Below are 47,591 nucleotides of genomic sequence, written 5' to 3'. Positions count from 1 at the left end.
TCCGCCGCCGTACGTGCCGTCACGCCAGCCACAAAAAACTCAGCCAGACGATCTTGCTGTTTTTCCGTTAAACGACAGTACCTTAGGTCCATAAAACCATCCTAGATCCGCTCAGGATCTGGGACAGCCCCAAAACTTTTGCTGCTTTGGGCCGGTGCCGTTGGAACCGGCACCGGCCAAACGAGCAAAAGCTCATGTTCATGCTCTAGCTTCCGGCCTGGCGAGCACATATTGCTGTCGGGCAGAAGACGAGTGGAATATGGGACCGAACCGAAAACAGCGGCGCGCGCAAGCCAAGACGCTTCCGACACCGCCTCCGCCCGTGTCATCAAGCCAAAGCGCGATGTTAGAAGCAGGTCTTCGGCATCATCAGGCCGGTCAATTGGCCGAGGCCGAGCGGTTCTACCGTGAAGTGCTGAAGCTGGACGCCCGTCATGCCGACGCCCGACATTTGCTCGGCGTGATCGCCGATCAGGCCGGGAAACACCAGGAAGCTGTCGAGATCATTTCCAAGGCAATTCAGATCGACCCAACGGCCGCAATCTATCATGCCAGCCTGGGCAACGCCCTGCAGAAGCTGGGGCAGCTCGATGGCGCGGCTGCCGCCTACACGCAAGCCATTGTCGCCAAACCCGATTTCGTCGAGGCTCATTACAATCTCGGCAACGTACTGAAAGCCCTGGGGCGCCTTGATGACGCCGTTGCCGCCTATCAGGAGGCCCTCCGCTTCAAGCCTGACTATGCCCAGGCTCATGCCAATCTGGGCACTGCCTTGCAGGCCTTGAGCCGTCTCGACGAGGCGGTTGCCGCCTACAACAACGCGCTCCGCCATAAACCCGACCTCGCCGAAGCCTACTCCAACCTCGGCAGTGTTTTCAAAGAGTTGGGTCGCCTCGACGAGGCAGTGACCGCCTGCAACGCAGCCATCCGTCTCAAGCCCGGCTACGCCCGGGCTCACGCCAACCTGGGAAGTGCGCTGCAAACCCTGGGGCGTCTCGACGAGGCCATTGCCGCCTACGAACATGCCATAAGCTGCAATCCGGATTTCGCCGAGGCTCATGCAAATCTGGGCAGCGCCCTGCAGGCCCTGGGCCGTCTCGATGACGCGGTCACAGCCTGCTGCACCGCCATCCGTTGCAACCCGGATTTCGCCACGGCCCACGCCAATCTTGGCAATGTCCTGCGAGAATTGGGACGTTTCGACGAGGCTCTCGCCGCCTATGAGCGTGCGGCGTCTTTACCGGGCCCCGTCGCTGAACAAACTCTGGTCAACCGTGCCGTTCTGCTGATGGAGCGTGGGCAGGCGGACCAGGCCGAAGCTCTTTTCGAGCACGCCGTAAAACTGTTCCCGCGCTCGGCCTCGGCCTGGTTCAACCGGGTCGACCTCGTCCGCTCCGCCGCGGACGATCCTGCCATTGCGGCCATGCAGGCTTTGCTCGCCTCTGGCGCCGTATCGCCGGCCGACCAGATCATGCTGCATTTCGCGTTGGGCAAAGTGTTTCTGGACCTTGGCGAGTCCGACCGCGCGTTCGTACATTTCGACCGGGGCAACCGCATGAAAAGGGCCCTGATCGCCTACGATGCCGACGCCACCGGCCGATGGATGGCGAAGATCGCCGAGTATTTCCCTGCAGCGCTGCTGGAACGCCTGGCCGGTCGGGGGGCGGCCTCCTCCCGGCCGATCTTTGTGGTCGGCATGCCCCGCTCCGGGACCACGCTGGTCGAGCAGATCCTTGCCTCGCATCCGGACATTCATGGCGCCGGGGAGCTGCCTCATATCCAGAAGCTGGCCAGCCAGCTCGGCGACTTCCCCGGAGCCATCGCACCGGCGCAGCTCGCGCCGCTCGGCGCCGCCTATCTCGAAGCCATTGCGGCCCTCGGGCCGGGGAAGCGCCATGTCGTGGACAAGATGCCGGCCAATTTCTTTTATTCCGGGCTCATCCGCCTGATCCTGCCCGAGGCACGCATCATCCATTGCCGCCGCGACCCGGTGGATACTTGCCTCTCCTGCTACAGCAAGCTGTTCAGCAGCGGACAGCTTTTCTCCTACGACCAGGCCGAGCTCGGCCGTTACCATCGGGACTATCGGGCGCTCGCCGCGCATTGGCGCACCGTGCTGCCGGCGACATATTTTTACGAAGTCGATTACGAAGCGGTGGTGGCGGATCTCGAAAGCGAGACCCGCCGCCTATTGGATTGGCTCAGCTTGCCTTGGGACCCGGCCTGCCTGGAATTCCACCGTACCGAACGCCCCGTGCGCACGGCGAGCGTCAACCAGGTGCGCAAGCCGGTCTATCGCAGTTCCGCCGGGCGCTGGCGCCAACACGCGCAAAACCTCGGGCCGCTTTTGGAGGCCCTGGCGATCTAGCCTCGTTCCCACGAGCCATTTCAAGCCATATCGCGCGCAATAAAAAAGCCCCGGCGGTTTCCCGCCGGGGCCTTTGCACGCGCGAAGATTTTTACTGCAGCACGATCTCGACGCGACGGTTCTGCGGCTCGCGCACGCCGGGACCGGTCGGCACCAGGAGATGCGTATCGCCATAAGCGTGGATCTCGATCTCCGACTTCGCCACGCCATCGACCACCAGCTGCGCCGCGACGGCCTGGGCGCGGCGCATCGACAGGCCCTGATTATATTGCGGCGTGCCGGACGTGTCGGTGTAGCCGGACACGTTCAGCGTGGTGACGTTCTGGCTGTGGCTGGCCGTGGCGGCCTGCGAAACAACCTGCAAGGCGCGCGAAGTCAGGTTGTACTGGTTCCAGTCGAAGAACACGAGATAGGTCTGCGCCGGGGCCGGGGCCGGGGCCGCAACCGGGGCCGCCACAGGGGCCGGCGCCGGCGGCACGGGCGCCGGGGTGAACAGCTGGTAGCGCAGGCCGACATTGATCTGGTTGTTGTATTCCGAACCAACCTTCATGCCCGACGGCATGCCTTCGAAGGCGCCGTTATATTTGCGGGAATCGGCAAGCGCGACGAAACGGTATTCCAGCGTCGCCGACAGGCCCGGCACGGCGCTGATCGGGAAGGACAGACCGGCGATGCCCTGGTAGGCCAGCGCGCCCCGGGTCTTGTTGAAGCTGAAGGGACCTGCATTGAGGTCATTGAAAGCGGATTCCTGCCAGCCGATGCCGGCGCCCAGGTACGGGTAGAGGTAAGGCAGACCGACGTTGAAATCGTAATAGGCATTGGCAAACGCACCGTAACGCCCTTCGTGGCCGCCGCTGGCAAAGTCGGTGCCGCCGACACGCATCTTGTCGAAGCCGTTTTTCATGAAATCGCCTTCGAGTTCTGCACGGAAGCCATTCCCGAACCCGTACCCGACGGCGCCGGTCACGTCGTAGCCGTTATTGGTATAGATGCGCGCGGTGTCTCCGCTCACATGGCCGTGGGTGATCAGATTCTTCGCCTTCTGGCTGCTTTCCATGTTGTAGCCAGCCCCCAGGCTGACATACGGGCCCGTGACGGGCTGCGCGCTGGCCACGTGCGAAAACACGACCGGTGCGGCCATGACGGTCGCGGCAAGCAAGGCATTACGGAACTTCATCAATCAGACTCCTCAAATAGTCGACGGGCGCATTCGGGTGCGAGCGGGCCCGGGCCGCTATCTGGCGACAGGCACGGGTTGGGGAAAGGGTCCGTTCGGCCTTTCGAATTCTCTGTAGCAAAAATGTCACAATTCATCGCGAAAGTCTAACGAATGAATTTATCGCCATGTTTAGCAACATTTTTTGCACAAAACGGCGGCCGCCTCCGATCAAAAGCGGCACAAAAGCGCTTGCTGCCCGAGGCCCAGGGCGCCAATGCCAACGCCCCTTACCAAGGCGTCAGGAGCAGCCGACGACTCTGAAGGTTTCGCTGGCGTCCCCCACCACCGTGGCGCCCGGCTCCGAACGCAGCATCCAGCCGCGATAGAGCGTGGCGCCCGCATTGCTGCCGGCCTCCTGGGTCACGGTGAGGAAAATCGCGGCATCCGGCAGCTCGGTCGGCGGCCGCGTATCGCACGCCTGCACGCTGACCTGCAGATCGCCGATCTGGCTTTGCCCGCCGACGGGAATGCTCACCTCCGACGTGCCGCCATCAACCTCGTTGAGCACGCCGAGCGTCACCTTCGTGCCCGGCACCCAATCATTCGGGATCACGGGCAGAGCATCGGGCGGCGGTGACGCAGCGGGCGCGCCGGTTGTCGCCGTTGTGCCGGGCGCCGCCCCGGCCGGTGCGCCCGGCACGGATGGGGCCGGCGTCGGCCCCATGCCCGGTACGGCCGTTTCCGGCGCTGGGGTGGACGGCACGGGTGCGGGCACCGCTGCCGGCGGCGGCACGGGCGTCTGCACCAGCCCCGGCGGCGGCGGGGCGACCGGTGCCGCCGGCGTCACCGGCGCGGGCGGCGCGGCGACGATCGGGGGCGCCAGCGGCACCGCGATCACCGAATTGCCGTTGTCCTGCACCTGCGCCCAGGCAGGCGCACCCAATGGCACCAGCAAGGCCACCACAAATGAGAGGCGCATGATTAATGGGTCCCCGACGGTGCGGGAGCTTGCGCCCCGGCGCCGGACTTGCCGCTGCTGCCGGAACTGCCGCCCATCGAAAAAATGAATTTACCGAGCAGGTCCTCGAGGTTGATCGCCGACTGTGTCACCGTAAAGGCTTGTCCTGGCGCCAACATGGTGTTCGAGCCGCCGGGCGAGATCGCGACATAATCGCCGCCAAGCAGCCCCTGGCTGGCGATCGAGGCGCTGCTGTCCTGCGGGATTTTGATGTCGTCATTCATCGCCAGCCGCACCACCGCGGCATAAGTATTCGGGTCGAGATGCTCGTCGGCGACGTGGCCGACCACGACACCGCCAATCTTCACGTCCGAGCCAACGGTGAGTCCGCCGATGCTGGAAAATTGTGCCTGCAACTCATAGCCACCGGTGGTCACGGCACCGGTGCGGTTCAGCGCATAACCCAGAAAGGCCAATGCAGCGACGATCACGGCGAAACCGGTCAGGGTTTCCGGGAGCCTCCGCGCCATCAGCCTTGATCCGGCGTCCAGGCCTCGTAATCCGCCGCCGCGGCGGCGCGCTTGCCGCCGGAATAATCGTGCCCGGCCGGACGGTAGCTGGCTTGCGTGCCGGTCAGATTCGGCTGATGCGGCTTCTGCCAAGGTTTGCGGCCGCTGCTCGGCAACGGCTCATCGGTGAGATGGTGCAGCCAGGCATGCCATTCCGGCCCCACCGTGGAAGCCTCCGGCACGCCAGCATAGACCACCCAGCGCATCGTACGCCCGCCTCTCTGGCGGCCGGGGCGTTCAAAATATCTGTTGCCCAGCGCATCCTGCCCCACATAGAAGCCGCGGCGCAGCGTGAAGAGGAACAGGCCGGGATTGCGCAGAAACCCGCTAATCCCGCCGAGCTGGCTGATCGAGACTTTGGCGTCGGCTTTTGAGATGCTCATGGCCACGGATATAGGAGATGGCGGCGCTCTGGTCCATCGCTGGAATTTTTTTCGACTATCCACAGGATTTTGTGGTCACCCCGCCGTTTAACCACAACATACACTTTCCCTAAGACGCAGTTCCGCTTAAGTTCCCGGACATGGGACCGCACAAGACGCATAAATCCTGGCATGGCATCCGGCAGGCGGTGTTTACCGCACAGGCCGACCCCGACGCTCCGTCGGTCGCCGTCAAACTTCCCGCCGCCTGGGGTAGCGCCGCCGCCGACGCGCTCGCCGCCCTGCTGCCCGGCGCGAAGCGGCTCGATATCGCTCTGGCCGCGGAAAGCTGGATCGCGCCGATCGCCGCGCGCGCCGCCACCGCCGGCCTTCCCGCCACGCTCGGCGACGAGCTGCACGCGCTGCTCGCCGCCCGACGCGGCGCGCCGGATGCCGCGATCTGGGCCAACAAGGCGTCCGCTTTGCCCGGTTTCACCCTCAATCCGAATGGCTTCCTCGATGAGGCCGGCGGGTTCGACGCGGCCGGCTTCGCCGCCGCCGTGCGCCTCGCCGTCACCGCACTCACCCTCGCCGCCCCGGCGGCGCCCCGCCTGGCGCTCGGCTTCACCGACCTGAATTTGTTCCTCGCCCGGCTCGGCCTGGATTATGACTCCACGCCGGCGCAGGACGTTGCGGTGACCCTCATTGCGCTGATGAGCGCCGCCGCGGACTGCGCCTCCGCCGCGTTCCGCGGTACCGCCTTGGGCCACGCTATGTCGCGCCCTGCTTTGCCCGTCGGCTGTGCGGTGCCCGGCTTGCGCGCCGCCGCCCTGGCGGCGCAGGACGCGGCGGCCGCGCTCGGCCACCGCCGGCATGAGAGCCTGCTCGGTTTCACCGCGGATCCCGCTGTCGAGGCACTGCTCGGCGCGGAAATCCGCAATTTCGCACCGGCTTTGTCCGCGCTGGACGCCGACGGGCGGATGGCCCAGTGGGCGACGCAGAAACTCAGCGCCCAGGGCCTCTCCGCCGAGGCCGCGCTGACGCGGATGCTGGGCGGCGACAGCCTGTTCGCGGCGCCGCGCCCGGCCGCGCATCTGGCCATGCATGACGCGCTGGCGCCGCTGGTGGCGCAGATGCCAGAACGCCCCGCTGCGCCCATGCCGGCGCGCCGCGCCAGCCAACGCGAGGCGCTGCCCCCCCGCCGCAGCGGCTATACGCAGAAAGTCAGCGTCGGCGGCCACAAGCTGTTCCTTTCGACCGGCGAATACGCCAATGGCCGGCTGGGCGAGATTTTCGTCGCCCTGCACAAAGAGGGCTCGGCCTTCCGCGGCCTGATGGACGCATTCGCCATCGCCGTCAGCATCGGCCTCCAGCATGGCGTCAATCTCGAGGATTACGTGGAAGCCTTCACTTTCACCCGCTTCGGCCCGGCCGGCGCGGTCGAGGGAGACCCGGCGGTGCTGCAGGCCACCTCGATGATCGACTATGTCTTCCGCAATCTGGCGGTGAATTATCTCGGCCAGACCAATCTCGCGCCTGCGACCCCCGAAGCCGCCGATACGGTGGGCGACGGCGCCGCCGAGCGTGCGCCGCTGCTGCCGCTCGACCTGCCCGCCCCGGCGCCGCGCGAACGCCGCCGCAACCTCAAGCTTGTGAGCAACGCATGACAATCCTCGACCGTCTGGCCGCGCTCGGCATCACTTTGCCCGCGCCGATGCCCCCCGTGGCCACCTATGTTCCGGTCACCATCGCCGGCCATCTCGTCACCGTCAGCGGCCAATTGCCGGCGATCGACGGCAAGGTCGCCGTGACGGGCAAGCTCGGCCAGGGGGTGAGCCTGGATGAAGGCCAGCATGCCGCCCGGCTCTGCCTGATCAATATTCTGGCGCAATTGCAGGCCGCCCTGCCGGGCGGGCTGGCGAGCGTCACCAAGGTCGTGCGTCTCGGCGGCTTCATCGCCGCGGCGCCGGACTTCTCCCAGCATGCGGTGGTGATGAACGGCGCCTCCGATCTCGCCGTGGCGGTGTTCGGCGAAACCGGGCGGCATGCGCGCTCCACCATCGGCGTCGCCTCCCTGCCGCTGGACGCGGCGGTCGAGGTCGAAGGCACGTTCTGGCTCGGCTAGCGCCTCCGGCGGGGCTCTCTTAATCGGCGACGGCACAGCGGAGATACACGCTCAGGTTGTCGAATCCATTGTAACAAGATGGAACGCTGCTATGATCGGCCTGTTCCCTTCTTCTAGGACTGCACGCCATGGCCAGCCTTCCCAGCGAACTCGATGCAATCGGCCGGAAATTCGGCACCGATAAATCCAGCGTCTACCACGACTATCTGCGCGTTTATGAGCGCTTCTTCCGCCACCTGCGGAACGAGCCCCTGAAGATTTTGGAAGTCGGCGTTTTCAACGGCGCGTCGCTGAAAGTTTGGGAGGAATATTTCCCCAACAGCAGGATCGTCGGCGCCGACATCGACGAGACCACACGACGGTTCGCAGGCGGCCGGGTGGAGATCGAGATCATCGACCAGTCCAACCTGGAGGATTTGGTCCGGCTCGGCGTCCGGCACGGCCCGTTCGACATCATCATCGACGATGGCTCGCATATCTGGGACCACCAGATCACCACGCTCCGTACGTTGTTCCCTTTTCTCAAGGATGGCGGCATCTACGTCGTTGAGGATCTGGAGACGAATTACGGCCCCTACGTGGCCAATTATCGCGGCCGCGCGGCATTCTCCTGCGTCGAATATCTGAAGCGCCTGGTCGATTACCGTGTCGCCGACAATTATCTCGACATTACCGCCGAGGAAGACGCGTTCCTGCGCACCTATGGCCGCTCGGTGTTCGCGATCACGTTCGTCAAGCATCTCTGCCTGCTGGAAAAGCAGGTCCAGGTCCGGACCACCAACGTGTCGCTCACGGAGACCGACACGAGCCGCACGGCGGTTCCCGTCTCGATCACCGCCCATGTCGGCTTTGTCGGCGACGTCGTGCAAGACTCCTGCGTGGCCTGCCCACCGGATCTGCTGCGGAACATCCAGGGATTCAGCATCCATATCCCGGACGAGGCGATGGCCGACCTGTCCTACCGGGCGCGTCTGCAGGACGGAAGCTGGACCGAATGGGCCGCCGATGGCGGGTTTGTCGGAACCAAGGGGCAGTCGGCCAATGTCAGCGGATTCACCCTGCGCTTCGACAAGAATTTCACCGATACACACGACATCCGGATCCTGGGCGCCTTCACGAACCACCCCGTGATCGTGGAAGTGGCGCCCGGCGAGGATTGCGCGCTGGCAGACGCCACGGCCTCGCTGCGGGCGATCCAGGTCGTGGCGAGCCGCAAGGACCAGGCCGGGCGGGAATGACGCGCGCCGCCCTTACGGCGCGGCGCGACGCCGGGCTATAAGCCGCTTATGACGCAGCGCCGACGGTTCGACCTTACCACCCGTATCGCCCTTAACATCGTGCTGGACGGCGTGCTTGCCGCGCTGGGCGTTGCCGTCAGTTTCTGGCTCGCCAATCCGGCGCATCCCTTCCCCTCGCCGGCGCTTCTGCCCCTGGCCGGTGCGGTGGCGATCTGGCTGATCGGGGTGCCGTTCGGCCTGTCGCGCCTGCATTGGCGTTTCGTGTCCTTTCGCGACCTGGCGATGATCGGCGCCGCCGCCGCCGTCACGGGGCTGATGCTGGTGCTGCTGCTGATCGGCGCCGGCCTGCCCATGCCCTCCGCCGCCTTCCCCGTGATCCTGATCCTGACCTTGGTGATGGCGTTGAGCGGCCCCAAGCTGCTCTACCGGCTGGCCCGGCTGGCGCCGGCGGAAAAGCAGGAGGCGACACAGAGCGCCGCGTTGGTCGGCAGCGGGGAAACGGCGGAATTGTTCCTCACCGCCTATTCCCGGCTCGGGTCCGCCCCCTACCGCATGGTCGGGCTGATGGCGCTCTCCGCGCGCCATATCGGCCGCCGCGTGCAGGGGCTGAATATTTTCGGCGCGGTCGAGGAGGCCGAGGCGGCGCTCGACCGCCTGCCGCAGAAGCCGGACCTGCTGATCATCACCGCGCCGGAGCTGGCCGGCGACACGCTCGGCGCGCTGCTGGCGGCGGCGGAGCGTTTCGGCATCCGCGTGCTGCGCGCCCCCAGCCTCACCCGGCTCGCCCCGGCCGACCAGAAAATCGAATTGCAGCCGATCGCCATCGAGGATCTGCTGAACCGCCAGCAAGTGAAATTGGACCGCGCCGGCATGGCGCGGCTGGTCGCCGGGCGGCGCGTGCTCGTCACCGGGGCCGGGGGCAGCATCGGTTCGGAGCTGGCGCGGCAGATCGCGGGATTCGCGCCGGCGGAGCTGATGCTGCTGGACAACAGCGAATATGCGCTCTGGCAGATCGACCTCGAAGTCACCGAACTGGCGCCGGACGTGCCGCGCCGCGCCGTGATCGCGGATGTGCGTGACCGCCCTCGGCTCGCAACACTGTGCGAGGCGTTCAAGCCCGAACTCGTATTCCACGCCGCGGCGTTGAAACATGTGCCGATTGTCGAAGCCAATCCTTTGGAGGGGTTGCAGACAAATGTGCTCGGCACCCGCGCGGTGGCCGATGCGGCGGCCGCCAGTGGGGCGGCTCTGATGGTGCTGATCTCGACCGACAAAGCGGTGAATCCCAGTTCGGTGATGGGCGCGACCAAGCGGCTGGCGGAAATGTACTGCCAGGGGCTGGACGTGGCGGCGCGGCATGGTGGGGCTTCCATGCGCTGCGTCACCGTGCGCTTCGGCAACGTGCTGGGCTCGACCGGCTCGGTGGTGCCGCTGTTCCGCCGCCAGCTCGCCCAGGGCGGCCCGCTCACCGTCACGCATCCCGACATGCAGCGTTATTTCATGACCGTGCGCGAGGCGGTCAGCCTGGTGCTGCAGGCCTCCGTGGTCGGCAGCAGCGCCGAGGCCGTGCCCGATGGCGGCATCTTCGTGCTCGACATGGGTGCGCCGGTGAAAATCGTCGATCTCGCGCGGCAGATGATCCGCCTCGCCGGGCTGCGCCCGGAAGAGGACGTGGCGATCCGCTTCACCGGGTTGCGGCCCGGGGAAAAATTATACGAGGAATTGTTCCACGGCAGCGAGCAGCCGGCGCCGACCGGCCATGAGGGGCTGCTGATGGCCACCCCGCGCCTGGTCGATGTGCGCCTGGTGGCGGCGGCGCTCCGCACCATCGAGACCGCCGCCGAGGCCGGCGACGCGGCCTCGGCCACCGCCACGCTCGCGCGCATGGTGCCGGAATTCGTGCATCAGGCGGGGCTCGCCGTTTCCGGCACGGCAGGTTAAAGACTCGCTTTATGACCGCTCTCGCACCGATCCCGTTTCTTGATTTGAAAGCCCAGCAGGGCCGCATCGGCCCGGCCTTGCGCGCCCGGCTCGACGCCGTGCTGGCGCATGGCCAATATATTCTCGGCCCGGAAGTGGCCGAGCTGGAAGGCCGGCTCGCCGCCTTCTGTGGCGCGGCGCATTGCGTGAGCGTGAGCTCCGGCACCGACGCGCTGCAGATCGCGCTGATGGCCGAAGGCATCGGCCGCGGCGATGCGGTGTTCCTGCCCGCCTTCACCTACACCGCCACCGCGGAAGTGCCGCTGCTGCTCGGCGCGACGCCGGTGTTCGTCGATGTCGATCCCCGCACCTTCCAGATGGACCCAGCCTGCCTGCAGGCGCGCATCGCCGACGTCAAGCGCGCCGGAATCCTCACCCCGCGCGCGGTGATCGGCGTGGATCTGTTCGGCCAGCCGGCCGACTGGCCCGCCATTCGCGCCATCGCCACGGCGGAAACCCTCTTCACGCTGGATGATTGCGCGCAAAGCTTCGGCGCCGCGCTCAACGGCGAGCGGCTGGGCCGCGCGGCGGATGCCACCGCCACCAGCTTCTTCCCCTCCAAGCCCCTCGGCGCCTATGGCGACGGCGGCGCGCTGTTCACCGAATCCGCCGAGCGCGCTTCCTTGTACCGCTCGCTGCGCACGCACGGCGAAGGCACGACCCGCTACGAGGTGCTGCGCACCGGCATGAACGGCCGGCTGGACACGATGCAGGCCGCCGTGCTGCTGGCCAAGCTCGACGTGTTCGCCGACGAAATGGCGCGCCGCGACGCCATCGCCGGGATTTACGACCAGGAACTGGCCGGCCTCGTCGACACCCCCGCCCGCGTGCCCGACAGCACCAGCGCCTGGGCCGTGTATTCGATCCTGCTGCCGAACCAGGAGATCCGCGATTCCGTGCAGGCCGCGCTGCGGACCCAGCAGATCGCCAGCGCCGTGTATTATCCTCGCGCTTTGCACCAGCAGCCCGCTTATGCCGGCTGCCATGACGGGCAGGCCATGCCGGTCGCCGAAAGCCTGGGCGCGCGCATCCTCGCTCTGCCGATCCACCCCGATCTGACCGACGCGCAGGCACTGCGCGTCGCGGCGACGATTCGCGCCGCCCTGGCGGCATAAAAGCGACATGCCGCGCGGCGATCTGTTCCCCGAGATCGGCCCTTTTGAAACCGGCTATCTGCCGCTCGAAGACGGCCACGTGATGTACTGGGAACAGGTCGGCAACCCGCACGGCAAGCCGGTGCTGTTCCTGCATGGCGGGCCCGGCGCCGGGGCCGGCGCGGTGCATCGGCGCTTCTTCGACCCGGCGATCTGGCGCGCGGTCATTTTCGACCAGCGCGGCGCCGGGCGCTCAAAACCGCTCGGCAGCCTCACCGCCAACACCACGCCGCATCTGATCGCCGACATCGAGACGCTGCGCGAATTTCTCGGCATCGAGCGCTGGCTGCTGTTCGGCGGTTCCTGGGGCTCGACGCTGGCGCTGGCCTATGCGCAGGCGCATCCCGACGCCGTGGCCGGCGCGGTGCTGCGCGGCATTTTTCTCGGCCGTGCCACCGAGGTGGAGTGGTTTCTGCACGGCATGGCGCGGGTGTTCCCCGACGCGCATGCCGCCTTCGCGCAATTCCTGCCGGAGGCCGAGCGCGGCGACCTGCTGGGCAGCTATCTGCGCCGCCTCACCGACCCCGACCCGCTGGTGCACGGGCCCGCCGCCCGCAGCTGGAGCCTGTATGAAGGCTCCTGCTCCACCCTGCTGCCGAGCTACGAGGCGGTCTCCAGCTTCGCGCAGGACCGCAGCGCCATCGGCCTGGCGCGCATCGAGGCGCATTATTTCGCGCATGATCTGTTTTTGCCCGCAGGCGGGCTGCTCGCGCATATGGCGGCGCTGCGCAGCATCCACGGCGAAATCGTGCAAGGGCGCTACGACATGATCTGCCCGGCGCAATCGGCGTTCGAACTCGCCGCCGCCTGGCCGGCGGCGCGCCTCACTCTGGTGCCGGATGCCGGGCATTCGGCGCTCGAACCCGGCGTGCGCACGGCACTGATCGCGGCGTTGGAACGCTGCCGGCATTTGCTGTGAAGGTAAGCAAGCACTACTTTTTGTGAACGAAAAGTAGCAAAAAAACTTTGATTATTCTGGGCCGTGCTGGTTTCAACGCCTCCGGCCCAGCGTCAAAAAAGTTTTTGCGGCGCTTTTTTCAAAAAGCGCCTGCTTTCTTTCTAATACAGCTTCCCATCCCGCAGGCTGAGCTGCCGGTCCATGCGCCGCGCCAGGTCCGGATTATGCGTGGCGATCAGCGCCGCGACATTTTCCGAGCGCACGACGCGCAGCAGTTCATCGAACACGATGTCAGCCGTGTGCACATCGAGATTCCCGGTCGGCTCGTCCGCCAGCAAAATTGACGGGTTGTTAGCGAGCGCCCGGGCGATGGCCACGCGCTGCTGTTCGCCGCCGGACAATTTGCCGGGCAGATGGTTGGCCCGCGCCGCCAGCCCGAGTTTGCCCAGCAATTCGCGGGAGCGACGGTCCGCCTCCGGCTTGCTCTTGCCGGCGATCATCTGCGGCAGGGTCACGTTCTCGAGCGCGGTGAATTCGGGCAGCAGATGATGGAACTGATACACGATGCCAATGGTGCGCAGGCGGATTTTGGTCCGCGCCGCGTCGCCCAGCGTGCCGGCATCCGCGCCGTCGATGCGGACCGCGCCGCCATCCGGCTTCTCCAGCAATCCCGCCAGATGCAGCAGAGTCGACTTGCCCGAGCCCGAGGGCGCGACCAACGCGACGATCTCGCCCTGACGAAGCGAAAGTGCCGCGCCGTCCAGCACCGTCAGCGCCTCGCTTTCGGTCTTGTAGGTGCGGCGGACATTTTCCAGAACCAGGATGTCATTCACGGCGGAGGGCCTCGATCGGGTCAATGCGGGCGGCGCGCCAGCTTGGATAAAGGGTGGCCAGGATGGAAAGCGTGAAGGCCAGGACCAGCACCGCCATCACCTGGTGCCAATCGAGCTTGGCCGGCAGCGATTCCAGGTAATACACGGTCGGGTCGAAGAGCGGCGTGCCGGTGATGCGCTGCACGAATTCCCGGATCTGCTCGATATTGGCGCAGAACACCACGCCGATCCCGAAGCCGATCACCGTGCCCAGCACCCCCACCGACGCGCCGCACATCAGGAAAATGCGCAAGATGGCGCCCGAACTCGCCCCCATGGTGCGCAGGATCGCGATGTCGCGCGCCTTGTCCTTCACCATCATGATCATCGAGGAGATCACGTTGAAGGCGGCAACGACGATGATCAGCGTCAGGATCAGGAACATCACATTGCCCTCGACCGTGACGGCCGCGAGGAAACTGTCATTGTCCTGGCGCCAGTCCTGGATGTTCACCGGCATGTCGGGCAGCGCCGCGACGATGTCCCGCTTGATCCGCGCATCGTGGTCGGGGTCCTGCACGAAAACCTGGATCTGCGTGGCGGCATGGGGCTGCTGGAACAAAGTCTGCGCCGCCGCCAAAGGCAGGAACACGAAGCTCGAATCATATTGCTGCATGCCGGTCTGGAACACCGCCACCACGTGGAAACTCTGCACGCTCGGGATGGTGCCGATGATCGTGGCTTTTCCTTGCGGCAGGATCAGCGAAATGGTCGAGCCGACCGTCACGCCGAACTGCCTGGCCAGGCCGCTGCCGATGGCGATCGCGTTGTCGCCCTGCAGGTCCGCGAGGCTGCCGGCGATCACGTGATTTTTGACGGTGGGCAGCGATTGCAGCCCTTCCGGCGTGATGCCGCGTGCCACGCCGCCGGTGGCGCCGCCCTGCGGGCCGGACATCAGCACCTCGTCCTGCACGATCGGGAACGCCGCCGTCACGCCATGGATCTGCCTGATCCGCTCGGTGATGTCCTGGTAATTGGTGAGCGGCACACCGGCGCCGTACACGCCGATATCGCCGTTGAGGCCGAGAATCTGCGCCAACAGCTCCTGGCGGAACCCGTTCATCACCGACATCACGATGATCAGCGTGGCAACGCCGAGCGCGATGCCGACCAGCGAAAAAATGGCGATGACCGAGACAAAGCGTTCGCCACGGCGCGCGCGCAGATAACGGGCCGCGACTTTCCGCTCAAAGGAGCCGAACATCAGCCGAGAACTTTCGCCAGCGCGTCGGCAACGGGCAGTTCCCATCGCTCGCCGGTGGCGCGGCGCTTCAGCTCCACCTGGCCGCTCGCAGCGCCGCGCGGGCCGACGATGATCTGCCACGGGTGCCCCATCAGGTCGGCTTCCGCGAATTTCTGGCCGGCGCGCTCCTCGCGGTCGTCGTAGAGGCAATCCGCGCCGAGTTTGGCGTGCAGCTCCTCGCAGATCTTGTCCGTCGCCGCGTCGCCCTGGCGCAAATTGAGAATGGCGGCGCGGAACGGGGCCACGGCATCGGGCCAGATGATGCCCGCCTCGTCATGCCGCGCCTCGATGATGGCGCCGACCAGGCGCGACACGCCGATGCCATAGCTGCCCATCTCGGGGAAAATCCTGGTCCCGTCGGGGCCGACCACGGCGAAATTCATCGTCTCGGAATATTTCCGGCCGAAATAGAAAATCTGCCCCACCTCGATGCCCCGCCCCTCGCGGCGCCGTTCGGCCGGGATCTTCTCCCAGGCTTCCGTATCGTGCTTCTCGTCGGTGGCGGCGTAGGTCGTCGTCATCTGCTCGTAGAACGCTTCGATGTCGCTCGACGCGAACGCATCGCCGGCCTCGAAGGCGGCATCATAGAACACGCCGCTCTCGCCGGTCGGCGCCAGCACATGGAATTCGTGGGAGAGATCGCCGCCGATCTGCCCGGTGTCGGCCCGCATCGGGATCGCGGTGATGCCGATGCGCTGGAAGGTGCGCATGTAAGCCAGCATCATCTTCTTGTACGCGACCACGGCACCCGCCTTGTCCAGATCGAAGCTGTAGGCGTCCTTCATCAGGAACTCGCGGCCCCGCAGCACGCCGAAACGCGGGCGCACCTCGTCGCGGAATTTCCATTGAATATGGTAGAGCATCTGCGGCAGCTCGCGGTAGCTCTTCACCGAATCACGCACGATCGCGGTGATCATCTCCTCATTGGTCGGGCCGAAGAGCAGCTCGCGCTCATGCCGGTCGGTGATGCGCAGCATCTCCTTACCGTAAGCGTCGTAGCGGCCGCTCTCGCGCCACAGATCGGCGCTCTGGATCGTCGGCATCAGCATTTCCTGCGCGCCGGCCGCGTCCTGCTCCTCGCGCACGATGTTGGCGATCTTGGCCAGCACCCGGTACCCCGCCGGCAGCCACGCATAAATGCCCGACGCCATCTGCCGCACCAGGCCGGCACGCAACATCAGCCGGTGCGAGGCAATCTGCGCCTCCGCCGGCGTTTCCTTGAGGGTGGGGATCAGGCTTTGGGAGAGACGCATGAAGAACCTTCGGAAAGAGGGGCTGAGGCTGTTTAAAGCGGTTTGCGCACAAGGCAAATTTGGCGTGTGAAGCAAGGAAAGAAAGCAGCCGCTTTTTGAAAAAAGCGGCCGCTTTCTTGTCTCGAGGGGCGTTCCACGGCCAGATGCAGCGCCACGGCCAGCGCCAACGTCATCGTGAACATGCCGCCCGCGAAAACGCCAGGGTGCGAAGTGGGAACCCAGCCGTGCCGGCGGAACAGGTTTACCAGCAGCAGCTCCGCGATGGCGAAGCTCATGTAGAAAGCATAAGAGAGCCGCCCGAAGGCGAGCAGCGCGGCCGGCCGCCCGAGCAGCGGTGGCCAGCCGGCTTCATGCCGGGTCACGAAACCCGCGAGCAGCAGCCACAACCCCAGCGCCACGAGCCAATCCCGCCCACATTCCGCCCCGGCGGCGACCAGCGCCAGCCCGGCCAGCGCCAGGCCCCGCGCCGGCACGCGGCCGGCCAGATGCGGCAGCAGCCGCGCGGTGCCCATGCCGACCAGGAACTCGGGGAAGAAGCGCAGCAATCCCTGGGAGACGCCGAAATTGAGGGAATTGTGGTGCCAGGAAACGAGCAGGCCGAGGATGAGAAAACTCACCAGCACCATATGCCCCGCGACCAGCGCCCCGCACCGGCATAACGCCCACCAGATCAGCGGGAACAGCAGATAGCCCGCCCATTCCGTGCTGATCGACCAGGCGGGATAATTCCAGCCGCCCACATCCGCAAAGCCCCAGCCCTGGATCAGGGCGACATTCTCCAGCAGCGGCGCCAGCCCGAACCGGCTCGCCTCGCGGGGGAAGACACCATGCATCCGCGCCAGGAGCAGCAACGCCGCCAGCAGGCACAGCGTCGCGGCGTGCACGGGGTAGATCCGCGCCAGGCGGCTTCCATAGAAGCGCCAGGCTTGCGGCGCGAAGCGCCCCGGTACGCCTGGCGAAAATTCCCGGTGGGTGTGCGCCAGGATCAAACCGGACAGCAAAAAAAATCCGTCGACGCCGAGATAACCGCGCCCCAGCCAGCCGGCGAACGGCCCCAGGCGGTGGGCCAAGCCGAGGTAAAGGTCCACGTGATAGCAGAACACCCAGGCGGCGAAGAACGCGCGGCAAATGGTGAGATCAGTGATTTCGCGCGCTTCTGTCAAAGGAAAGCAGCCGCTTTTTGAAAAAAGCGGCGCAAAAATTTTTTTGAAACGGGGCCTATGGCGGTGAAACCAGCACGGCCCAAACTGACAAAGACCTTCCTTTTGTTCACCTTCCGCCCCACCGCGCCCAGATCGTTTCATATCCAGAAAGAAAAAAGCCCGCCAGCCCAAAGGGGCGTGGCGGACCAAGTTCAGGGAGGAAACGCCAGTCACACGACAGGACGAAGAACCAAGCTTCATCCTGACGGCATATTGCACGCCGCAAACATCGTGCGTCTATAAAAAACGCACTTTTTTTGAATGTATTTTAGGCTTCAAACATCAATGAGATAAAATTTTTATCGATATCTGAAAGCGCTTGTTGAATTTGATCAATTCTTAATCAATTCCGTTTCAGCCCACTTGCAGCATATGAACTTCCACGATCGGCCGCTTGCCGAAATGCTGGCCCATGATTTTGCGCAGGCCCGCCCGCGCGGCGTCGATATAAGCGGTCTCCTCGGTGCGCAGCCGGTGCGGCAGGTCGAGCAGCAGTTCCAGGAACTCTTGCTCGACCTGCCGGCGGACCTTGTCCTCGGCATCGTCGAGCAGGCCCGGGGCGGAAACGCGCACGGCGCCGAGCGGCTTGCCGGCGCTGTCGGCGACGAAGCTGCCGACCACCACGCCGTTGAACAGCATGCGCCGGCGCGCGCCGAGAACGCCGCCTTTCAGCGGCACGATCCGGTCGCCATCGACGGCGAGCCGGCCGACCGGGACGGAATCGACGATCTCCGGCGCGCCGGGGCCGAATTGCAGCACATCGCCATTTTCCAGGCGCAAGGCGGGAATGCCCTCGGCCTCGGCCAATTCCGCCTGGGCCGAGAGATGCCGCCACTCGCCATGGGTCGGCACGATGTATTTGGGCCGCACCAGGCGGTAGAGCCTTTTCAGTTCGTCGCGCGCCGGGTGGCCGGAAACATGGGTGAACTGGTCGTCATCGGTGATCACATCCACGCCACGGCGCACCAGCGCGTCCTGCACGGCGGTGATGGCGCGCTCATTGCCCGGGATCATGCGCGAGGAGAAAATCGCGCAATCGCCCTCGCCCAGCACAGCGTAGCGATGCGTGTCGGCAGCGATGCGCGCCAGGGCCGAGCGCGGCTCGCCCTGGCTGCCGGTGACGACCAGCAGTAGATTGTCGTCGGGGATCGCGCCGATCTCCTCTTCGGGCACGAAATCCGGCACGTCCTGCATGTAGCCGGCCTCCTGCGCGGCGGCGACATAATTGCCCAAGGAGCGGCCGACCAGCGCCACATGCCGCCCGGCCGCCTTGCCGGCCTCGATGACGCTGGAAACACGCGCGATGTTGCTGGCGAAGCAGGTCACGGCAATGCGGCCCGGCAGGTCGCCGACCAGCGCCTTCAGGCTTTTCGCGACCTCCGCCTCGGAACCTGAATGGCCCTCATTCATCGCATTGGTGGAGTCCGACACCAGCGCCAGCACGCCTTCGTCACCCAACGCCCGCAGCGCCGCCTCGTCCATTCTGTGCCCGACCACCGGGTTGGGGTCGCTTTTCCAATCGCCGGTATGCAGCACCGTGCCGTAAGAGGTGGTGATGGCGAGCGCCTGGGCTTCCGGCGTGGAATGGGTCATGGGGATGAAGCGCAAGGTGAACGGCGCCAGCGTGAACGACCCGCCCGGCGGGATCACATGGATTTTCACCTCGCGGCCGAGCCCGGCCTCGGCGAGCTTGCGCCGGATCACCGCGGCGCAGAACGGCGTGGCATAGATCGGGCAGCGCAATTGCGGCCAGAGCCGCGCCACACCACCGATATGGTCCTCATGCGCATGGGTGATAACCAGGCCGCGCAAGGCTTCGCGCTGCCCGGCGATGAAGCCTGGATCGGGCAGCAATATCTCCGCCTCGGGCGAATCCGGGCCGGAAAAGCCCATGCCGCAATCGACCGCGATCCATACCCCGTCGCAGCCATAGAGGTTGAAATTCATGCCGATCTCCCCGGTGCCACCGAGGGGAATGAAAATGAACCCGCCCGGGGCATCGCCCCGGATCGGACCCGAGGATTTGCCGGTGGATTTTGCCATCAGATAAAAAGCTCCAAAGAGAGAAAAATTTCAGTCGGTTTCGATAAACCGCGGGCGGTCACGCGGCAAAGGCGGCGACGGGTTGCGCAGCGAGAGCAGGCGCAACCCGTCCAAGGTCAGGTCCGAGTCGATGGCGGTGAATTTATGCGTCCCTTCGGCAAATAAAGGAGCCAGGCCGCCGGTGGCAATGGCTTTGAGGGGCGCGCCATATTCGCCCTCGATGCGCGCCAGCAGCCCCTCGATCAGCCCGACATAGCCCCAATAGATCCCCGAACGCATGGCCGGGACCGTGGAGCGGCCGATCACCGCCTGCGGCCGGCCGATGCTGATGCGCGGCAGCCGCGCCGCCGCCAGATGCAGCGCCTCGATGGATAGGTTGATGCCGGGCGAGATCACGCCGCCAAGATAGGCGCCGCTGCCATCCACCACGTCGAACGTGGTGGCGGTGCCGAAATCCACCACCACCAGCGGCCCGCCATAATGGTTGTGCGCGGCCAGCGCGTTGAGCAGCCGGTCGGCGCCGACTTCCTCAGGGTTGTCGACCTTGATGTCGAACCCCCAATCCAGAGACGCCCGGGCCACCAGCGGTTCGGCATCGAACCAATCGCGGCAGAGCCGGCGCAAATGATACAGAGCCGCGGGCACCACGGTGCCGATCACCGCGCGATTGATTTGCCGTGGCGTGATGCCGGCGCGGGCCAGCAAAGCTTCCAGCCACACGCCATATTCGTCCGAGGTGCGCTGCGCCGAGGTCGCCAGGCGCCAGGATCCGCGCCATTCCGTGCCGTCATGCACCGCGAAGACGATGTTGGTGTTGCCGGCATCGATGACCAGTAACATGGTTCCCGTGTCCCTCAGCTCTGGCCGAGCAAGATGTCGCCCGTGCTGATCGGGTCGATACGATCTTTGTCGCGCAGCAGCAATTCGCCTTTATCGGACAGCCCGGCAAAAATACCGCGCCGCTCGCCCTGCGCGCCACGCACGATGAGTTCCGTGCCGACCGGGTGCGCCAAGGCCAGCCAGGCCTCCCGGATCCGCTCAGCCGACGCGTCGTGCCAGGCGGCGAGGCCGGCGAGAACGGCGTCGGCGGCGTCATCGGCGGCGAGCCTGCCCCCATGGGCGCTGAGCGACGTGGTGCAACGGCCGGGGATCTCAGGTGCCGCCGCCAGATTCACCCCGATGCCGATCACCAGCCAGTCGAGCCGCTCGCCGTCCGGCACGGCATCGATGAGGATGCCGGCGAGCTTGGCCCCGTCCAACAGCACATCGTTGGGCCATTTCAACATCGGCGCCGTTTGGGTGTGGGGCGCTACCGCCTCGGCCACGGCAATGCCGGCGAGCAGCGAGAACAGTCCCGCTTCCGCCGCCGGCCGGCTGGGGCGGAGCAGAACCGACAGATTCAAATTGCCCTCAGGCGCGGTCCATTCCCGCCCGCGGCTGCCGCGCCCGGCAAGCTGCCGCCGCGCCTGCACCGCAAGGCCCGCTGCTACTCCCGCTTTGGCGCGGACGATACATTCATCCGAAGTCGAACCGAGCTCATCGTGACGTTCCAGCCGCCAGGCGATCACCCCATCAACGCCCTGGCCGCGGCGTCGGCGGCGCTGACCAGCGGGCCGGGAATGAACACGAACAGGCAGGTGACGATGGCGCCGACCGCCATAACAAAGCGCACGCCGCCCGCCATCGGGTCGAATTCCGGCCGGCCGGCATCGAAATACATGACCTTGATCACCCGCAGATAATAGAACGCGCCGATGATGCTTGTCACCACGCCAACCACGGCGAGCGTGTCCAGCCCCGCATTCACGGCGGCGGAAAAGACGTAGAGCTTGCCGAAGAAGCCGGAGAGCGGCGGGATGCCGGCCATGGCCCACATGAAGATCGCCAGCGCCAGGGCAAAGCCCGGCTTCTCGGCGGACAGGCCGGCGAGATCGGCGATGGTCTCCACCGCCTGGCCGCGGCGGCGCATGGCGATGACGCAGGCGAAGCTGCCGAAGGACATGACCACATAAATCGCCATGTAGATCAACGTCGCTTGGATGCCGGCCACGGTGCCGGCGGCCAGGCCCATCAGCGCGTAGCCCATATGGCCGATCGAGGAGTAAGCGAGCAGGCGCTTGAGGTTGGTCTGGCCGATCGCGGCCAGCGCGCCGAGCGCCATGGAAATGATGCTGAGGATCTCGACCAGCGTCTGCCATTGGTGCAGCAGACCGCCGAACGGCCCGATCATCACCGCGAGCAGCAGCGCCATGGTGGCGACTTTCGGCGCGGTGCCGAAGAACGCGGTGACCGGGCTCGGCGAGCCCTCATACACGTCCGGCGTCCACATATGGAACGGCGCGGCGGAAATCTTGAAGGCCAGGCCGACCAGCACGAAGACGATGCCGATCACCGTGCCATATCCCGCGCCATGCGCCAGGATGGCGGCGAGCGAGGCAAAATTGGTGGTGCCGGCGAAGCCGTAGACCAGCGAAATGCCATAGACCAGCAGGCCGGAGGCGAGCGCGCCGAGGACGAAATATTTGAGCCCGGCCTCGGTGGAGCGCAGCGAATCGCGCGCCATCGCCGCGCAGATATACAACGCCAGCGATTGCAGTTCGAACCCGACATACAGCGTCATGAAATCGGCCGACGAGATCATCACGATCATGCCGAGCACCGAGAACAGCACCAGGACCGGATATTCGAACCGGGCGATCGATTCGCGGCGATTATAATCGACCGAGAGGATCAGCGCCGCGGCGGCGCCCAGCATCACCAGGACATCCGCGAAGCGGGTGAAAGTGCTGGTGACCAGCAGCCCGCCGAATAGCTTGCCCGCCGGCGCCACCAGCGTGAAGCCGGCGGCGAGCACGAGCAGGATCAGCGCCCCCACCGTGCAGCACGTGGCGCGCTCGCGCCGGGAGAAGACGCCGAACATCAGCAGCGCCATGCCGCCGAGACCGAGCAGCAAAGCGGGAATGAGGGGGGCGAAAGACATCATTTGCTCACCATGGCGATGGCCGTGTGCGGTGCGAGGGCGGCGACATGCGCCTGCACCATGGCGGTGACCGGCGCGTCGAAAATATGCGTGAAGCTGCTGGGATAGATGCCGAGCCACAGCACCATCACGGCGAGCGGCACCAGCATGGCGTATTCCCCAGCGGTAAGGTCTTTCAGACCCGCCAGCTCAGGCCGCGTGTATTTGTCGAACAGCACGGCGCGCAGCAGCACCAGCATGTAGGCCGCACCCAGCACCATGCCCGCGGCGCCGAGCAGCGAGACCCAGAAATTCACTTTCAGCGCGCCGACGATGACGAGAATTTCGCCGATGAAGCCCGACGTGCCCGGCAGGCCCATATTCGCCAGCGAGAACAGCATCAGCGCCGCGGCATAAACCGGCATTTTCTGGGCGAGCCCGCCCAGCCGGGAGAGCGCCATCGTCTCGCCGCGCGCCAGCAGAATGCCCGAACAGATGAACAGGCCGGCGATGACGATGCCGTGCGAGAGCATCTGGAACAAAGCGCCCTCAACGCCCTCGACCGTGAAGGTGAAGATGCCGATGATGATCACGCCCATATGCGCGACCGAGGAATAGGCGATCATGCGCTTCATGTCGGTCTGCGCCAGCGCCACGTAGGAAACATAGATCACCGCCACCACGCCGAGCGTGAACATCAGCGGCGCGGCGGCGGCGGAGGCCTGGGGCAGCATCGGCGCGGCGAAGCGCAGGAAGCCATAGGCGCCCATTTTCGACATCACGGCCGCGAGCATGATGGTGCCGGGCAGCGGCGCCTCGCCATAAGCATCCGGCAGCCAGGTATGCAGCGGCCACACCGCCGCCTTCACGCCGAACGAGGCGAGGAAGGCGATGAACAGCCACATCTGGATGCGCGGCGGAATCGGCGTGTGCAGCAGCGTCACGATGTCGGTTGTGCCGGCATTGCGCCACATCCAGACCAGCGCCAGCAGCATGAACAGCGAGCCGGCAAGCGTGAAAATGAAGAATTTCACCGCAGCGAAAATGCGCTTCTCCCCGCCCCAGATGCCGATGATGAGATACATCGGCAACAGCACGGCTTCGAAGAAGATGTAGAACACGACGAAGTCGAGCGCCGCGAACATGCCCACCATCATCGTTTCCAGCAGCAGGAATGCGATCATGAACTCGCGCACGCGGCGCTTGATCGGCCAGGCGGAAAGGATCGCGATGGGCGTGATGAACAAAGTGAGCAGAATCAGGAACAGGCTGATGCCGTCCACCCCCATGCGGTACTGCACTTCGAGCCCGGTGAGCCAGGGCACGGTTTCCACGAACTGGAAGCCGGCGACCGCGGGGTTGAACGCGGTCCAGAGGTAAATGCCCAGCGCCAGCACCACGAGGCTGGTCCAGAGCGCGGCGAAGCGGGCATTGCGCGCCACCGCCGCCTCGTCGCCGCGCAGCGTGGCAAGGTAGAGCACGCCGACCAGCGGCAGGAAGGTGATGAGCGAAAGGATCGGGAAGCCGGCCTGGTTCATGTTAGCGGACCCACAGGAAGAGGCTGAGGAAGCCGAGCAGGCCGATCAGCATGACGAAGGCGTACAGGGCGATCGACCCGGTCTGCAATTTCACCGTCTGCGCCGAGGCATCTGTGGTGAGCGTGGCAAGGCCGGAGGGCACGCCGTCGATCACCTGCTCGTCGCCGAAACGCCACGCGAATTTCGCCAGCTTCAGGCTGGGGCGAACGAACACCGCGTCGTAGAGCTCGTCAAAATACCATTTGTTGAGCACGAACAGGTAAACCGGCCGGAAGGCCTGCGCGAGTGTGGCCGGCAGCGACGGCACGAAAATGTACATGATCGCGGCGACCGCGAGGCCGGCGATGGCAGCGACCAACGGCGCCAGCGCCGCCCAGGAAGGAACCTGGTCGAGCGACTGCATGACCGTGCCCGGCACCGCGATGCTCGCACCCCAGAAGGCCTGGAACCCCTCGCCGATGAACGTGCCGCGCAGCAGGAAGCCGCTGCACAGCGCGCCGACCGAGAGCACCAGCAACGGCACGAGCATCACCCAGGGGCTCTCATGCACATGCTCCTGCACATGTTTCGGCGCGCGCGACGTGCCATGGAAGGTGAGCAGGACCAGCCGCGCCGTGTAGAAGGCGGTGAGCCCGGCGGTGACGGTGCCGCACACCCAGCCATACAGGCCGACCGCGTTATGCGCGGCGAACGACGCGTCGATGATCGCGTCTTTGGAATAATAGCCGGAGAAGGGCGGAATGCCGGCGAGCGCGAGGCCGCCCATGATCATCATCACCCAGGTGATCGGCAGCTTGCGCCAGAGCCCGCCCATCAGCCGCACATCCTGCTCGTCGGACATCGCATGAATGACCGAGCCCGCCGCCAGGAACAGCAGCGCCTTGAAGAAAGCGTGGTTGATGAGATGGAAAATCGCCACCGGATAAGCGCCGAGCCCGGCGGCGATGAACATGTAGCCGAGCTGCGAGCAGGTGGAATAAGCGATGATGCGCTTGATGTCGTTCTGCAGGCAGCCGACCGTGCCGGCGAAGAACGCCGTGGTGGCGCCGATCACCGTGATCACGTCCATGGCCACCGGCGCATGATTGATCACAGGCGACATGCGCACGATCATGAACACGCCCGCCGCGACCATGGTGGCGGCATGGATGAGCGCGGAAATCGGCGTAGGGCCTTCCATCGCATCGGCCAGCCAGGTGTGCAGGAAAAACTGCGCCGACTTGCCCATGGCGCCGATGAACAGCAGGATCGAGATGACTTCCAGCGCCGGGAAGCTGGTGCCGAACAGCGTGTAGCGGTTGCCGGCATGCGCGGCGACGGCGCTGAAAATGCCGTCGAAGGAAATGGTGTTGAAGACCAGATAAGCGAGCGCGATGCCGACCGCGAAGAACAGATCGCCCACGCGGTTGACGATGAACGCCTTGATCGCCGCGGCATTGGCGGCCGGCCGCTCATACCAGTAATCGATGAGCAGATAGGAGACGAGGCCCACGCCTTCCCAGCCGAAGAACAGCTGCACCAGATTGTTCGCCGTCACCAGCATCAGCATCGCGAAGGTGAACAGAGAGATATAGGAGAAGAAGCGCGGCACGGTCTTGTCGTGCGCCATGTAGCCGGCGCTGTAGACATGGATGACCAGCGAGACGGCGCTGACCATCGCCACCATCACCAGCGACAGCATGTCCTGGCGCAACGACCAGTCCGGCGTGAAGCCACCGACCGAAATCCATTCAGCGACATGCAGCGGCGCCGCCGGCACGCCGGATTGGACCAGCAGGGCGAACGACGTCACGCCGGCCACGGCGGACACGACCATAAACAGGATGCTGGCGCCGATCGCCAGCTGCTTGCCAAGGAACGGGCGGCCGACGCCCGCGAGTACGGAACCGATGAGCGGTGCGAGGACGGCGATCAGCGTTAACATGTCAGCCCTTCATCAACGTTACGTCCTCGACCTCGATCGAGCCGCGGTTGCGGAAGTAAATAACCAGAATGGCAAGCCCGATCGCCGCCTCGGCGGCGGCGACGGTGAGCACGAACATGGTGAAGACCTGGCCGACCATGTCGTGCAGCGCGCCGGAGAACGCCACGAAATTCAGGTTCGCCGCGAGCAGGATCAGCTCGATCGACATCATGATGACGATGATGTTCTTGCGGTTCATGAAAATGCCGAAAATGCCGATCACCAGCAGCAGCCCGGCGACGATCAGATAATGTGAAAGCGGCACGGTCATCACTGCGCATCCTCCTTATGGCGCGGCAGCTCCGCACCGGCCCCCAGCCTGGTCTTCACCATCACCAGCGTATCGGCCGGCACGCGGGCATGCTGCAGATCGAGATTCTGGGTCTTGGCGCGGCGGCGCTCGCGGTGCGTCAGCACGATCGCGCCGATCATCGCCACCAGCAGGATCACGCCCGCGAGCTGAAACAGCGGCAGATAGTTCGTGTAGATCAGCGAGCCGAGCGCCTGGCTGTTGGTGATGTTGCTTGGCGTCGGGAACATCCGCGCGCCAGCGGCGCCGGGGGCGAGGCTCCAGCCGGAGACCACCAAGGCGAGTTCGATGAAGAGCACGGCGCCGACAAGGCCGCCGACCGGCGCGTAACGCTGGAACCCTTCGCGAAGCTTCGCGAAATTCACATCCAGCATCATCACCACGAACATGAACAGCACGGCGACCGCGCCGACATAGACGATGACCAGGAGCATCGCCAGAAATTCGGCGCCGCTGAGCAGGAACAGCACCGCGGCATTGATGAAGGCGAGGATCAGGAACAACACGGAATGCACCGGGTTACGGTTGCTGACCACCATCACCGCTGAGGCCAGCAGGATGAAGGAGACGACGTAGAATACGAGATTGGAGATCATGGCTGGGCTCTCACCGGTAGGGCGCGTCGAGTTCCAGGCGCTTCGCCAGCTCCGGCTCCCACCGGTCGCCATTGGCCAGCAGCTTGGCCTTGTCGTAGAGCAGTTCCTCGCGCGTCTCGGTGGCGAACTCGAAATTCGGCCCCTCGACGATGGCATCCACCGGGCAGGCTTCCTCGCACAGGCCGCAATAGATGCATTTCACCATGTCGATATCGTAGCGCGTGGTGCGGCGCGAGCCGTCCTCGCGCGGTTCGGCCTCGATGGTGATCGCCTGCGCCGGGCACACCGCCTCGCAGAGCTTGCACGCGATGCAACGCTCTTCGCCGTTCGGGTAGCGGCGTAGCGCGTGCTCGCCCTTGAAGCGCGGGCTCGTCGGGTTCTTCTCGAACGGGTAGTTGATCGTGGCTTTGGGCTTGAAGAAATATTTCAGCGTGAGACCGAGGCCGGCGACGATCTCGCTCAGCAGCAGTCCACGGGCCATACGGTCGAGCCGGATCATGGTGTTGACCTATCAAGCATGGGGCATCAGCCCGAAGATTTCCAAAAAGCCGGCGGTGATCACCAGCCACAACAGAGACAGAGGCAGGAACACTTTCCAGCCCAAAGCCATCAGCTGGTCGTAGCGGAAGCGCGGCAGCGTCGCGCGCACCCACACGAACACGAACAGGCAGAGCAGGATTTTGGCGAGGAACCAGATCACGCCCGGCACCAGGGTGAACGGCACGAACGGCAGAGGCGAAAGCCAGCCGCCCAGGAACAGCACCGTGGTCATGGCGGAAACGAGGATCATGTTCGCGTATTCGCCGAGGAAGAACAGCGCGAATGTCATGGCGCTGTATTCCACGAAGAACCCGGCGACGATTTCCGTCTCGCCTTCCGCGAGGTCGAACGGCGCGCGGTTGGTCTCGGCGATACCGGAGATGAAGAAGATGATCAGCATTGGAAAGAGCGGGATCGCGTACCAGAGATGACGCTGCGCCAGCACGATGTCGTTGAGATTCTGGCTGCCGGCGCAGAGCAGAACGGTGACGATGACGAAGCCCATGGAGACTTCGTAGGACACCATCTGCGCCGCGCTGCGCAGCGCGCCGAGGAAGGCGTATTTCGAGTTGCTGGCCCAGCCGGCGATGATGATGCCGTACACGCCGAGCGAGGAGATCGCGAACAGATACAGAATGCCGACATTGATGTTGGCGACAGCCCAGCCGTTATCGACCGGGATCACCGCCCAGGCGGTGACCGCCAGGCCGAACGTGATCATCGGCGCCAGGGCGAACAGCACACGGTCGGCCCCGGCGGGGAAAATCGTCTCCTTGAAGACCATTTTCAACGCATCGGCGAAAGGCTGCCACAGGCCGAACGGGCCGACCACGTTGGGGCCTTTGCGCATCTGGATCGCGCCCATCACCTTGCGCTCGAAATAGGTGAGATAGGCAACGCCGATCAGCAGCGGCACGACCACCGCCAGCGTCTTGAGCAGCGTGAGAATGACGAAGCCAAGCTCGGTATGGAAAAGAAACGCGTTCATTCCGCGGCCTCCACCGCCGGGTAATGCGTGGCGACGCAGGCCGCCATGGTGGGGCTGGCGCGGCTGATCGGGTCGGTCTGGTAGTAGTTCGGCAGCACCGGCACGAAAGCATCACGGCGCAGGGCCGCGGCGTCGCCCGACGGCGCGGCAGCATCCGTGCCCGCCAGACGCCGTACTTCGCCGCCGCGCGCGAAGAGCGAATAGGCTTGCGCCAGATGCGCGCGCAGTTCCGGCAGCGTGTCGTAAGGGAGCGCGTGGCCGAGATAGGCGCTGAGCGCGCGGATGATGCGCCAGTCTTCCCGCGCATCGCCGGGCGGCTTCAGCGCCAGCTGCGCCTGTTGCACCCGGCCCTCGGTGTTCACATAGGTCCCGTCTTTTTCCGTGTAAGCCGCGCCGGGCAGGATCAGGTCCGCCCGGGCCGCGCCTTCATCGCCGGTATGGCCCTGATAGATCACGAACGTCTCGGCGCCGATCGCCTTGGTGTCGAGCTCGTCGGCGCCCTGCAGCCAGAGAATGTCCACGCCGCCGCCCAGCATCTGCGCCGTGCTTTTGCCGCCAGGGCCGGGCAGGAAGCCGATATCCAGCGCGCCGACGCGGGCCGCCGCATGGTGCAGCACGTTGAAACCGTGCCAGTCCGGGGTGAGCATGTTGAACTGCGCCGCGAGCTGCCAAGCCGCGGCGTGAACCGCCGCGCCGTCCGGCCGCGCCAGCGCGCCCGCGCCCAAAATCACCATCGGCTTCTTCGCAGTCTTCAGCGTCTCGGCAAAAGCGTGCGAACCATCGAGGAGCGACGAGATCGCCTCCGGCCCGGCGCCGAGATGGTCATAGCCGTAGGTCAGGTCATGCGCCTGCCCGATCAGCGCGACCTTCAGCCCGCCGGTGAGCCAGCGCTTGCGGATGCGCGCGTTCAGCACCGGCGCCTCGTGGCGCGGATTGCTGCCGATGATCACCAGCGCGTCCGCCTCTTCGATCCCGGCAATCGTCGTGTTGAAGAGATAGAAGGGCCGCTTGGACGCGTCGAACACCGCGCCGTCCTGGCGGCAATCCAGATTCTTCGAGCCCAGCGCCGTGAAAAACTCCTTCAGCGCAAGCATGCTTTCCACGTCGCAAAGGTCGCCGGCGATGGCGCCGATGCGGTCCGGCGCCGTGGCTTTCATTTTGCCGGCGACGATGGCGAAGGCCTCTTCCCAGCTCACCGGGCGCAGCTTGCCGTTCTCGCGCGCCCAGGGCCGGTCGAGCCGGCGGCGCTTCAGGCCGTCGACGGAAAAGCGCGATTTATCGCCCAGCCATTCCTCGTTCACATCGTCATTCATGCGCGGGAGAATGCGCAGCACCTCGGCCCCGCGGGCATCGACGCGGATGTTCGCGCCCACCGCGTCGAGCACGTCGATGCTGTCGGTCTTGCGCAGTTCCCAGGGCCGCGCGGTATAAGCGTAAGGCTTCGAGGTGAGCGCGCCGACCGGGCAAAGATCGATGATATTGCCGGAAAGTTCCGAACTCAGCGCCTTCTCGATATAGGTGCCGACCTGCATGCTCTCGCCGCGCGCGGTGGCGCCGAGCTCCGCCACGCCAGCCACTTCGGTGGTGAAACGGATACAGCGCGTGCAATGAATGCAGCGCGTCATCGTGGTTTTGACGAGCGGCCCCCAATCGGGCTGACCGACCGCGCGCTTGCCTTCATCGTAGCGCGAATGGTCGCGCCCATAGCTCACCGCTTCGTCCTGCAAATCGCATTCGCCGCCCTGGTCGCAGATCGGGCAATCGAGCGGGTGGTTGATGAGCAGGAATTCCATCACGCCGCGGCGCGCCTTGCGCACATTCTCGGTGTCGGTGTGGATCACCATGCCGTCCGCCACCGGCTGGCCGCAGGAGGCCACCGGCTTGGGGATCTTCTCGACTTCCACCAGGCACATGCGGCAATTGCCGGCGATCGACAGCCGCTCATGATAGCAGAAGCGCGGGATTTCCTTGCCCGCCGCTTCCGCCGCCTGCAGAACGGTCGAGCCGTTCGCGACCTCAACCTCGATGCCGTCGACGATGACTTTTGCCATGCTCTTACTCCGCCGCCTGCGCCGGAACCGGACGCTGCGCGTCGATGGCGCGCGCCTCGACCAGCGGCCGGAACGCCCGCATCAAACCCTGGATCGGCCAAGCCGCGGCATCGCCGAAGGCGCAGATGGTATGACCCGCCACCTGCGTCGTCACCTGCTCCATGAGCGCGATGTCGGCCATGGTGGCCTGCCCCTGCACGATTCGGTCCATCATGCGCATCATCCAGCCGGTGCCCTCGCGGCACGGCGTGCACTGGCCGCAGCTTTCATGCTTGAAGAATTTCGACAGCCGCCAGATCGCCTTCACCACGTCCGTGGATTTATCCATGACGATGATGGCGCCGGAACCGAGGCCGCTTTTCACTGCCGCGAGCGAATCGAAATCCATCAGCTGGGTATCGCACATCGCCTTGTTCAGGATCGGCATCGACGCGCCGCCGGGGATCACCGCCTGCAGATTGTCCCAACCGCCGCGCACGCCGCCGGCATGCTTCTCGATCAGCTCTTTCAGCGGAATGCCGAGCTCTTCCTCGACATTGCAGGGCCGGTTCACATGGCCGGAAATGCAGAACAATTTCGTGCCGGCGTTCTTCGGCCGGCCGAGCGCGGAAAACCAGGCGGCGCCGCGGCGCATGATGGTCGGCGCGCCGGCGATGGTCTCCACATTGTTCACCGTGGTCGGGCAGCCATACAGGCCCATGGCGGCGGGGAAAGGCGGCTTCATGCGCGGCATGCCCTTCTTGCCTTCCAGGCTTTCCAGCAGCGCCGATTCCTCGCCGCAAATATACGCACCGGCGCCGCGATGCAGGACGATGTCGAAATCCCAGCCCGAGCCCGCGGCATTCGGGCCGATCAGCCCGGCCTCGCGCGCCTCGTCGATCGCCGCCTGCAGGCGCACGGCTTCGTTGTAATACTCGCCGCGGATATAGATGAACGCGGTGTGCGCGCCCATCGCGAAGGCCGCAATCAGGCAGCCTTCGATCAGCTTATGCGGCTCGTTGCGAATGATGTCGCGGTCCTTGCAGGTGCCCGGTTCGCTCTCGTCGGCATTCACCACGAGGTAAGAGGGGCGCCCGTCGCTCTGCTTGGGCATGAACGACCATTTCATCCCCGTAGGGAAGCCGGCACCGCCGCGGCCGCGCATGCCGGACGCCTTCATCTCCTCGACGATCGCATCCCGTCCCCGGGCGAGAATCGCGGCCGTGCCGTCCCAGTCGCCGCGGGCTTTCGCGCCGGGCAGCTTCCAATCCTGCAGCCCGTAGAGATTCTGATAGATCCGGTCAGCATCGTTCAGCATCTGGGTTACTCCGCCGCAGGTCCGTCTTGCAGCAAGGTGGTCTGGTTGGTGACCGGCGCCGAGGCGCGGCGGCCGATCACCGACCCCGCCGGCGGCAAAGGTTCGCCCGCCTTCAGTTTCTCCAGCAGCGCCTCGGTCTTCGCGCCGTCCAGATCCTCGTAATAATCGTCGTTGATCTGCAGAATCGGCGCGTTCACGCAGCCGCCGAGGCACTCGACCTCGGTCATGGTGAACATGCCATCCTCGCTGGTATGGCCGAAATCCTTGATCCCGCTGGCCTTCTTGCACGCCGCCACGACATCGTCCGAGCCGCGCAGCCAGCACGGCGTGGTGGTGCAGACCTGCAAATGATATTTGCCGACCGGCTTGGTGTTGAACATGGTGTAGAAGGTCGCGACTTCGTAGACGCGCACCGGCGCCATGCCCAGGCGCTTGGCCACCACATCCATGGCGATTCGCGGCACCCAGGCGATGCCGGTGCGGCGGCCCATCTGCCGCTGCGCGATATCCAGCAGCGCCATCACCGCGCTGGCCTGCTTGCCGGCGGGATAGCGGGCGATCGCCTTGGCAACGGCCGCCTCGGCGGGCTCGTCAAAGATAAAGTCGGTTGGCTCTGCAGTATTCACCGGTCAATCTCACCAAACACGATATCGAGGGAGCCGAGAATGCCGACCATGTCGGCCAGCATATGCCCCTTGGAAAGCTTCTCCGTCGCCTGCAAATGCGCAAAGCCGGTCGCGCGGATCTTGCAGCGATAGGGGCGATTGGTGCCGTCGGCGACCAGATACACGCCGAACTCGCCCTTCGGCGCCTCCACCGCGGTGTAGGTCGCGCCGGCCGGCACGTGATAGCCTTCGGTATAGAGCTTGAAGTGATGGATCAGCGCTTCCATCGACTGCTTCATCTGCCGGCGGGTCGGCGGGGCGATCTTGTGGTCCTGCACCTTGATCGGGCCCGGCTGCATTTTCGCCAGCGCCTGGCGGATGATTTTGACGCTCTCGCGCATCTCGGCAATGCGCACGAGATAGCGGTCGTAGGTGTCGCCATGGCGTCCGACGGGCACATCGAATTCCACCTCGCCATATTTGTCATAAGGCTGGGCGCGGCGCAGGTCCCAGGCCACGCCCGAGCCCCGCAGGCTCGGCCCGGAAAAGCCCCAGGCCAGTGCGTCCTCGGCAGAGATCACGCCGATATCGACGGTGCGCTGCTTCCAGATGCGATTGCCGGTCAGCAGGGCTTCCACGTCATCGATGAATTTCGGAAACTCCGTGGCCCAGTCGGCGATTCTCTGCTCCAGCCCGGCCGGCAGGTCCTTCGCCACGCCGCCGGGGCGGAAATAGTTGGAGTGGAAGCGCGCGCCGGAAGCGGCCTCATGAAACTCCAGCAGCTTCTCGCGCTCCTCATAGCCCCACAAACCCGGCGTTAGCGCGCCCACATCGAGCGCGAAATGCCCGATGGCGAGCAGATGATTCAGCACGCGGGTGATTTCCGCGAACATCACGCGAATCCATTGCGCGCGGTCCGGCGCCTGAATACCGAGCAGCTTTTCCGTGGCCAGCGCGAACGCATACTCGCAGGCCATCGGCGAAACGTAATCCAGGCGGTCGAAATACGGCACCGCCTGCATGTAGCTCTTATACTCGATCAGCTTCTCGGTGCCGCGATGCAGCAGGCCGATATGCGGGTCGGCACGCTCGATGACCTCGCCATCCATTTCCAGGATCAGGCGCAGCACGCCGTGCGCGGCGGGGTGCTGCGGGCCGAAATTGATGGTGTGGCTGTCGATCTCGATCGTCTTGGTGGTGGCCGGCGCCAGTTCGCTCATTTGCGGTCTCCCCGCGCCTTCTCGTCACCGGGCAACGTGGTCATGGCTTCCCACGGCGAGAGGAAATCGAAATTGCGGAATTCCTGCGTCAGCCTCACCTTATCATAGACCACCGCCTTGCGCTCGGTGTCATAATGCACCTCGACATAGCCGGTGAGCGGGAAATCCTTGCGCAACGGATGCCCCTCGAAGCCGTAATCGCTGAGAATGCGGCGGTGATCCTCCAGCCCCTCGAACGCGATGCCGAACAGATCCCACACCTCGCGCTCCCACCAGGTCGCACTCGGCCAGATCGCCGACACGGAGGTAACCGGCGTTGCTTCGTCGGTCTGCACGATCACGCGCAGGCGTTCGTTACGGGTGACGGAGAGCAGGTTGTAGACGACATCGAAGCGCAGGGCGCGCTGCGGCCAATCGACGCCGCAAATGTCCATCACCTGCTGAAACCCGAATCTGTCGCGCAGCGTCTGGAACAACGCATAAGCCTGGCCGCGTTCGGCCCGCAGCACCAGCTCGCCCCGCTCGCGATGCGCCCCGATGGCGCCCGGAATGGCTGCCATGGTGTCGCGCATGATATCCACGATGTCTTCAGCCACGGAGAATCGTCCCTGTCCGGCGAATCTTCTTTTGCAATTGCATGATGCCGTAGACCAGCGCCTCGGCGGTGGGCGGGCATCCCGGCACGTAGATATCGACCGGCACGATCCGGTCGCAGCCGCGCACCACGGAATAGGAATAGTGATAATACCCGCCGCCATTGGCACAGCTGCCCATGGAGATCACCCAGCGCGGTTCCGGCATCTGGTCGTAAACCCGGCGCAGGGCCGGCGCCATCTTGTTGGTCAGCGTGCCGGCAACGATCATCACATCGCTCTGCCTTGGGCTGGCGCGCGGAATTACCCCGAAGCGGTCAAGGTCGTAGCGCGGCATATAGGCATGGATCATTTCCACCGCACAGCAGGCCAGGCCGAAGGTCATCGGCCAAAGGCTCCCGGTCCGCGCCCAGTTCACCAGTCTGTCCATATTGGCAACGACGAAGCCCTTGCCCGCGATCTCGCCGGTGATACCCTTGATCACGGCCTCCTGCGCATCCCCCTGGGGCAGATGCTCGCGGTTCCAGGCGAGCGCTGTGGTGTCTGGGGCATTCATGCGGCTACTCCCAATCCAGCGCGCCCTTGTTCCACTCATAGATGAAGCCAACCGTCAGGACCGCAAGGAAGCCGAGCATGGAGAAGAACCCCAGCAGGCCGATGCGCGCCAGGCTGACCGCCCAGGGGAAGAGGAACGCGACTTCGACATCGAAAACAATGAAGAGAATGGCGACGAGATAAAAGCGCACATCAAACCGCCGCCTGGCGTCGCCGAAGGCCTCGAATCCGCATTCATAGGCCGCGAGCTTGGCGGGATAAGGCTTCTGATGGGCCGCGAGCACCGAGCCAAAAACCATCGCCAAACCGATCAGGGCCGCGATGGCAGCAAACACGATGATTGGGAAATAGTGCGAAAGAACCGGCTGCACGGGTGGGCCTCCCAGCGGCTGAATAATGACAAATTCGTCAGCGCCATGTCGCACCGCAACAGCCATCGGTCAAGAGACGCCAATAGGTCGATCGATATCCCCGATTGAGTAGGCTGCCATGACGAATCCGTTTAGATTGCAGACCCCGCGCTTACCGCCGCGCAAGCCGCGATCGACTTATCGCCGCCGACTTTCGTCGAAACAAATTTTTTGCTGGATTCATCTACCACACTGGCGCGAGTGACGGGGCTCGAACCCGCGACCTCCGGCGTGACAGGCCGGCGCTCTAACCAACTGAGCTACACCCGCGTGGCAGTGGGCGCGGTTTAATGCGTGCCGCGCCGAGCGTCAAGCGCCTGGAGCCGGATGATTTAGATCGAATCGCCTAGCGATCCGATCTAAAATTTGAATCCGGCTCCAGATAAATCGCTTAGAGGACCTAAAGCCATCGCCCTCTAAGCGTGCCCGGCAGCGCCCCCTTCGATGGCCGCGCTCAAAAAAAACCGCCGCGACGGAGTCGCGGCGGAAGCAAGGCCGGCAAGAGAAAATCGTATAGGCGGTGACGGGTTTGAACCGCCGACCCTCTCGGTGTAAACGAGACGCTCTACCGCTGAGCTAACCGCCCCGAAAGCAAAGCGGACGGCTTGCGCCGTCCGATCCTGATTCTATTTAGTTCACCGCATCCTTCAGCGTCTTGCCGGGCTTGAAGCGGATCGACGTGGAAGCCGGGATGTCGATCTCGGCACCGGTGCGCGGATTGCGGCCCTTGGAGGCCTCGCGCTCGGTGGTCGCGAAAGTACCGAAACCGACGAGGCGAACCTCGAGCTTCTGTTTCAGGGATTTTTCAATCGCTCCGAAAACGGCATCCACGACTTCAGCAGCCTTCGCCTTGGAAATGTCGGTTTCTTCAGCGACGGCGGCAATCAAGTCCATTTTATTCACGGGTAAACTCCCTGTTTGTGCATAATAAAGCGCCCACCCCTATCCATCCTCGATAGGGGTGAGCCATGTGAATAGTAATTCAGTTGATAGCCAATCTAGGCCGAGACCGTCAAACCGCCAAATTAATGGGGCAAAACGGCGGCCCGCCCGTCGCCCGGCGTCGCCGCGATATCTTCGGCCGCATCCTCCCAGTCAATCGGCTCCGGCTTCCGGACCAGGGCGCGATCGATGACCTGATCGACATGCGAGACCGGGATGATCGCCAAGCCTTTTTTCACATTATCAGGGATTTCAGCGAGGTCTTTCTCGTTATCCTGAGGAATGATCACGGTCGTGATCCCCGCCCGCAGAGCCGCCAGCAGCTTCTCCTTCAAGCCGCCGATCGGCAGCACCCGGCCGCGCAGCGTGATCTCGCCGGTCATGGCGATGTCACGGCGGATCGGGATGCCGGTAATCGCGCTGACGATCGAGGTCGCCATGGCGATGCCGGCCGACGGGCCATCCTTCGGAGTCGCGCCCTCCGGCACGTGGATGTGAATGTCCCGCTTGTCGAAGAAGGGCGGCTTGATGCCGAACTGCACCGCGCGCGAGCGGATATAGGAATAGGCCGCCTGCACGCTCTCCTGCATCACGTCGCCGAGCTTGCCGGTCTGCTTGATGTTGCCCTTGCCGGGCAGCAGCACGCTCTCGATGGTGAGGATTTCGCCGCCCACCTCGGTCCAGGCCAAGCCGGTGACCACGCCCACCATATCCTCGGCCTCGGTCTCGCCATAGCGGAACTTCGCCACACCCGCGAATTTCTCGAGGTTCTTCTTGGTGATGGTCACCTTCTTGACCTTGGAGGTGACGATCTCCTTCACCGCCTTGCGCGCCAGGTTGGCGATCTCGCGTTCGAGATTGCGCACGCCCGCTTCACGGGTATGCGTGCGCACCAGTTCGAGCAGCGCCTCGTCGGAAATCGACCACTCTTCCTTCTTCAGCCCGTTCGCCTCGCCCTGCTTGGCGATCAGATGCCGCTTGCAGATCTCGATCTTCTCATCCTCGGTGTAGCCGGGGATGCGGATGATCTCCATGCGGTCGAGCAGCGGCTGCGGCATGCGCAGGCTGTTGGCGGTGGTGACGAACATCACGTCGGACAAATCGTAATCGACCTCGAGGTAATGGTCGGCGAAGGTCGCGTTCTGTTCCGGATCCAGGACTTCCAGCAGCGCCGAAGACGGGTCGCCACGCCAATCGGCGCCGAGCTTGTCGATCTCGTCGAGCAGGAACAGCGGATTGGAGGTCTTCGCCTTCTTCATGCCCTGGATGATCTTGCCGGGCATCGAGCCGATATAGGTGCGGCGATGGCCGCGCACCTCGGCCTCGTCACGCACGCCGCCCAGCGACATGCGCACGAATTGCCGCCCCGTCGCCTTGGCGATGGACTTGCCGAGCGAGGTCTTGCCGACGCCCGGAGGACCGACCAGGCAGAGAATCGGCCCGCGCAATTTCGGGCTGCGCGACTGCACTGCGAGATATTCGACGATGCGCTCTTTGATTTTGTCGAGCCCGTAATGGTCGGCGTTGAGAATCCGCTCGGCCTCGAGCACGTCATTCTTGATCTTGCTGCGCTTCTTCCACGGGATGCCCAGCACCCAGTCGAGATAGTTGCGCACCACCGTCGCTTCCGCGCTCATCGGGCTCATGCTGCGCAACTTCTTCAGCTCCGCCAGCGCCTTGTCGCGGGCTTCCTTGCTCAGCTTGGTCGACTTGATCTTGGCTTCCAGCTCGGCGGTTTCGTCCTTGCCATCCTCGCTTTCGCCCAGCTCCTTCTGGATCGCCTTGAGCTGCTCGTTCAGATAATATTCGCGCTGCGTCTTCTCCATCTGCCGCTTCACGCGGTTACGGATCTTCTTCTCGACCTGCAGCACGCCGATTTCGGATTCCATGTGGTTGAACACGCGTTCCAGCCGTTCGGCCGTGCTGTCCAGCTCCAGCAGCTCCTGCTTGTCGGCGATCTTCAGCCCGAGATGGCTGGCGACCGTGTCGGCCAGCTTCGAAGGCGAATCGATCTGATTGACCGAGACCAGCACTTCCGGCGCGATCTTCTTGTTCAGCTTGATATATTGCTCGAACTGGGCGACCACGGTGCGGCCCAGCGCCTCGACTTCCTTCCCCTCGTCGGCATGGTCCTCGATTGGCGTGGCGACCACTTCGAAATATTGTTCGGTTTCCTTGAACTCGTCGATGCGCGCCCGGCGAATCCCCTCGACCAGCACTTTCACGGTGCCGTCGGGCAGTTTCAGCAACTGCAGAATCGTCGACAAGGTGCCGACGCGGTAAATATCCTCGGCCGCCGGATCGTCCTGGGCCGCGTTCTTCTGCGCCACGAGCAGGATCTGTTTGTCTTCCTTCATCACGCTTTCCAGCGCGCGCACCGATTTCTCGCGCCCGACAAACAGCGGCACGATCATATGCGGGAAGACGACGATATCGCGCAGGGGAAGGACCGCCAGCGTCTCAGAGGCGGCGGCAGTTTTGGTGACGTCAGCCATAGTGAATTCCTCGTCCTAGCATAGGCCGCCCGATAGGCACAGCCTATGGCGCCGGTTCATCCGGCCACAATCGACATATCGGCGGAAGGAAGCGGGGCTACAAGCCCCACGTCCCAGCCCCGCGCGCAACGCCTGACTCAGGAGGCCGTCTCCGCGCGCTTTTCCGAATAGAGGAACAGCGGCTCGGCCCGTCCCTCCGCCACTTCGCCGCTGATCACGACCTCGTCGACCCCGTCCAGCCCGGGCAGGTCGAACATCGTGGCCAGCAGAATGCTTTCCATGATCGAGCGCAAGCCGCGCGCCCCGGTCTTGCGCTTGATGGCGCGGCTGGCCACCACTTTCAGCGCGTCCTCGGTGAAGGTGAGCTTCACGCCCTCCATCTCGAACAGCCGCGCATATTGCTTGACCAGCGCATTCTTCGGCTTGGTGAGAATGTCGATCAGCACCGCCTCGTCGAGGTCGTCGAGCGTGGCCACCACCGGCAGACGGCCGATGAATTCCGGGATCAGGCCGAATTTCAGCAGATCCTCGGGCTCCACTTCGCGCAGGATGACGCCGGTGCGGCGTTCATCCTGGCTGCGCACGTCGGCGCCGAAGCCGATGCCCGAGCCCTTGCCGCGCTGGGCGATGATCTTTTCCAGCCCGGCGAAGGCGCCGCCGCAAATGAACAGGATGTTGGTCGTATCGACCTGCAGGAACTCCTGCTGCGGATGCTTGCGCCCGCCCTGCGGCGGCACGGAGGCGATGGTGCCTTCCATGATCTTCAGCAGCGCCTGCTGCACGCCCTCGCCGCTCACGTCGCGGGTAATCGAGGGGTTGTCCGACTTGCGGCTGATTTTATCGACTTCATCGATATACACGATGCCGCGCTGTGCCCGCTCGACATTATAGTCGGCAGCCTGCAGCAGCTTGAGGATGATGTTCTCCACATCCTCGCCGACATAGCCGGCCTCGGTCAGCGTGGTCGCATCGGCCATGGTGAACGGCACATCGAGGATGCGCGCCAGCGTCTGCGCCAACAACGTCTTGCCCGAGCCGGTCGGGCCGACCAGCATGATGTTGGACTTGGCGATCTCGATGTCGTTGTTCTTGGTGGCGTGCGACAGCCGCTTATAATGGTTGTGCACCGCCACGCTCAGCACCTTCTTGGCGTGGCCCTGGCCGATCACGTAATCGTCCAGCACCTTGCAGATCTCGCGCGGCGTCGGCACGCCGTCGCGCGACTTCACGAGATGCGTCTTGTGCTCTTCGCGGATGATGTCCATGCAGAGCTCGACACATTCATCACAGATGAACACCGTCGGGCCGGCGATCAGCTTGCGCACTTCATGCTGCGACTTTCCGCAGAATGAACAGTACAGTGTGTTCTTTGTGTCGCTCGATTTGCTGCTCATAAGCACTCCACAGCCCGGAATAGATAAAAAGACTAGACCCCCGTCAGCGAGGGCACAAGCATCGATCTCGGAGCCGAAAAAAACGCGTTAAATCAAAAACTTCATTGCCCGCAAGCCCCTTCGGAAGGGACCTTGGCAACGGCCCAGGTCAAAAAACCGTCAAAAAACCGGCCATGCCGTCAGGACATGGCCGCAGTCCCAGCGCCCGCCCGGGGCCGCCGAATTTCATCGCCGGCCGCTCCGGCCCGGCGATGAAACCATCAAATAAACCCGCCAGGCGCGACTTCAAGCCTTATCGCCCGGCGATCACGACCGCAGGTTACTTAGATGCGGCCTTGTCCTCCGTGCCGGCTTCGGGCGCGGTCGGCTGGTTCTTCACCACATCATCAACGATGCCGAACTCCTTGGCCTCTTCGGCGGACATGTAAGTATCGCGCTCCAGCTTGGCCTCGATGGCCTCGAGCGGCTGGCCGGTGTGATCGACGTAGATTTGGTTCAGGCGCCGGCGCAGGTTCAGGATCTCGCGCGCCTGGATTTCGATGTCCGTGGCCTGGCCCTGGGCCCCGCCGGAGGGCTGGTGCACCATCACGCGGGCGTTCGGCAGCGCGAAGCGCTTGCCCTTCTGCCCGGCGCAGAGCAGCAGGCTGCCCATCGACGCCGCCTGGCCGATGCACACGGTGCTGACCGGCGAGCGGATATATTGCATCGTGTCGTAAATCGCGAGGCCGGAGGAGACCACGCCGCCGGGGCTGTTGATATAGAAGGAGATCTCCTTGTTCGGATTCTCGCTTTCCAGGAACAGCAGCTGCGCGCAGATCAGCGAGCTGACCTGGTCATAAACCTGGCCGGTGAGGAAAATGATCCGCTCCTTCAGGAGGCGGGAATAGATGTCGTAAGAGCGCTCGCCGCGCGCGGTCTGCTCCACCACCATCGGCACGAGGTTGTTGTTGTAAACCTCGACAGGGTCCCGATCGAACATTTTGTAAATCCTTGCACAATATAACCGCCAGCTCCGGCACCGCCGCACGCCTGATTGAAGGCCGCGCGGCGAACGGAAGAAGACGTCATGGAGCCAAATTAGAGGATCGGGCGCGTTCGTCTAGTAGGGGGAAGAAAGCAGCCGCTTTTTGAAAAAAGCGGCGCAAAAACTTTTTTTATGCTGGGCCTGAGGCTGCGTCTCCGACAACGCCCATGACCCAGCATAGCAAAGTTTTTTTGCTACTTTTTGTTCACAAAAAGTAGCGCTTCCTTACTTTACCGGCTCAGCCCTCCGCGTCGGCGGCCAGCTCTTCCGGGGTCACGCTGGTTTCGTTCAGCGTCACCTGGCCGAGCACGTGGTCCACCACCTTGTCCTCGAAGATCGGGCCACGGAAGCGTTCCATTTCGCGCGGGTTCTTGCGGAAGAACTCCACCACTTGCATCGCCTGTTCGCGGTAGCGCATGGCCTCGGCGAACATCGCGCGCTGCAAATCCTGGTCGGCGACGGTCACGCTGTTGGCGCGGCCGATCTCGGCCACCAGCAGGCCCAGGCGCACGCGCCGGTCGGCAATGGCGCGGTATTCCGCCTTCAGCGTCTCTTCATCCTTCGCGGTATCCTCGGGGTCGGCGCGGCCGGCTTCCTTCTCCGCCTCCACCTGGCGCCAGATTTCCGCGAACTCGGCATCGACCAGCGAGACCGGCGCCTCGAAGGTCGCGCGCTCGGCGAGCACGTCCAGCAGGCCGCGCTTCAGCTTCATGCGGGTCATGCCCTCATATTCGCGGCCGATCTGCTCGGACACCTTGGCGCGCAGGTCGGCGGCGGATTCCAGCCCCATCGCCTTGGCGAACTCGTCGTCCACCACCGGCGTTTCGGCCACGGCCAGAGCCTTCGCGGTCACCTCGAATTCCGCCGCCTTGCCGGCCAGTTCCTTGGCGCCATAGGCTTCGGGGAAAGTCACGTTGATGGTGCGGGTCTCGCCGACGCTCATGCCGGCCATCTGCTCGGAGAAGCCGGGAATGAAGCCCTGGCCGGCGACGATCACGTTCACGTCAGACGCGGTGCCGCCCTCGAACGCGACGCCATCGACGCGGCCGATGAAATCGACGGTCAGCTGCTCGCCGGCGGCGGCCGGACGGGCCTCTTCCACCGGCTTGAAGCTCTGGCGCTGCTCGGCCAGGCGCTTGATCGACTCGTCGATCGCCGCGTCGGAAACCGTGGCCACCGGCTTGCTCAGGGTAATGTCGGACAGCTCCGGCAACACGATCTCCGGCAGCAATTCCAGCTCCAGAGTGAATTCCAGGTCCGAATCACGCCCCGGCTTGGTCACTTCCAGCTTCGGCTGCATCGCCGGACGCAAATTGCGTTCCTGCAGCACACGGTCGGCGGCGTCGTTCACCGCGCCCTCCAGAACCTCCGCGGCCACCGCGTCGCCATAGCGCTTGCGCACCATCGACATCGGCACCTTGCCGGGACGGAAACCCGGCATCTGCATGGTGCGGCCGAGCTCGGCCAAACGCTGCTCACGCTTGGCGGCAAGTTCGGGTTCGGGAACCACGACCGTGAAGCCACGCTTCAAGCCGTCGGAGAGCGTTTCGGTAACCTGCATCGACGAAAAATTCCTCAATTATCAACCACAACAACATCAATCTGGTGCGGGCGGAGGGACTTGAACCCCCATGACTTGCGCCACCAGAACCTAAATCTGGCGTGTCTACCAGTTTCACCACGCCCGCTTCGCGCCAGCTCAAGCCGCGCCCTCTAGCGCGACTCCGCGCCTTTCACAAGCACGGGCCTCGTTTAGCGGGCCGAATCACTATATCTGCCGGGTCATGAGCAGAAACGCAGAGCAGCCGCGCGCACCCCGCCGCCGGCACCTTATCCTTGTCGCGGTCATCGTCGTCCTGGCGCTGCCGGTTCTCGCCGCCGCGGTGCTGATCGCGAGCTTCAACCCCAACCGCTACGCGCCGCAGATCGTCGCCGCGGTGGAACGGGCAACCGGGCGGCAATTGACCATCGGCGGGCCGATCACGCTGCGCCTGTCGCTCACGCCGGTCATCGTGCTGCGCCAGCTCAGCCTCGCCAACCCGCCGGGCTTCCCCGACGCCAACCTCGCCACGCTGGACCGCGTCGAGGCGCAACTGGCGCTGCTGCCGCTGCTCTCGCAGCGCATCGACATTCTGCACCTGCATCTGGTCGACCCGCGCATCGTGCTGGAGCGCAACAGCGCCGGCACCCCGGACTGGATTTTTGCGCAGCCCGCCCCGGCCTCATCCGCGACCTCCCCGGCGCCGGCCTCGCCGCCCGCCGCGCCCGCCCCAAAACCGGCCGGCCGGACATATAGAGTCGCCTTGCAGGAAGTGGATGTCAGCAACGGCCAGGTGATCGTCAACAACAAGGCCGGCGCGCCGACGATCATTTCCCTGCCCCGCTTCAGCGGCAATGCGGCCTCGCTCGACGCCCCGCTGCATCTCGACGCCAGCGCGGAGATCGGCGCCACCCCCTTCACCCTGGCCGGCACGGTCGGCTCGATCGCCCTGCTGACCAGCGGCGGCCACTGGCCGGTCGATCTCACGTTCACGCTCGGCAATACCACCGCCCATGTCGAGGGCCGCATCGCCCACCCGCTCCTCCTCAAAGGCTATGACGCCAACGTCACCGCCCAAATCCCGGCCCTGGACAGCCTCACCGGCAGCCTGCCCGCCGCCTGGACATATGGAATGACGCTGCCGGCGGTGCAGAACCTGACCGCCTCGGCCCGCATCGTCGACCAGAACTCCCTGATCCCGGCAATCGATCGTCTGACTCTCAAAGCCGGCGCGGCGGATCTCTCCGCCTTGCGCCCAGGCCTGGCGCTGAGCAGCCTGGACATCGAGATGGCCTCGCTCGACCAGCCTTTGTCGCTGCAGGCCGCCGCCACGCTGAACGGCACGGCACTGTCTCTGAACGGCCGGTTCGGCCCGCCGCAGGCGCTGTTGCCGCGCGCCTGGCTGCCCGCCAGCATGCCGCCGCAGGTCAATTACCCGGTCACCGCCCACGCCGCATTCGGCAACGCCTCGCTCAACGTCAACGGCGCCATCGCCACGCCGGAAAGCCTCTCCGGCGTGGCTCTGTCGCTGAGCGCGACCGTCCCCGACCTCGTCATGCTGAGCCCCCTCGCCGGCACGACATTGCCCGCCTGGAAGAATATTTCCGCCCAGACGATGCTGCTCGATTCCGGCGGCCAGGGGCTGCGCAACGCCATCGGCGTGCAAAATCTCACGGTGACGATGGACAATGCCTCGTTCGGCGGCGATGCCAGCCTGTTTCTCACCCAGCCGGTGAAGCTGGTGGCGGCGATCACCGCCTCGCAGCTGAATCTCGATGCGTTGCTGGCCGCGATGCCGCGCAATCCGCCGCCCGCTCCGGCCGCCGTGCCCACCCCTAATCCAGCCCCCAATCCGGTTCCTGCACCAACCCCTGCAAGCGCGCCGCCGAATTCATGGCTGGCGACCAAAATCCCGGTCTCGTGGCTGCATGAAGGCAACGCGGACCTGCAGCTCGCCGCGGACAGGGTGGTCTGGAAGCAGACCACCTATTCCGCCCTGCAGCTCCATGCGGTGCTGAATAACGCCGTGCTGACCCTCGCCCCGGTCACCGGCCAGCTCCCCGGCGGCAGCGTGGCCGCCAGCGCCGTGATCGACGCCTCGCACGACCCTGCCACCGAAAGCCTGAAACTCAACGCCCCGGCCATGGCGGCGGGGCCGTTGCTGAAAACCTTCAACCTGCCGGCCAGCGCCCAGGGCACGGTGCAGGTGCAGATCGACGCCAGCGGGCAGGGCGATTCCCTGCAGCCGATCCTCGCCGGCGTGAACGGCCAGCTTGGCCTCGCCATGGTCAATGGCGTGGTCGACGGCACGGTGCTCGACGGGCTGTTCGGCTCCGTGCTGCGCGCCATCAACCTACCCAACAATCTGGTCGGCGCGCAGGGCCCGGTGATGGTGCGCTGCATGGCGACACGGCTGGACGCCACCAACGGCGTCGGCACCTTCCGCGCGCTGGCGCTCGATTCCAACCGGCTGCGGATGCAGGGCAGCGGCACGGTGAATTTCGGCACCGACGCGCTGAACCTCACCTTGCGCCCGCAGGTCCGGATCAGCGGCACCAATCTCGACGTCCCGGTCCATGTCGGCGGCAGTTTTTCCGCCCCCACCACCGCGATCGCACCGGGCAAGAGCGGGCCGCAATCCCTGCTGGGCGAGCTCGCCAACAGCCTCGGCCTCGGCGGCGGTTCCGCGTCCTCCGCCGATATCTGCCCGGCGGCGCTGAGCCTGGCGCGCCTGGGCCAGCCCGGCCCGGCCCCGCAGGCGCCGGCCAGCGCCCCGGCAGCCTCCCCTTCGCCGCTCCCCGCCGGCCCGACCAATCTCTTGAATACGATCCTCGGCAAATGAAGCGTTTCTGGTCCACCGCCAGCGTCGAGCGTGAGGGGGACGCGTTCACCGTCCGGCTCGACGCCCGCAAGCTGAAACTGCCCGGCGGCGCCGCCCTGTCGGTCCCATTCGCGCCGCTCGCCGAGGCCATCGCCGCCGAATGGGCCACGGCGCCGGAGAACTTCACGCCGGATGACGTGCCGCTCACCCGCCTCGTCGCCACGGCGCAGGAACGCGTGCGCACGCACCGTGCCGCCATCATCGACCAGCTCACCGCCTATGGGCGCAACGACCTGCTCTGCTACCGCGCCACCGACGGCGCGGCGCGCGCCACGGAAGACGAAGCCTGGTCGCCCTGGACCGGCTGGGCCGAACAGCGCTTCGGCATCACCCTCGCCATCGCCGCCGGCCTTATGCCGGTCGCGCAAAGCCCGGCCGCGCACGCCGCCTTCAAAAAAGCGCTGGAAGACATGAGCGACTATGCGCTGGCCGGCCTCGGCGTGATTGTGCCGGCGCTGGGCAGCCTGATCCTCGGCCTCGCCATCGCAGCCGGCGCTTTGCCCCCGGCCGAGGCCTGCCGCCTGGCCGCCCTCGAGGAACTCACCCAGGAACGCAGCTGGGGCACCGACGCCGAAACCGAAACGCGCCGTCACAAACGCGCGGAAGACGTTGCGGAGAGTGCCCGTTTCATGGTCCTTTGCCAAACATGAAAGCGACTCATCTGCTCATCTCCGGACGGGTCCACGGTGTGGGCTTTCGCGACTGGCTCACGCGGGAAGCCGTGCGCCTGGGCTTGGACGGCTGGGTCCGCAATGTCGGGCACGATACCGTGGAAGCGCTGATCGCCGGCGATACCGAAGCCGTCGAGGAATGCCTGCGCGCCTGCCGCCGCGGCCCGCCAATGGCGGCGGTGGACAGCATCACCGACACCCATGCCGAACCGCCCGACGAGCCGGGGTTCGTCAAACGCGCCTCACTGCATGCCAGACCCTAGAAAGAAAGAGGCCGCTTTTTGAAAAAAGCGGCGCAAAAACTTTTGTTAACGCTGGGCCGGTGGCATTGAAACTGCACGGGCCAAACTGACAAAAAACTACTTTTTGTTCACAAAAAGTAGCCTTCTCCTTTCTAACCAAGGGGAGACCAGCCTTAGGAGTCGCGTACCAGATGAGCCGGAACAGTGAATTGATGGCACGGCGCGAGGCGGCAGTCGCCCGCGGCGTCAACAATGCCCATACGATCTTCACTGCCCATGCCGAGAACGCCGAACTCTGGGACGAAGACGGCAAGCGCTATATCGATTTCGCGAGCGGCGTCGCGACGCTGAACACCGGCCATCGCCACCCGAAGATCATGGCGGCCGTCGTCGAACAGCTCACCCATTTCACCCATACCAGCTTCCAGGTCACGCCTTATGAGAGCTACGTGGCTCTGGCCGAACGGCTGAACGCGATCGCGCCGGTCGAGGGCAAAGCGAAGACCGCGTTCTTCACCACCGGCGCCGAGGCGGTGGAAAACGCGATCAAGCTCGCGCGCGCCGCCACCGGGCGCTCCGGCATCATCAGCTTTGCCGGCGGCTATCATGGCCGCTCCATGCTGACCATGGCGATGACCGGCAGGGCGCTGCCTTATAAACGGCGCTTCGGGCCGCTGCCGGCCGAGATCTTTCACGTGCCGTTCCCGCACGCGCCCTATGGCGTGAGCGTCGAAGACAGTTTCATCGCCCTTGAACGGCTGTTCCGCGCCGACATCGAGCCCACGCACGTCGCCGCCATCGTGTTCGAACCGGTGCAGGGCGAAGGCGGCTTCATTCCCGCGCCCGCCGAACTGCTGCTCGGCCTGCGCGCGCTTTGCGACCGGCATGGCATCCTGCTGATCGCCGACGAAGTGCAGACCGGCTTCGGCCGCACCGGCAAGATGTTCGGCGTCGAGCATTCCGGCGTGAAGCCCGACATGATCACCATCGCCAAATCGCTGGCCGGCGGCTTTCCGCTCTCCGCCGTGGTCGGCCGCGCCGCGGTGATCGACGCGGCCGAGCCGGGTGGGCTCGGCGGCACCTATTCCGGCTCGCCGATCTCCTGCGCCGCCGCCCTGGCGGTGCTGGACGTGATCGAGGAAGAAAAACTCATCGAACGCGCCAATGTCATCGGCGCGACCATGAGAGCCCGGCTGGAGGCCATCGCCCGCCGCAACGATACCGTGCCGATCTCAGCCATCCGCGGCCCCGGCGCCATGATCGGCTTCGACATCGTGAAGGTGCGCAGCAGCGATGAGCCGGACCCCGACGCCACGAAGCAGGTGCAGGCCAAGGCCCGCGAGCTGGGGCTGA

At 64.9% G+C, this 47,591-nt stretch carries 41 protein-coding genes and 3 tRNA genes; 11 read left to right on the top strand and 33 right to left on the bottom strand.

The annotated features are described in order from the left end of the window. Positions 1–343 precede the first annotated feature (343 nt). On the top strand, positions 344–2,368 hold the full coding sequence (locus tag VNC39_RS13720) for a tetratricopeptide repeat protein (protein WP_325400137.1): 2,025 nt from the start codon (positions 344–346) through the stop codon (positions 2,366–2,368). Between the two features lie 91 nt (positions 2,369–2,459). On the opposite strand, the gene VNC39_RS13715 is transcribed toward VNC39_RS13720, so the two are convergent. From VNC39_RS13715 to VNC39_RS13700, 4 genes are all read right to left on the bottom strand, one after another. Continuing rightward, positions 2,460–3,545, bottom strand: a complete 1,086-nt coding sequence (locus tag VNC39_RS13715) for an OmpA family protein (RefSeq protein ID WP_325400135.1) — start codon at positions 3,543–3,545, stop codon at positions 2,460–2,462. 280 nt (positions 3,546–3,825) lie between these two features. Next, on the bottom strand, positions 3,826–4,506 hold the full coding sequence (locus VNC39_RS13710; RefSeq protein ID WP_325400133.1) for a DUF2155 domain-containing protein: 681 nt from the start codon (positions 4,504–4,506) through the stop codon (positions 3,826–3,828). A 2-nt stretch (positions 4,507–4,508) separates the two neighbouring features. After that, positions 4,509–5,015 (bottom strand): outer membrane lipid asymmetry maintenance protein MlaD, encoded by a 507-nt coding sequence (gene mlaD, locus VNC39_RS13705; RefSeq protein ID WP_325400131.1) that lies wholly within the window; start codon positions 5,013–5,015, stop codon positions 4,509–4,511. Then, entirely contained in the window at positions 5,015–5,437 is a 423-nt protein-coding gene (locus VNC39_RS13700) for an NADH:ubiquinone oxidoreductase subunit NDUFA12 (protein ID WP_325400129.1), read from the bottom strand. Before VNC39_RS13700 ends, mlaD begins: the two co-directional genes overlap by 1 nt. Positions 5,438–5,577: 140 nt before the next feature. Here VNC39_RS13700 and VNC39_RS13695 point away from each other — a divergent pair, with 140 nt between their 5' ends. The 6 genes from VNC39_RS13695 to pip all read left to right on the top strand — a co-directional run bounded on the left by VNC39_RS13695 (position 5,578) and on the right by pip (position 12,832). Further along, positions 5,578–7,083 carry a TSCPD domain-containing protein gene (locus VNC39_RS13695; RefSeq protein WP_325400127.1) on the top strand — a complete coding sequence of 502 codons (1,506 nt, stop codon included), beginning with the start codon at positions 5,578–5,580 and terminating at the stop codon, positions 7,081–7,083. Continuing rightward, entirely contained in the window at positions 7,080–7,541 is a 462-nt protein-coding gene (locus tag VNC39_RS13690; RefSeq protein ID WP_325400125.1) for a RidA family protein, read from the top strand. The genes VNC39_RS13695 and VNC39_RS13690 overlap by 4 nt, the downstream gene beginning before the upstream one ends. 128 nt (positions 7,542–7,669) lie before the next feature. Beyond that, positions 7,670–8,779, top strand: coding sequence for a class I SAM-dependent methyltransferase (locus VNC39_RS13685; RefSeq protein ID WP_325400123.1), 1,110 nt, complete (start codon positions 7,670–7,672; stop codon positions 8,777–8,779). 48 nt (positions 8,780–8,827) lie between these two features. Beyond that, positions 8,828–10,720, top strand: coding sequence for a polysaccharide biosynthesis protein (locus VNC39_RS13680; protein ID WP_325400121.1), 1,893 nt, complete (start codon positions 8,828–8,830; stop codon positions 10,718–10,720). Positions 10,721–10,731: 11 nt separating this feature from the next. Continuing rightward, a complete protein-coding gene (locus VNC39_RS13675; RefSeq protein WP_325400118.1) occupies positions 10,732–11,874 on the top strand; it encodes a DegT/DnrJ/EryC1/StrS family aminotransferase in 1,143 nt (380 codons plus the stop codon). Between the two features lie 7 nt (positions 11,875–11,881). Beyond that, positions 11,882–12,832 carry a prolyl aminopeptidase gene (pip, locus tag VNC39_RS13670; RefSeq protein WP_325400116.1) on the top strand — a complete coding sequence of 317 codons (951 nt, stop codon included), beginning with the start codon at positions 11,882–11,884 and terminating at the stop codon, positions 12,830–12,832. 140 nt (positions 12,833–12,972) lie between these two features. Here pip and VNC39_RS13665 read toward each other — a convergent pair whose 3' ends face one another. The 29 genes from VNC39_RS13665 to VNC39_RS13525 all read right to left on the bottom strand — a co-directional run bounded on the left by VNC39_RS13665 (position 12,973) and on the right by VNC39_RS13525 (position 42,592). Beyond that, positions 12,973–13,644, bottom strand: a complete 672-nt coding sequence (locus VNC39_RS13665) for an ABC transporter ATP-binding protein (RefSeq protein ID WP_325400114.1) — start codon at positions 13,642–13,644, stop codon at positions 12,973–12,975. After that, complete coding sequence (locus VNC39_RS13660; RefSeq protein ID WP_325400112.1) at positions 13,637–14,887, bottom strand: lipoprotein-releasing ABC transporter permease subunit; 1,251 nt, start codon at positions 14,885–14,887, stop codon at positions 13,637–13,639. The genes VNC39_RS13665 and VNC39_RS13660 overlap by 8 nt, the downstream gene beginning before the upstream one ends. Further along, positions 14,887–16,179: a proline--tRNA ligase gene (gene proS / locus VNC39_RS13655; protein ID WP_325400110.1), complete on the bottom strand. Its 1,293-nt coding sequence runs from the start codon at positions 16,177–16,179 to the stop codon at positions 14,887–14,889. The genes VNC39_RS13660 and proS overlap by 1 nt, the downstream gene beginning before the upstream one ends. A 32-nt stretch (positions 16,180–16,211) precedes the next feature. Then, positions 16,212–17,342: an acyltransferase family protein gene (locus VNC39_RS13650; protein ID WP_325400108.1), complete on the bottom strand. Its 1,131-nt coding sequence runs from the start codon at positions 17,340–17,342 to the stop codon at positions 16,212–16,214. Between the two features lie 393 nt (positions 17,343–17,735). After that, a complete protein-coding gene (locus tag VNC39_RS13645; protein WP_408840752.1) occupies positions 17,736–19,424 on the bottom strand; it encodes a ribonuclease J in 1,689 nt (562 codons plus the stop codon). A gap of 30 nt (positions 19,425–19,454) precedes the next feature. Continuing rightward, positions 19,455–20,264: a type III pantothenate kinase gene (locus VNC39_RS13640; protein ID WP_325400106.1), complete on the bottom strand. Its 810-nt coding sequence runs from the start codon at positions 20,262–20,264 to the stop codon at positions 19,455–19,457. Between the two features lie 14 nt (positions 20,265–20,278). Beyond that, the gene (locus VNC39_RS13635; RefSeq protein WP_325400104.1) at positions 20,279–20,992 is read right to left on the bottom strand and encodes a biotin--[acetyl-CoA-carboxylase] ligase; all 714 of its coding nucleotides are present in this window, start codon (positions 20,990–20,992) and stop codon (positions 20,279–20,281) included. After that, positions 20,989–22,404 carry an NADH-quinone oxidoreductase subunit NuoN gene (gene nuoN, locus VNC39_RS13630; protein WP_413788792.1) on the bottom strand — a complete coding sequence of 472 codons (1,416 nt, stop codon included), beginning with the start codon at positions 22,402–22,404 and terminating at the stop codon, positions 20,989–20,991. Before nuoN ends, VNC39_RS13635 begins: the two co-directional genes overlap by 4 nt. Then, on the bottom strand, positions 22,404–23,921 hold the full coding sequence (locus VNC39_RS13625) for an NADH-quinone oxidoreductase subunit M (protein WP_325400100.1): 1,518 nt from the start codon (positions 23,919–23,921) through the stop codon (positions 22,404–22,406). Before VNC39_RS13625 ends, nuoN begins: the two co-directional genes overlap by 1 nt. Position 23,922: 1 nt before the next feature. Next, the gene (gene nuoL, locus VNC39_RS13620) at positions 23,923–25,845 is read right to left on the bottom strand and encodes an NADH-quinone oxidoreductase subunit L (protein ID WP_325400098.1); all 1,923 of its coding nucleotides are present in this window, start codon (positions 25,843–25,845) and stop codon (positions 23,923–23,925) included. Between the two features lies 1 nt (position 25,846). After that, positions 25,847–26,155: an NADH-quinone oxidoreductase subunit NuoK gene (gene nuoK / locus VNC39_RS13615; protein ID WP_325400096.1), complete on the bottom strand. Its 309-nt coding sequence runs from the start codon at positions 26,153–26,155 to the stop codon at positions 25,847–25,849. After that, positions 26,155–26,790: an NADH-quinone oxidoreductase subunit J gene (locus VNC39_RS13610; RefSeq protein WP_325400094.1), complete on the bottom strand. Its 636-nt coding sequence runs from the start codon at positions 26,788–26,790 to the stop codon at positions 26,155–26,157. Before VNC39_RS13610 ends, nuoK begins: the two co-directional genes overlap by 1 nt. Before the next feature lie 10 nt (positions 26,791–26,800). Continuing rightward, a complete protein-coding gene (gene nuoI / locus VNC39_RS13605; RefSeq protein ID WP_325400092.1) occupies positions 26,801–27,289 on the bottom strand; it encodes an NADH-quinone oxidoreductase subunit NuoI in 489 nt (162 codons plus the stop codon). Positions 27,290–27,301: 12 nt separating this feature from the next. Further along, positions 27,302–28,318 (bottom strand): NADH-quinone oxidoreductase subunit NuoH, encoded by a 1,017-nt coding sequence (gene nuoH, locus VNC39_RS13600; protein ID WP_325400090.1) that lies wholly within the window; start codon positions 28,316–28,318, stop codon positions 27,302–27,304. Beyond that, the gene (nuoG, locus tag VNC39_RS13595; RefSeq protein WP_325400088.1) at positions 28,315–30,369 is read right to left on the bottom strand and encodes an NADH-quinone oxidoreductase subunit NuoG; all 2,055 of its coding nucleotides are present in this window, start codon (positions 30,367–30,369) and stop codon (positions 28,315–28,317) included. Before nuoG ends, nuoH begins: the two co-directional genes overlap by 4 nt. A gap of 4 nt (positions 30,370–30,373) precedes the next feature. Beyond that, positions 30,374–31,666, bottom strand: a complete 1,293-nt coding sequence (gene nuoF / locus VNC39_RS13590; RefSeq protein WP_325400086.1) for an NADH-quinone oxidoreductase subunit NuoF — start codon at positions 31,664–31,666, stop codon at positions 30,374–30,376. Between the two features lie 5 nt (positions 31,667–31,671). After that, positions 31,672–32,292, bottom strand: coding sequence for an NADH-quinone oxidoreductase subunit NuoE (gene nuoE / locus VNC39_RS13585; RefSeq protein WP_325400084.1), 621 nt, complete (start codon positions 32,290–32,292; stop codon positions 31,672–31,674). Then, a complete protein-coding gene (locus VNC39_RS13580; RefSeq protein ID WP_325400082.1) occupies positions 32,289–33,491 on the bottom strand; it encodes an NADH-quinone oxidoreductase subunit D in 1,203 nt (400 codons plus the stop codon). Before VNC39_RS13580 ends, nuoE begins: the two co-directional genes overlap by 4 nt. After that, positions 33,488–34,063: an NADH-quinone oxidoreductase subunit C gene (locus tag VNC39_RS13575; protein WP_325400143.1), complete on the bottom strand. Its 576-nt coding sequence runs from the start codon at positions 34,061–34,063 to the stop codon at positions 33,488–33,490. Before VNC39_RS13575 ends, VNC39_RS13580 begins: the two co-directional genes overlap by 4 nt. A gap of 16 nt (positions 34,064–34,079) precedes the next feature. After that, a complete protein-coding gene (locus VNC39_RS13570; RefSeq protein ID WP_325400080.1) occupies positions 34,080–34,640 on the bottom strand; it encodes a NuoB/complex I 20 kDa subunit family protein in 561 nt (186 codons plus the stop codon). 4 nt (positions 34,641–34,644) lie between these two features. Beyond that, the gene (gene ndhC, locus VNC39_RS13565) at positions 34,645–35,010 is read right to left on the bottom strand and encodes an NADH-quinone oxidoreductase subunit A (RefSeq protein WP_325400141.1); all 366 of its coding nucleotides are present in this window, start codon (positions 35,008–35,010) and stop codon (positions 34,645–34,647) included. A 232-nt stretch (positions 35,011–35,242) separates the two neighbouring features. Continuing rightward, positions 35,243–35,319: transfer RNA gene (locus VNC39_RS13560), tRNA-Asp, on the bottom strand. Positions 35,320–35,563: 244 nt separating this feature from the next. Further along, positions 35,564–35,635, bottom strand: a tRNA-Val gene (locus VNC39_RS13555). Positions 35,636–35,679: 44 nt separating this feature from the next. Then, positions 35,680–35,943, bottom strand: a complete 264-nt coding sequence (locus VNC39_RS13550; RefSeq protein WP_325400139.1) for an HU family DNA-binding protein — start codon at positions 35,941–35,943, stop codon at positions 35,680–35,682. Between the two features lie 131 nt (positions 35,944–36,074). Further along, positions 36,075–38,486 carry an endopeptidase La gene (gene lon / locus VNC39_RS13545; RefSeq protein WP_325400078.1) on the bottom strand — a complete coding sequence of 804 codons (2,412 nt, stop codon included), beginning with the start codon at positions 38,484–38,486 and terminating at the stop codon, positions 36,075–36,077. A 137-nt stretch (positions 38,487–38,623) separates the two neighbouring features. Then, a complete protein-coding gene (gene clpX / locus VNC39_RS13540; protein ID WP_325400076.1) occupies positions 38,624–39,880 on the bottom strand; it encodes an ATP-dependent Clp protease ATP-binding subunit ClpX in 1,257 nt (418 codons plus the stop codon). Between the two features lie 319 nt (positions 39,881–40,199). Then, on the bottom strand, positions 40,200–40,859 hold the full coding sequence (gene clpP / locus VNC39_RS13535) for an ATP-dependent Clp endopeptidase proteolytic subunit ClpP (RefSeq protein ID WP_325400074.1): 660 nt from the start codon (positions 40,857–40,859) through the stop codon (positions 40,200–40,202). A gap of 283 nt (positions 40,860–41,142) precedes the next feature. Continuing rightward, entirely contained in the window at positions 41,143–42,465 is a 1,323-nt protein-coding gene (tig, locus tag VNC39_RS13530) for a trigger factor (protein ID WP_325400072.1), read from the bottom strand. Positions 42,466–42,507: 42 nt separating this feature from the next. Continuing rightward, positions 42,508–42,592, bottom strand: a tRNA-Leu gene (locus VNC39_RS13525). A 96-nt stretch (positions 42,593–42,688) separates the two neighbouring features. Between VNC39_RS13525 and VNC39_RS13520 the strand changes: the two genes are divergently transcribed. From VNC39_RS13520 to VNC39_RS13505, 4 genes are all read left to right on the top strand, one after another. Then, a complete protein-coding gene (locus tag VNC39_RS13520) occupies positions 42,689–45,286 on the top strand; it encodes an AsmA family protein (RefSeq protein WP_325400070.1) in 2,598 nt (865 codons plus the stop codon). Next, on the top strand, positions 45,283–45,975 hold the full coding sequence (locus VNC39_RS13515; protein WP_325400068.1) for an ATP12 family chaperone protein: 693 nt from the start codon (positions 45,283–45,285) through the stop codon (positions 45,973–45,975). Before VNC39_RS13520 ends, VNC39_RS13515 begins: the two co-directional genes overlap by 4 nt. Beyond that, the gene (locus tag VNC39_RS13510; protein ID WP_325400066.1) at positions 45,972–46,259 is read left to right on the top strand and encodes an acylphosphatase; all 288 of its coding nucleotides are present in this window, start codon (positions 45,972–45,974) and stop codon (positions 46,257–46,259) included. Before VNC39_RS13515 ends, VNC39_RS13510 begins: the two co-directional genes overlap by 4 nt. Positions 46,260–46,429: 170 nt before the next feature. Beyond that, positions 46,430–47,591, top strand: a 1,162-nt coding sequence (locus tag VNC39_RS13505) for an aspartate aminotransferase family protein (RefSeq protein ID WP_325400064.1), incomplete at its 3' end; no start/stop codon positions are given.

It is taken from the genome of Acidocella sp., from assembly GCF_035535915.1.
In the GTDB taxonomy this organism is placed as follows: Bacteria; Pseudomonadota; Alphaproteobacteria; order Acetobacterales; family Acetobacteraceae; genus Acidocella.
Note: the sequence above shows the minus strand (reverse complement) of the source record. Positions and strands in the feature narration are given on the sequence as shown.

Excerpts from the sequence above, each read along its gene's own strand:
- VNC39_RS13720 (WP_325400137.1), top strand. The coding sequence starts at position 344 with ATGTTAGAAGCAGGTCTTCGGCATCATCAGGCCGGTCAATTGGCCGAG.
- VNC39_RS13715 (WP_325400135.1), bottom strand. The coding sequence starts at position 3,545 with ATGAAGTTCCGTAATGCCTTGCTTGCCGCGACCGTCATGGCCGCACCG.
- VNC39_RS13710 (WP_325400133.1), bottom strand. The coding sequence starts at position 4,506 with ATGCGCCTCTCATTTGTGGTGGCCTTGCTGGTGCCATTGGGTGCGCCT.
- mlaD (WP_325400131.1), bottom strand. The coding sequence starts at position 5,015 with ATGGCGCGGAGGCTCCCGGAAACCCTGACCGGTTTCGCCGTGATCGTC.
- VNC39_RS13700 (WP_325400129.1), bottom strand. The coding sequence starts at position 5,437 with ATGAGCATCTCAAAAGCCGACGCCAAAGTCTCGATCAGCCAGCTCGGC.
- VNC39_RS13695 (WP_325400127.1), top strand. The coding sequence starts at position 5,578 with ATGGGACCGCACAAGACGCATAAATCCTGGCATGGCATCCGGCAGGCG.
- VNC39_RS13690 (WP_325400125.1), top strand. The coding sequence starts at position 7,080 with ATGACAATCCTCGACCGTCTGGCCGCGCTCGGCATCACTTTGCCCGCG.
- VNC39_RS13685 (WP_325400123.1), top strand. The coding sequence starts at position 7,670 with ATGGCCAGCCTTCCCAGCGAACTCGATGCAATCGGCCGGAAATTCGGC.
- VNC39_RS13680 (WP_325400121.1), top strand. The coding sequence starts at position 8,828 with ATGACGCAGCGCCGACGGTTCGACCTTACCACCCGTATCGCCCTTAAC.
- VNC39_RS13675 (WP_325400118.1), top strand. The coding sequence starts at position 10,732 with ATGACCGCTCTCGCACCGATCCCGTTTCTTGATTTGAAAGCCCAGCAG.
- pip (WP_325400116.1), top strand. The coding sequence starts at position 11,882 with ATGCCGCGCGGCGATCTGTTCCCCGAGATCGGCCCTTTTGAAACCGGC.
- VNC39_RS13660 (WP_325400112.1), bottom strand. The coding sequence starts at position 14,887 with ATGTTCGGCTCCTTTGAGCGGAAAGTCGCGGCCCGTTATCTGCGCGCG.
- proS (WP_325400110.1), bottom strand. The coding sequence starts at position 16,179 with ATGCGTCTCTCCCAAAGCCTGATCCCCACCCTCAAGGAAACGCCGGCG.
- VNC39_RS13645 (WP_408840752.1), bottom strand. The coding sequence starts at position 19,424 with ATGGCAAAATCCACCGGCAAATCCTCGGGTCCGATCCGGGGCGATGCC.
- VNC39_RS13640 (WP_325400106.1), bottom strand. The coding sequence starts at position 20,264 with ATGTTACTGGTCATCGATGCCGGCAACACCAACATCGTCTTCGCGGTG.
- nuoN (WP_413788792.1), bottom strand. The coding sequence starts at position 22,404 with ATGTCTTTCGCCCCCCTCATTCCCGCTTTGCTGCTCGGTCTCGGCGGC.
- VNC39_RS13625 (WP_325400100.1), bottom strand. The coding sequence starts at position 23,921 with ATGAACCAGGCCGGCTTCCCGATCCTTTCGCTCATCACCTTCCTGCCG.
- nuoL (WP_325400098.1), bottom strand. The coding sequence starts at position 25,845 with ATGTTAACGCTGATCGCCGTCCTCGCACCGCTCATCGGTTCCGTACTC.
- nuoK (WP_325400096.1), bottom strand. The coding sequence starts at position 26,155 with ATGACCGTGCCGCTTTCACATTATCTGATCGTCGCCGGGCTGCTGCTG.
- VNC39_RS13610 (WP_325400094.1), bottom strand. The coding sequence starts at position 26,790 with ATGATCTCCAATCTCGTATTCTACGTCGTCTCCTTCATCCTGCTGGCC.
- nuoI (WP_325400092.1), bottom strand. The coding sequence starts at position 27,289 with ATGATCCGGCTCGACCGTATGGCCCGTGGACTGCTGCTGAGCGAGATC.
- nuoH (WP_325400090.1), bottom strand. The coding sequence starts at position 28,318 with ATGAACGCGTTTCTTTTCCATACCGAGCTTGGCTTCGTCATTCTCACG.
- nuoG (WP_325400088.1), bottom strand. The coding sequence starts at position 30,369 with ATGGCAAAAGTCATCGTCGACGGCATCGAGGTTGAGGTCGCGAACGGC.
- nuoF (WP_325400086.1), bottom strand. The coding sequence starts at position 31,666 with ATGCTGAACGATGCTGACCGGATCTATCAGAATCTCTACGGGCTGCAG.
- VNC39_RS13580 (WP_325400082.1), bottom strand. The coding sequence starts at position 33,491 with ATGAGCGAACTGGCGCCGGCCACCACCAAGACGATCGAGATCGACAGC.
- VNC39_RS13575 (WP_325400143.1), bottom strand. The coding sequence starts at position 34,063 with ATGCGCGACACCATGGCAGCCATTCCGGGCGCCATCGGGGCGCATCGC.
- VNC39_RS13570 (WP_325400080.1), bottom strand. The coding sequence starts at position 34,640 with ATGAATGCCCCAGACACCACAGCGCTCGCCTGGAACCGCGAGCATCTG.
- VNC39_RS13550 (WP_325400139.1), bottom strand. The coding sequence starts at position 35,943 with ATGGACTTGATTGCCGCCGTCGCTGAAGAAACCGACATTTCCAAGGCG.
- lon (WP_325400078.1), bottom strand. The coding sequence starts at position 38,486 with ATGGCTGACGTCACCAAAACTGCCGCCGCCTCTGAGACGCTGGCGGTC.
- clpX (WP_325400076.1), bottom strand. The coding sequence starts at position 39,880 with ATGAGCAGCAAATCGAGCGACACAAAGAACACACTGTACTGTTCATTC.
- clpP (WP_325400074.1), bottom strand. The coding sequence starts at position 40,859 with ATGTTCGATCGGGACCCTGTCGAGGTTTACAACAACAACCTCGTGCCG.
- tig (WP_325400072.1), bottom strand. The coding sequence starts at position 42,465 with ATGCAGGTTACCGAAACGCTCTCCGACGGCTTGAAGCGTGGCTTCACG.
- VNC39_RS13520 (WP_325400070.1), top strand. The coding sequence starts at position 42,689 with ATGAGCAGAAACGCAGAGCAGCCGCGCGCACCCCGCCGCCGGCACCTT.
- VNC39_RS13515 (WP_325400068.1), top strand. The coding sequence starts at position 45,283 with ATGAAGCGTTTCTGGTCCACCGCCAGCGTCGAGCGTGAGGGGGACGCG.
- VNC39_RS13510 (WP_325400066.1), top strand. The coding sequence starts at position 45,972 with ATGAAAGCGACTCATCTGCTCATCTCCGGACGGGTCCACGGTGTGGGC.